Genomic DNA, 57671 nt, shown 5'->3' with positions numbered 1-57671 from the left:
TTTTCATTTATTTAATTCAAATTGTAAATAATATCCTTATTTTTGTCAATTATATTTGTCATTACGACTATAATAATTGACAAGATACTTATTTCTTATCTTGTATCAAATTCCTATAAAGAATGTAAAATGTGCATTAAACATAGTCTTAAAAATAAAATAAAGAAGGCAGTGCTTTTGCACTGCCTTCCTAAATTCTGACATAGAATGGATTTCATATTAACTTGCGTTTTGTAGTAATACTCGTTTTAACTGCTTACGGAAACGAATACCTAACGTAACCGCTACAATCACAATAACTCCAAAAATAATTTTACCGATATGACCTTCTAGCACTCCAAAGATATCATGTAAGTTTCCACCTAACCAGTAACCACCGATTAAGAAGAATGATACCCAAAATAGAGCGCCTGAATAAATTGTAATGGCAAAACGACGGAATGGTAAATTAATAATTCCTGCAAAGTATCCTGTGAAATGACGTACACCAGGAATAAAGAAACCAATAAAAATTAGGAAGTACCCATACTTATCAAACCACATTCTCGTTAAGTCAATTTTTCTTTGTGTTAAAAATACGTATTTCCCATACTTTTGAATGAAAGGCATACCTAATTTATTTCCTAAAAAGTATTGAATCGTCATTCCTACACTTGTCCCAATAAAGGATAGAATAATTAAAATCGGTAAACTTAAATCACCCTTATGTGCTAAAAATCCCGCATATGCTAATGTTGGCTCTCCCGGAAACGGAAGTGCAATATATTCTAACAGCAAGCCGACAAGTACAACATAATACCCGTATTGCTGAAATAATTCATGAATCCATTCCATGTCATCTCTCCTTTCAATCCCGTACAACTTCTTACTATTATTGTATAAAAAAATTGTCGAAATAACTATCACAATAGCTTACATTTTTATTACATTTTTGTAAGGGTCACACTAATGATTTTCGTTCTTTATTAAATAATAAAAATTATTTTCCAAGTCGAAATAGCGAAAAGACGCATTAATAACATGCAGATTTTATCCATTTTTTAGCACTAAAAAAGCTCTCTTATTTTGTTCTCAATAAAAAACCATCACAAACTCATGCTAACTTCATATTAGCTTCATATACGTATTGTAAGATTATATCGGAATTTGTTGAAAAATTTAACCAATATATGACTAAGCATTAATTTGAATAAATATAAGTCGTTTTTCGAAATTGAAAAAAGGGTGAATACGAAATGGAAGCATATAAAATGCACGATTTTATTAATACAAATGTTGAATCTCATCAAAATGAAACCGTTTTTAATTTACAAATATGTGAAACAAGTGAATTTGACGTAAGTTTAACAAAATCTACAACACTATCTTTTATCGTTTCAAAAAAGAATATTAAAATTGTCACGAAAAAATGGATTAATTCAAATCAAGAAAGCATGATTGGCAAAAGCTACATCATTCCAACAAAAGCTTTTCACTATTTCTTACCAATCATTTCTGAAAATGAAGATGAGCTAAATATTCAAGTTCAAAGTTTTGGCCTACGTGGTGAGCTTTTATTAAATGAAAGATTACTTATTGATAACAACAAACACAACAGCAAAATCACTACATTCTTTGAAACATTAGATGAAAATGTAAATAAAGCATTACGAGGATTACAACTTCATTGTATGTAAGACTATTACGATAGTAAAAGGAGAATAACAATGAAAAAATTATTATTAAGCGCACTATTATCATTAGGATTTTTAACTCTTCCATTCGCTAGTGCAGAGGCAGCTACAACGAAAGATCAATTAATCGTAGACACTCAGTTAAATAAAATGGATTATTATCAGGATGGAAAATTTATAAAAAGTTTTACTGTCGCTACTGGAAAAGCTGCAACACCTACACCTAAAGGCACTTTTCAAATCGTAAATAAAATTAAAAACCGCCCTTATTATACAGGAAAAATTAAAGGCGGCGATCCACGTAATCCACTTGGTGACCGTTGGCTCGGATTAAATATGGCAGGAACTTACGGAACAACTTATGCGATTCACGGAACTAACAATAATCAAGCAATCGGCAAATGGACAACACTTGGTTGTATTCGTATGTATAACAATGATATACACTGGTTATTTGAGCGCGTTCAGCAGCAAGCTACTGTCACTGTAAAATAGCCTAAAAACAAGATTTATGTGTAGCCAAGAATTTTATGTCTTGGCTTATTTTATTTATTCATTTACAGTAGCAAAACAACTGTATTTACATATATAATAGGAATAGATTTGATTAGCTAATATCTAAACATTGATAAACGTAGATATTAAAATTATACAGTTATAATATTTTATAAATTTTATAATACATACTATAATAGAACTACTGTAATTCTGAATTATTCAGTAACACTAAACTATTCCCCTTGCTACCTTCATGATTATTTTATAGCGGGGGCTTATTATATGTATAAACAATCTGAGTCACTCGAAAAATGATGAATTCGAATATTGCAGTAAAAAGCGTTATTTAGGAGGTGTTACTATGACGCATATACTGGTGATTGAAGACAACCCAGATATACAAGAACTGATTCGTGAATTTCTAATGGCACAAAACTTTACCGTTGATGTAGTTGGTGCCGGAACAGAAGGTATTCTTCTTTTCCAAAAAAATTCATACGATCTTGTCCTCCTCGATGTAATGTTACCAGATATAGATGGCTATAGTATTTGTAAAATTATGCGAGGACAATCTGATGTACCAATCATTATGTTAACAGGCTTACATAATGAAGAAAGTGAAATTAAAGGATTTGAGTTAGGTATTGATGACTATATTACGAAACCGTTCCATTACACTGTATTTATTAAGCGTGTAGAGGCTGTATTAAGAAGGGCAGCAACGAAGGAAGCAGAAGCTGCAACTATACTACAATTCCATGAATTGATGTTAAACTCTACAGCATATGCAGCTTATGTTCATGGTAATCAAATTGAATTGACAACAAAAGAATTTGAAATTATTTATACTTTACTGCAAAATCGAGGAAAAGTATTATCAAGAAGTGATTTGTTGAATAAGGTATGGGGCTATGAACATTATGGTGATGTAAGAGTTATAGATACACATATTAAAAACTTAAGAAAAAAATTAGGAATTCCTTATATTAAAACGGTGAAAGGCATTGGCTACAAAATCGAATCGTAGCAAAGACAACATCACCAAAAATATTTTCATCAAAACCTTATTATTTTGTATTCTTTTATCACTTTGTCTTTATCAAATTATTTACTTTCTAGCTTCAAACTACGATAAAGAACGTTTTGCGAAAGAAAATGGAACGCCGACTACAGAACAGGCCGATTCAGATAAGCAAAACGACGGAAGTAAAACGAAGCAAAATAAAGCTGTGTCAAAGGGGAGTATTTCTAATTTCCAATCTTCTATTATAGATTATAAATCTCTTTCTACAGCTATCAATCACCTTTTGCAGCCTAGCCAAACTGCAAAGGCAAAAGAACATACACAAAATCTTTCGGGGAAAAATAGCACTTCTAATCCGCCTACAGAAGCAGAAAAGAAAGCCGCTAATAATGATGCCTTACATACACAAAATGCAGCAAGTAAAACAAATGATACAAATGATAATCCAAAGTTAGCAGATGCGTTGCAGCAATTAGCTCCACATATTGGCGCGACAATGCTTGCATTATCACTACTCGGATCATTAATTTATACAAAACTAATTGCCAAACCTTTTCAATATATGAGTGATGCTTTAAAAGATATTATGAATCTTGATTTCTCCGATAAAAAGCTACTTAACAAAAATGCAGATCAAACAGATTTTAATTTGCAAGTAGCTGCTTCACAAGTACCAAATATTGTGAAGAATTTACATGCAAGCAATCAAGATTTAAGAAACGAGCTCAAGAAGGAACAACAATTAGAACAATCTCGTAAAGAATTTATGTCTATGGTGTCCCATGAATTAAAAACACCAATCGCAGCCGTCATGGGACAACTAGATGGCATGATTCACGGAATTGGAGCTTATAAAGATAGAGATAAGTATTTGAAACGTTCCTACGAGATGATGCAAGACATTAACATATTAACGGAAAAAATGTCGGAATTATCCAAAATACAAAACCCTCAATTTAAACCGAATTTAGAAGTCATTTCTTTATCTAATATTATTGAGGATGTTATGAAGAAAGTAGATTACTTTGTATCTGTAAAACAATTAAATGTACAATCTAATATTAAACACGACGTACAAATTTTAGCTGATCCTAAATTTATTCAAACTGCTATTTTTAACATTATTTCAAATGCAATTCATTATACAATTGACCATCAGCACGTATATATAAAGCTTTATGAAAAACCAAATGGTTACGCATTAGAAGTATTAAATACAGGTTCACAAATTGATGAAGATAAACTTGCTCATTTATTTGAGCCTTTCTATCGCGCAAACCCTGATAAACACGGGTTAGTACAAGGTAGTGGTCTTGGATTATATATCGTGAAACAAATATTAGATAAACATCAGTTTCCTTACGGGATACAAAACACAGCTCAAGGTGTAAAATGCTCCATTGTATTCCCAAAAGCAATGTAACATTCACTATAATTACATACCCCAAACTCATACTTCATGTGTGAGTGGCGGAATTTTGTAGAGTGTCTTACTCTGTTTCGTTCGCCCGTTATCCTTATTTGGATAGCGGGCGTTTTTTTATTACTTAAAAGGAGGATTTTTTTATGGAAAAGTTTAAATATTCATTGCTCGTTTTATTCGGTGCTTGCAGCTACGGCATACTTTCAACTATTTTCAAACTCGGATTCATAAATGGATTTTCAGCACATCAACTACTAGGGGGACAATATGTCTTCGGATGGATTGGACTATTTCTACTCGTTCTTTTCTTTTCACGTCATAAAGTAACAAAAAAACAATTTTTTTCATTACTAACCGTCGGAACAACAATGAGTATGACTGGGATTTTTTATGCTATTTCTGTAGAAGAACTACCCGCATCTATCGCTGTCGTCCTACTCTTTCAGTTCACTTGGATTGGTGTCATTATCGAAGCCATTGCAAATCGAACATTTCCAAGCCACGATAAGATCATATCTATCCTTATTTTATTTGCTGGTACATTGTTTGCAGGTGGTGTATTTGAAGGCCTCGGACAAAGTTTTTCTACGAAAGGGATTATCTTTGGGCTATTAGCTGCGGTCTCTTTTTCATTCTATGTTTTTGCAAGCGGGCGCGTCGCTACGGATGTTCCGCCTTATACGAAAAGCTTTCTTATGACAACAAGTGCTACTCTTATCGTATGCCTATTCTTTCCGCCAACCTTTTTAACAGACGGTGCTTTGCAAGCTGGCCTATGGAAATATGCTTTCTTCCTCGGCTTGTTCGGTGTTGTCGTACCTGTCATTTGTTTTTCAATCGGTGTACCAAAGGTTGGAACAGGGCTTGGTACGATATTAGGTGCAGCTGAATTACCAACTGCTATTATTGCTTCTATTACACTTGTACATGAAGTCGTAACGTTCATGCAGTGGATTGGAATTATTTTTATATTGGTTGGAATCTTCACTCCTCAGCTGCTTACGGCTAGGAAAGAAAGGAAACAAAATCGCGTGCATAGCGCTTGAAAAAATACAGAATTTATATAAAAGATATAACTGCAATTAAAATAAGTAAATTTATCTGGAGGTATAAATGACTATTTTAAGCATCGTATTTTTTGCTATTATGTGTATCTTCTTCCTAATAAGATATATGAAAGAAAAGAAATTTTACGATTTACTTCTCGTTCCCGTTTGTATATATGCAGGAGCAGTGAAAACTCCTTTCGTAGAGTACTTAAACTTTAATACTACATTTAAAATAACGTATGATATTGCAGCTATTATTCTTGTAATCCTTGCTGTACTTTTCTTTTTGAAAGATAAGAAAGAGAATCATACTGCATAACAAAAGACCTTTCATTTACTTGAAAGGTCTTTTTCTCTATCTCATTTTACCGCTCCATACAGCTTCTCTATCTCATGCTCAATTTGTTTTACATCGATTCGCTCAAATAATGGCTGCACGCTATCAATTCTACTTGGCAACGTATTTTGCGGTTCCCAATTTCGGTTCACAATCGACAATGTGTTTCGAACTCTTTCACTTGAAAATGGTAAAAATGGTTCAAGGAGATGGGCAAAATTAGCGATAAGATATACACAGTTATAAATCGTTTCTTCACATGAAACTGGATCATCTTCTCTTTGTTTCCAAGGCTGCTTTTCATCAAAATATTTATTTGCAAAACGTACTGTATCAAATATTGTTTCTAGCGCCACCTTAAATTTAGTTTGCTCAATCGCCTCTCCTACACGCTTATATAATCCTTCTACTTTATCTTTCAGCTCTACCTCAATACTTCCCTTCGGCACGATACCACCATAATATTTTTCGATAAACTTTAATGTCCGGTTCACAAAGTTCCCGTATGCACCTAATAATTCACTATTATGACTGTAAATAAATTCCCGCCATGAAAAATCAGTATCGCGATTTTCTGGTGCGTTGACGGTTAAAAAGTAACGAATAGAATCTGGATCATAGCGTTCTAATATGTCAGGCACCCATACTGCCCAGTTTTTACTTGTAGATAATTTTCTTTTTTCAACTGTTAAATATTCATTCGAAACGATATGACGCGGGATTGCTTCCTCCCCTATTCCAAGTAATACCGCTGGCCAAATGACGGAATGAAACGGAATATTATCCTTTCCGTGCACATAATATGTTTTCGCTTCGCTATCCCAAAACTCTTGATCATCTTTCCCTGTTTCTTCAGCCCAATGTTTACTCGCTGAATAATAGCCTGTCACTGCTTCAATCCATACGTAAATTTTCTTATCTTCATACCCTTCTACTGGAATTGGTACCCCAATTGGCAAATCACGTGATACGGCCCTATCTAGTAATCCTTCCTTTACATATCTCTCTGTTAGTTGAATCGCATTGTCGCGCCATGTCCCTGTTTGTTTGGCAATTTCTACAGTCCTTTTAATTTGCTGCTGAAATGTATGCAATGCAAAATAGAAATGCTCTGTTTCCTCTACAGATGGCGTACTACCACATAACTTACATTTCTTTTCTAACAAATCGAGAGGATCTAAAATAGCAGAACAAGCATCGCATTGATCTCCTCTTGCTGCTTCATGGCAATGTGGACATATTCCTTCTACATAACGATCCGGTAAAAACTGCGTACACGTTTCACAATACGCTTGTTCCACTGTTTTTTTATAAATATGTCCTTCTTCTAATAAACGTAAAAAAACATTTTGAACCGTTTCATGATGGTGCTCACTATCTGTACGTGTATAGCAATCATAAGTAAAACCAAGGCTACGAAAACATCGTTCAAACTCTTCATGATACTTATCAGCAATTTCTTTCGCTGTCACACCTTCTTGTTTTGCTCTAATTGCAATCGGTGTTCCATTACAATCACTCCCTGAAACATACAGCACATTCTCACCTTTTGCCCTGTAATAACGCGCTAAAATATCTCCAGGTAACAAACTCGCAATATGGCCAAGGTGTAACGAACCATTTGCATACGGCCAAGCGCCTCCAATAAAAATACTCATCTTACATTCCTCCTTTTAAATATAAAAAGCCCCGCCCTTATCTTAAAAAAGATAAGGGCGGGGCTGTATAAACAGTCGCGGTACCACCTTATTTCGCCAATTACTCACATAATTAGCCTTAACAAGTACGGAGCTATATGCTCTTATACTGTGGTTTTGATAACGAGTACCAACTCTCGTCGCCGCCTACTATTATCATTTGATAAGTTCAGGACGAAGCTCAAAGGCCATTGTTCAAATGAATATTCTTGCTTCTTCTCAGCTACCGAAGCTCTCTGGAAAGAATGTGTTCATCCTACTTTTCCTTTTCAACGCTTTTACGTATAACAAGTATTGTACGACTTAATCACAGAAAAATCAAACTTTTATCCAGAACGAAAAGGAAATCCCATCCTCCCGCCGAATACCTATACGTTCACAAAAGGAGTGATAACATTGAACCAACAACAACTAAGCACTATAAATGAAAAAAGCTGGAATACAGCTGCTTATGAAGCTTGGACGAATCGCCACGGGGCACCAGCTGATTATGCGAAAAAAATCATGAAAGATCCCACTCGCGAAGTAGCACATTATTTACCTTACATACAATCTCCAAAAGGAAAATGTATTATTAATTTACTCGGCTCAAAAGGAAATAAAGCTGTCGCACTCGCTCTTTTAGGAGCTGACGTAACAGTTGTTGATATTTCAGCAAGTAATGCAAAATATGCAAATGAACTTGTGGAAGCCGCAGGCGTCTCTATTCATTACATCGTTTCTGATGTACTAGATGTAAATCTCTCCAAATCATTTGATATCGTATTACTGGAACTTGGTGTACTTCATTACTTTCTAGATTTAAAACCACTTTTTACAACAATCTCTCAACTACTAAAGCCCGGTGGAATACTTATCCTTCGCGATTACCATCCAATATACACAAAGCTATTAGGAGTAGACCATCCATCATTTCGAGCAAGTGGAAATTATTTTGATGAAGAATTGATTGAAGATGATGTTGCTTATAGTATCCTTCTTACAGAAGCACAGAAAGAATCGTTACCTAAAACAACCATCCGTCGCTGGACGTTAGGAGAAATTATTACAACGCTCGCGGAAGAACATTTTAAAATTGAAAAACTAGTTGAAGAACACGGACCTCACCAAAGATGGATCTTCCCTTCTACTGCACCGGAAGGAATCGAAGAACGTATCCCTGGTCTATATACAATAATTGCGACAGCATGCAAAAAAGGATCCCTTCACGGATAGGATCCTTTTTGCATGCTCACGCATATAAGTTGAGGTTGGAGATTACCATAATTCTGTAGAATAGGACACAAGATATTTCAACATTTCGTCTCTGACTTACGTCGTCAAAAAGGGGTATGACCAACATAACGAAGAGTAATGTTTTTAGTTGATACTGATAATCGTTATCAACTAATTAGAAGTATACATGATGTCATTTCAAATTTCAATAGCATTTCTAATATTTATTTATGAATTTTATGATATGCAAATGTATACATTTTAAGAACTTTTTCTAATACCAATCTGACTCCTTCCATTATCTGCTATAATTTTCATTGAACAGATTAATAACTTCATAATAATGTTTTTATTAATTTCGTTTAAATATCAATAAATCATAATAAACAGTTTAAATGAGGGTAGGGGTAACGATGAAATATGTTAGTATTCGAAAAAAACTACTGTTCACACTCTTAAGCATTTCTTCTTTATTTAGCATTGCTCTTATAGTTATTCTTTCATTCGCCATGAATCAAGCAAGTGAAATCGAAACGTTAAAAAATGATGTATCAAAAAGAGCGACGATTTTAAAAGAACGTGGCGATTGGTTCCAAGCACAAGTTGCTGGTTTACAAGAATATTTACTATCACATGATCAAAAAGGATTAGATAAGTTCAACCGAGAAGGGAAAAAATTAGCTGATACTAGAGAGAAAGTAACAAGTGACAAGAAGCTCCCAGAAGGAATGAAAGAAGCTATTTTAATGGGGGGAAAATGGCGTAGCGTCATAGATAATGAGGTACTACCTCTTGCTCGTGAAGGAAAATGGGACGAAGCATCCAAAATTGCTTTAGCACAAACAGATTATGTAAATGATCTTTTAGATCGTTTTAATAAATATACAAATGAAGAGAATGAGAAACGTGACGCATTAATTGCTGACGTCGAGTCTTCTTCATCACTTATTCAATATATTATTTTCTTCTCACTCATTACATGTACATTAACGTCTATTTTATTAGCATGGTGGTTCTCTGGTAAACTCGTTAAACCAATTCGACAAATTGATGAGAAGTTAAAAGAATTAGCTTCTCAAGATGGAGATTTAACGGCTAGATTACACGTAACAAGTAAAGATGAAATAGGTGACATTGCAAATTCCTTTAATCAAATGCTCACTAACTTACAGCATATAATAAAACAAGTTCAACAAACATCAACAAGTGTAAAAGAAGCTTCCGAAAATGTATTTATCGAAACGACTGCTTCTATGGAAAATACCGCAAGGACCCAAGAAACTATGAATGCTCTTGAACACAATATTCGTTCACAAGTTTCTAGCATTGAAGAAAGTTCAACTGCAATGGATGACATGGCAACAAGTGTTCAGCGTATCGCTGAGTCCGCCTCTTCTGTTACTAGTTTAGCTGTCACAACTTCAGAAAAAGCAGATGATGGGAATAAAGTCATTGAGAAATCTATTACACAAATGCACACAATTAACGAAGCTGTTAACGCTACATCACAAGTAGTTGAGCGACTCATTACACATACAAATCATATCGATACTGCACTTCAATCTATTTCGAATATCGCCGAGCAAACAAATTTACTCGCTTTAAATGCTTCTATTGAAGCAGCTCGTGCTGGTGAACATGGAAAAGGATTCGCTGTTGTTGCTGATGAGGTTCGAAAACTTGCTGAACAATCTCAACTAGCCGCAACTGACATTAACCATTTACTGCATCAAATTCAAGCCGATACTAAAATAGCAAATGACATGATGACACAAGGTCAAGCAGAAGCTTCTGAAGGAATTACTGTTATTCGTACTGCCGGATCTTCATTCTCAGAAATTGTTAACCACATTAACAAAGTCTCTACGCAAATGCAAGAAATGTCTGCAACTGCTGAAGAGATGGCTGCAAGCTCTGAAGAAATGAACGCAGCTTTAAATAATATCGCCTCTATTTCAAATGAAGTTGCTGCAGAAACATTACAAACAGCACATTCAGCTGGTGATCAAGTAAACAAAATGAGTATCGTGGCTAACAAATCATCTGAAATGAAAACAATCGTACAAGAACTTGAAGTTCTCGTCTCTCATTTCAAAACAAACGCTTAAAGTGAACCTTTCGCTTGTAATGACACAAGCCCAAAGGTATAGGAAAGAAAATTTTACAGTCTCTCTTTTTTCAATTTAAAATATCTCTTTCTATCTCTCATTCCGTCTGCTATAATTCCTAAAGGAAATAAGAAAGCTTTATTCCAACTGGAGTAAAGCTTTCTTTCAATTTTTTACATTTATTAATTCTAATACTAAGATTTCACAAAGGAGGCTTTTAATTATATGAATTTTGTAAGTATCAGAAAAAAACTTATGTTCATGATGGGAACGATTTGCGCTTTATTTGGCATCGCCTTAGCTTTTATTTTATTTTTTGCTATTGACCAATCTCGTAAAGCTGAAACATTACAAAAAGAAATTTCTCCACTGGCAACAGAATTGAAAGAACGTGGAGACGCTTATCAAGTACAGCTATCTGCTTTAAGGGGTTATTTACTACAACATGATCAAGTCGAATTAGACAAGTTTAATGAGATGAGTAAACGTCTTGAGGATTCAAAAGATAAACTTCTTTCTAATCCAAATCTTCCTTCGTCCGTAAAAAGTACAATGGAATTAGGGTCTACTTGGAGAAAGTTCGTTGAAGAAAAAGTATTCACTCTTGCAAAAGAACAAAAATGGGAAGAAGCTTTACAAGTAGCTTCTTCAGAAAACGGAACGGTCTATAAAGTAATTGGTGACTTCACAAATTACAGTAATGAACAAGCTAAATTACGTGAACAATCTATTGAACAAATTGATCAATCTTCACTAGGAATTGAATATGCAGTCTTTCTATCACTTGTTATTTGTATTGTCGTTGCAATTATTCTTGCATGGTGGTTCTCTGGTAAACTTGTGAAACCAATTCAACAAATTGATACAAAACTAAAAGAATTAGCCTCTCAAGAAGGTGACTTAACGGCACGTCTACAAGTAAATAGCAACGATGAAATCGGTGCTATCGCAACATCATTTAATAAAATGTTAGAAAACCTACAACATATCATTAATCGCGTTCAAAAAACATCAGTGGAAGTACAAACCGCTTCTGAAAATATGCTAGAAAAAACGAATACATCACGTGAGGCGACATTAAGAGTCCAAAGCTCGATGTCCAACTTAAATGCAAGTATTCAATCACAAACTTCTAGTATGGAAGAAAGTTCAACTGCAATGGATGATATGGCAGTAAGTGTTCAGCGCATCGCTGAATCTGCTTCATCTGTAGCGGAACTTGCTGTTGCCACATCTGAACATGCTAGCGATGGAAGTACGGTTATCCAAAAATCTGTTTCACAAATGACAACAATACACGAAGCTGTAAATGCTACGTCAGAAGTGGTTGAACGTCTAATCACTCATACGAAATATATTGATACTGCTGTACAATCTATTTCTAATATTGCTGAGCAAACAAACTTACTTGCTTTAAATGCTTCTATTGAGGCTGCTCGTGCTGGCGAGCAAGGAAAAGGATTTGCTGTCGTAGCTGACGAAGTTCGAAAACTTGCTGAACAATCTAAAACAGCTGCAACAGACATTAATCAATTACTACATCAAATTCAAAATGATACAGAAACTGCTAGCTCTATGATGTCTCAAGGCCGTTCTGAAGCATTTGAAGGTATCAATGTTATTCGTGAAGCTGGTACTTCTTTCACAACAATTGTGGAACAAGTAAATAAAGTATCTACTCAAATGCAAGATATATCAGCAACTGCTGAAGAAATGGCTGCAAGTGCTGAAGAAATGAATGCTTCACTTAATAACATCGCTTCTATCTCTACTGAAGTATCCAGCGAAACTGCCGCAACGGCACAATCTGCTGAACAGAAAGTTATTGTTATGAATGAAATGACAGTAACTGCTAGAAAAATGAAACAAACAGTTGAAGAGTTAGATCAGCTCGTATCTCATTTTAAAACAGAATAGATGTTCAAAAAATATCCCTCTTGCGAAGAGGGATATTTTTTTGAGCTCATTTCCTGCACATTATGCTCATTTCCGTTATAATGAGAATCGATATCATTAAAGTGTAGGAGGGGCTGCTTATGTCACAAGAAGCATTTGAAAATAAATTACTTGCCAATTTAGAAGCTGTTATTGACCCTGAACTAGGTGTTGATATCGTTAATCTTGGATTAGTTTATGATGTTACAGCAGATGAAAATAATAATGCTGTCATTACGATGACTATGACTTCTATCGGTTGTCCAATGGCTGGGCAAATCGTATCAGACGTTAAAAAAGTATTATCAACAAACGTACCTGAAGTTAATGAAATAGAAGTAAATGTCGTTTGGAATCCACCGTGGTCGAAAGAACGTATGTCACGTATGGCGAAAATCGCATTAGGTATTCGCGACTAAATAAAGTGGAAATTTCATCATTTGCGGATAGCGGGATAAAGAAAAGACCTGACTAGGATGTCAGGTCTTTTCTCTTATTATTTTACACCTACTGCATCATAAGCTTTCGTTACAGCTTGTACAGCTTTAGAGTTTTTACCGTATAAATCTTCAGCTGACTGAAGTGCCGCTTGACGCATCATTTTGAAGTCAGAGTTTGCAGTTAAATATTTCGTAAGAGCACGGTAGTAAATTTTTTCTGTCGCTTCACGGCCCACTCCAGTTACTTTCACGCCGTAATGATCCCCGCCTTCAGATACTAAGTATGCAGCTTTATTGTTAATACTGCTGTTAATATGAACGCCGCCATTATCAGCTGTTCCAGTGTAACGTTTACTATAGTGATCTGGGTAACCTTCACTTGGTTTTAATGGGTTTGGAATAGACGCTGGGTCTTTAAGAGAGCGAAGCGCATCACCAGGTTTATCAGGTGTATAAATATCAGCACCTAAATCCCAGCTCTTCTTCTCAACCATAACACCCATAATATCAGATAACGATTCATTTAACGCCCCTGACTCATTTTTGTAAACAAGGTTTGCTGTATGTTCAGTTACAGCATGCGTTAATTCGTGACCGATAACATCAAGTCCAGCAGATAATGGAATGAAAGTTTTTCCATCTCCATCACCATACATCATTTGCACACCATTCCAAGCTGCGTTATTCCAAGCTGCACCTACGTGAACAGTTGAAATAAGCTTCGCACCTTTATCATCGAAAGAGTTACGATTAAATGTCTTTTTGTAGTAATCATATACTTTCCCTGCATTTACATGCGCATCAACTGCAGCTTTATCTTCGAAGAACTTAGATTTACTTTCAACTTCTTCTCCTGTATATCCAAGCCATTGTGAGAATAAATTAAACCAGTTCTCGTCCATATTTTCTGCATCAAATGTATGAATGCCTTGTCCTCGTTTACCATCAAACAAGTTGAATTGTCCTGTTTTCGTATCTTGAGCAATTTCAAATGATTGTCTAGCACCTAATACTCCGTAACCAAATCCAGTAATGTTATCTACAGCGTTATATTTCTCAATAACATTTCCATTCGTTGCATCAACAAAATAATGCCAATATCCTGGAGCTGGTTTTGAAATCGATGCCTTAACTAAGTATGCAAGGTAGTAATTACCGTCCTTTTCATATACAAACAAATCTTTTTTCACACCGTCATAACTCTTTACTTTACCAATTTCTTTCTCAATATCTGCCTTTGCAATCGTTTCTGCTTGTTCCGCAGTAATGCTTGCAGCTGCAGGAATATTTTTATCATCTAAATTCGGAATAACTTGTCCGAAGAATGCTTTTACATTATTCTCTTTATCAAGTGTAACAGTTTGATCAGAACCGTACACAGGAATGTTATTATGTTTCTCAACTAGCTTCACATGTGTCGTATCAGATTCAGCGTCTTTTTCTTCTCCAACGATATTAAAATGCTTTTCAATATTTCCTGCTAATTTAAACATATCTTTCTTACTCTCTAAGTATTGAAAGACTGTCTCTTTTTTATCTAGTCCTTCCGGTGCTTTCCATTCTTCACCTATGTATGCAGGTGTTTTAAATTCTTGATGATATTGAATTTTTTGTTCTTCCGCTTTCGTTGTCGTTGCCCCAAACGCTCCAAATCCCCCGGCGATAACAGTTAACGCTAATGCTGATGAAATGACTTGCTTTTTCACTATAACATTCCCCATTCCCATAAAGATTTTTGACACTTTTATACAATTCTTATTTTCCCAGCCGATACCTCTACCGAAAATTTGAGAAACATTTTTCAGACAATTCTAATCAAAAAAAGAGGACATCTATCGGATGTCCTCTTTTCTATAAACCTTTTATTGTTTTTTCAATTCAATTGCTAAATAATGAGATTGCTCTTTTGCTTCAATATGAATATCTTCTTCTACCGCTTCTGCTGCATCACGCATAACAAACGTTTCACCATTTATTACACTGCTTCCTTCAATTTGTACAAGGTACAATTGACGGCCTTCTTTCACTGGAAAATGAATTTCTTTTCCAGCCTCTAATGATAAAGAATATAAATTCGCATCTTGGTGAATTTGAATTGGTGCATTTCCTTCTACTGAAGATACCATATGGAACCATTCATCTTCACGCTTGCTCCAATCAAATTTAAACTCACCATAGTTTGGTTTATGATCTGCGCGGTCTGGTAAAATCCAAATTTGTAATAAACGCAGCGTTTCATCGCCTAAATTATGCTCGCTATGAAATACACCCGTGCCAGCACTCATATATTGAACATGTCCACGCTCAATCGTTCCGCGATTTCCCATGCTGTCTTCATGTGTTAAAGCACCATCTACAACGTAAGAAATAATCTCCATATCACGGTGCGGATGCATATCAAAACCCGTTTGCGCCGCTACTAGATCATCATTAATAACACGTAACGCTCCGAAGTTCATTTTATTTGGATTGTAGTAATTGGCAAAAGAAAAATGAAAATGTGTATTTAACCAACCATGATTTGCTCTGCCCATATTTTTATGATCAACTTTTCTAAACATATCCTTCACCTCATACTATCTCGAATTCGAGATTTATTTTAAAATTTTTTCTTACTGTAACTTTTTTAATAGTGTTAATAACTGCTTTTGTTCCTCTATATTTAAATTATGAAACTTCTCTGCTTGGAACGTTTCTTGAGGTGGGACGATTTCCTCATATAAAGCTCTTCCCTTTTCTGTTAAAGAAATATATTTCGTAGTACCCTCTTGTTCACGCAAAATCCACTCAAGCTGCTCCATTTTATTTAAAAGCTGCGTTACATTTCCTTTCGTAACAAATAGCTTATTTCCAAGTTCTTGCTGCGTTAAACGATCATGTCCTCCAACTTGAGCTAACACATCAAACTGGGCGGCAGATACATTCCATTTTTTCAAATGCTGATTCGTCTCACGAATACTCTTATTATAAAAGCGTGATAAACGAAACCATAATAGTAGCCCTAGTCTATCTTCTGTTTTCATTTCATCACCTCGCTCGTTTCATATCATTAGTTTAGAACTAAACTTAATAAAAGTCAAATACTTATTTTTAATAAGCATAAAAAGCACAGCGCTATTTCTCCACTATGCTTTACATTAACTTTCTACTCTTATATTCATCCAATTTCCTCTCCGCGAACTTCCTCGCATCTTTTTCAATCCACCGCTCTTCGTACCGTTCACTTCCCACATACAATATATCTCTCTTATGCTGCATCGCATGGCGGAATTCATGCAGTAGCGTTTTGAGAACTTGATCATACTCTTCCCACATACAAACGAAAATTAATTGCTTTTCTTTATGATAAAAACCACCTACTGGGAATAGGAACTCTTCTTCCTCTTCCCCTAATGATAGAAGCACATCATTTGCATCACACGTATCACAAAAAATAACGGGCGTTTTACATACTTCAATAAGAGAAAACAAATCCTCTCTCAACTTTTTGACATCCCAAGGAAGCTCCGAATCCAACACATACCAATTCTCTACCTGTTGATATACATTTTGAAACTGGAGTTCCATTTCTCTTTATTCCCCTTTCCAAGCACCCTTTTTCTATATGTATGCCACAATATGGTAAATATTAAACGTATTCTTTCATCCTTAAAAAAATGCCAATAAAAAAGGAATCTACGTCGACATAGATTCCTTTTCTGTAATCACTTTTTTTTCATCATTTTTTTTAATACAAAATAACCAATTGCACAAACAATAGCAGCAAGTGCAAAGTATTTCACATATGGCCCCGCAACTTTATTAATACTTTCCCACTCTGTTCCTAATTTAAAACCTAAATATACAAACACAATTGACCACGGAATAACAGCTAATGTAGTTAGCGTAATAAACTTAGCATGTGACATTTTCGCAATACCCGCTGGTATCGAAATAGCATGACGCACAACCGGAATAAAACGTGCGGTAAAGATAACGCCAGTTCCATAACGATTAAACCAATCTTCAGCATAATCAATATGTTTCTTCTGAATTAAAATATATTTTCCATATCGCTCAAGAACAGGTCTTCCTCCATATCGACCAATCCAATAAATGAATAGTTGTGCAATTACACCACCAATAGTACCGAACGCGACAGCGCCCCAAAATGTAATGCTTCCTGTTGATACTAAATAGCCTGCATAAGACAATACGATTTCACTTGGAATAACCTCTAGCATTAATCCAAGCATAATTCCCCAATAACCAAGTCCTTCTAAAAAAACTAAAACCGAATGAATCAACTCTCCTAACATCATGTACCTCTCTTTACTGTTTTCATCACCAAAATAAAAGTACAAGCAGGAAATATCTTGTACTTTTATTTTTTTAATTTAGTTAGTCTTCGTATCCCACTTAAAGATTTTATTTAAGAATTTATATACATTCTTCGACTCTTTTGTCAGAAGTGGGCCTAAAATGGATAGTATAAGCACGTATAGTGCTGAGAATGGTTTCAGTACTGACATTAAACCACCAGCGATACCGATATTAGCCATAATGATGGAGAACTCTCCTCTTGAAACGATTGTTAATCCGATATTTGTTGATGCTTTATGAGATAATCCAGCTTGTCTTCCTGCAATCATTCCTGCTACAAAGTTACCGATTATCGTAAGAAGGACAGCACCTAACGTTAACCATATCGCTCCGCCTAATGAGAACGGATCAATACTTAACCCGAAGCTGAAGAAGAAAATAGCTCCGAAAAAGTCTCTAAATGGAACAACAAGATGTTCAATTCGGTCACTATGCTCTGTCTCAGAGAAAACTAATCCTAGAAGAAGTGCTCCAATTGCTTCTGCAACGTGAATTGTTTCTGAAAAACCAGCAATGAAGAATAACGAAGCAAATACTACAATAATAAAGATTTCATCTGAGCTAATATTGAGCAATTTATTTAATAACGGCGTAGCCTTTCTAGCTACTATAAAGAATAGAAGCATATATCCTAAAGCAATTCCAATTGAAGTAAGGGCACCTAAGAAGGAAGCGTGATCTCCAAGTACTAAACCAGAAACAACTGATAAATATACAGCAAGGAATATATCTTCAAACATAATAATTCCTAAAATTAATTCGGTTTCATTATTACCAGTTCTTCTTAAGTCCACTAACACTTTAGCAACGATAGCGCTAGAAGAAATCGTAATAATACCCGCAATAATTAAGATTTCTAGTAATGGGAATCCCATTATAAATCCGTATAACAAACCAAGTGAAAAGTTAATTAAAATATAAATCGTTCCGCCAATCGCAATAGAGCGTCCAGATTTAATTAGTTTTTTCATTGAAAATTCTAATCCTAGATAGAATAGAAGGAATAGAACCCCAATTCGTCCAAGGAAGGAAATTACACTTGCACTTTCAATAAATTTGAGATCGATAACACCTATTGTCGGTGCATGCGGTCCTACTAACATTCCAAGAACGATTAGAAAAGGAATTACTGAGAATTTAAATTTTCCAGCAATTACTGCTGCAATTGCCACTAAAACTAAAGCTGTACCAACTTCAAAAATTAACGTATCCATCTAATCAGTCCCCCCTATTTGAAAGTAATTCATTAATGATTTTTTTAATTTCTTCTCTCTCACCTGAAACTACAAGCATATCTCCTTCTTCAATTACTGTTTCTGGTCCTGGATTAAATAGCTTCTTCATGTTCTTCTTCATAACCGCGATTATTGTTACGCTATATGTTTTTCTTATTTCAAGATCGCCAATTGTTTTTCCGATTGCTGGAGCTGTATTCTCCACTTTGAACCACTCAATCGCTAAACCTTCAAAAACCATCTCAACATTTTCTAACGCCCTAGGCTTATATACCATTCCACCTAATATTGCAGCGATTTGTCTTGCCTCTGAGTCACGTAGTGAAATACTTGAGATGCTTTCTTCATGGTCTGAATTAAAATGATACATTTCTCTACGACCATCATCATGAATGACAATTACCATCTTTTCATTACCTTTCGTAACGATTTGAAACTTATAACCAATACCCGGAAGTTCACTTTCTCTAATATTCATTTTTAGCTCCTCCATAACTTGTTTATTTTAATTTTCTGTTTTTCTGTCTTTTATTCATCCAATCAACTTTAGAAATTCTAACCACTCAGGATATTTGTGATTTGGAAATCTTTTATTGTAATAATAAGTGGACCCTAAAAAGATACTTAAAGATGTAATGATAAAAAATATATTACTTCTCATTTTCAAACTCTCAAGGCTTACTTTCCATAAAGAATCTTCTTTCAAATTATCCCCACCTTCTCGCTTTAAATTTAGTTTTTTAAAATGTAAATAATTCTAAAAATATTACGATGTAACATAATCATAACACAAAAATGTTTTAAGTAACATAATTTTTTAGAAAAATTGATTCTCGTATATTTTTTGCATATAATTTTCTTATTACGAAAAAAAGGAAGTGTATTATATGGTTGATATCTTTAGCAGATTCCTTGAGGTAACGAATAATATTTTATGGTCATATATTCTTATTGCAATGCTAATCGGCTTCGGTCTTTACTTCTCTTTTAAATTAAAATTTGTCCAAATTACTCATTTCAGTGAGATGGTCAGCTTAATTAGTAAAGGGTTTAATCGAAAAGAAAAAAAGAAAGATAGCATCTCACCATTCCAAGCATTTTGCTTAAGTGCAGCAGCACGTATCGGTATCGGAAACTTAGCTGGTGTAGCATTAGCAATTTCAATGGGTGGACCTGGCGCAATATTTTGGATGTGGTTTATCGCAATTATCGGAGCAGCTACTAGTTTTGTAGAATGTACACTTGCGCAAATTTATAAAGTAAAAGATGGAAGTAGGTTCCGTGGTGGACCAGCATATTACATGGAAAAAGGGTTAAACAAACGCTGGATGGGCGTCTGGTTTTCACTTCTTATTACAGTTGCGTACGGATTAATTTTCAATTCAGTGCAAGCGAATACAGTAACAATAGCGTTTGAAAATGCTTTTGGACTAGAGCGAACAATCGTAGGAGCTCTATTAGCCTTATTAGTTGCAGTTATTATTTTTGGTGGCATTAAGAGCATTTCACGTATTACAGAAATGATTGTTCCGCCAATGGCAATCGTTTATATCGGCGTGGCTATTTTTGTCGTTATTAACAACTTCAGTATGTTACCAAGCATTTTCATGGAAATCTTTAACGGTGCATTCGGTTTAGACCAAGCCATCGCTGGTGGTATTGGAGCAGCAATCAAGTTCGGAATTCAGCGCGGTTTATTCGCTACAGAAGCAGGAATGGGTAGTTCTCCTAATGCAGCCGCAACATCTGATGTATCTCACCCTGTAAAACAAGGGCTTGTTCAAGCGTTAGGCGTTTTCGTAGATACATTCTTAGTATGTACATCAACAGCATTTATCGTATTATGTTCTGGACTTTACAAAGGATCAAATTTAGAAGGTATCGAATTAACACAAAACGCATTAAGTTCACAAATTGGACCGTGGGCAAGCACTTTCTTAGCGATTATTATTTTCCTATTCGCTTTCAGTTCACTTCTAGGAAACTACTATTATGGTGAAACAAATATCGCATTCATTAAAGAAAGTAAAACATGGTTAATGATTTATCGTGTTGCAGTTGTCGGAATGGTATTCTTCGGATCAATCGCTGCTCTTAAAACAGTTTGGAGTTTAGCTGATTTATTCATGGGACTAATGGTATTCACAAACTTAATTGCCATCTCATTCCTTAGCAAATTTGCTTACGCTGCATTAGTAGACTATTTGAAGCAAAAGAAACAAGGAAAAGATCCTGTCTTCGTTGCAAACTCTATCCCTGGCTTAAAGAATACAGAGTGCTGGGATGGGCAAGATGTAGAAGAAAAACAAAAGGCTGTTTAACAAATAAAAGCGGAAGCGGCTCGTTCAGAATCGCAGGACACTTCAAGCTCTCGACCTTGAAGCGCTTTTTGCTTCGAGCGAGAGAGCGAAATGACCGGAGATTCTAGCCGCTGGAGCTGGATATCAATTAAAAGCGGAGGTGACTTGCTCAGAACAGGAGGGCATTGGAGCTCCTGACGAAGAGGCGTTCTTTGCCTCACAGGAAGGCGCGAAATGACCGACTGGTCTAGTCACCGGAGCTGGATATCATTAAAAGCACAAGCGGCTCGTTTAGAACAAGAGCCATATCTCAAACAAAGGCCCTATTACTTCACCGTAATAGGGCCTTTTATTTACAACAGTTCATAATTTGTTCAAATTAATTCCAGCAAAAGGGTTGATTTATAGAGATTACTATATTATAATGATTATAAATTAGTAATTGATATCACATAACAACTCAAAAGGAGATTGATCATAATGAACAAACAAGTAATCGAAGTATTAAACAAACAAGTAGCAGACTGGAGCGTTTTATTCACAAAACTTCACAACTTCCATTGGTACGTAAAAGGACCTCAATTCTTCACATTACACGAGAAATTCGAAGAACTTTACACAGAATCAGCTACTCACATCGATGAAATTGCAGAACGTATTTTAGCAATTGGCGGCAAACCAGTAGCAACAATGAAAGAATACTTAGAACTATCTTCTATTCAAGAAGCAGCATACGGAGAAACTGCAGAAGGGATGGTCGAAGCAATCATGAAAGACTACGAAATGATGCTAGTCGAACTGAAAAAAGGCATGGAAATCGCTCAAGACTCTGACGATGAAATGACATCTGACCTACTACTAGGCATCTACACAGAACTAGAAAAACACGCTTGGATGCTACGTGCGTTCTTGAATCAATAATAATTAAAAGCGGAAGCGGCTTGCTCAGAATCGCAGGGCACTTCAAGCTCTCGACCTTGAAGCGCTTTTTGCTTCGAGCGAGAGAGCGAAATGACCGGAGATTCTAGCCGCTGGAGCTGGATATTACTTAAAAGCGGAAGCGGCTCGTTCAGAACAGGAAGGTGTTGGAACTCCTGATTACGAGGCGCTTTTTGCCTCGAATGAAGGAGTGAAACAACCGACTGTTCTAGCCGCTGGAGCTGGATATCACCTAAAAGCGGAAGCGGCTTGCTCAGAATGTGAGGGGGATGGAGCTTTTGACTTAGAGACGCTCTTTGCCTCGCAGGAAAAAGCGAAGCCACCGAACATTCTAGCTACCGGAGCTGGATATCATTAAAAGCAGAAGCGGCTCGTTTAGAGTCGCTTTTTTCTATAGATTGATCGCGCATGCTGGTACATGAAATTTATATCAGCGATTTTTCCAATATATCGGCGATTCCCCCCAACATATCAGCGATTTTCCAATTATATCGGCGATTCCCTCCAATATATCAGCGATTTTTCAATTATATCGACTTATCGACAAATCACGACAATATTAACAAACACCTCTCCCCTACTTTTATCAATATATTACAATCTCATCTATGTTAAAATATAGGAAACACCCTTTAGCATCATAGATCCAAAAGGCTTTTCCAAATTCATCATTTACTACTTAAATGACGGGAGTGGTTCAGTTGAAAGACTACTTAATTAGAGCATTTTTTGCGTTAATAACAGTTGGGATTCTCTTACTTATAACTAATATTTTCAATATACGTGTCGAGGTTAAGGACTATGCTTTCCTCGTTGTCGTAGCAATTGGTGGCGGCTGGGGTGGCTGGTACCTGTATAAAAAACAAAGCAATCAAAATAATAAAGGCATTCCAAAGTAATACGGAATGCCTCTTTTTATTGCCTTCTGTAATAAATAATGAAATTCAGACCACTAATACAACCAATCGCAATAAACATACAAAACGATTGTGGATCTCCACCTAGATTATACTCATCAACAATAAACCCAGACATAAACAACGTTATCGCGGAAACACCGATACACAATACCGAGATAAACCAAAGCGAAAATTCATTAATCAACTCTTTCTTCTGTCTCAAAACAATTAGCATAACAAGAATAGATGCTGCTAAAATACTTTTAAAGACCGGTCTTAAATACACAAACTCCTCCATCTCTTTCTCCTTTTCCAAAAACATTACATCTAAAAATTAACATATTTAACCAAATTAAAAACACATGCCATCTTAAATTAAAACGACATGTGTTTCCGTATTTGCTATGATAGTTGCTTCCACTTCGTTCCCAAAACAGGACGCTCATAATTTTGGATTGCATGAATCAGTTTATCTGCTGTCTCTGCTGAAACGATCAATTCTTTATTTGATGGATTCATAAATCCTTCTTCCGCTGCACGTTCAACCATTTGCAAAATTGGTCCGTAAAAACCTTTTATGTTTAATAAACCAACCGGCTTATTATGTATACCAATTTGTGACCAACATACAACTTCAAATAGTTCTTCAAACGTTCCGTATCCGCCTGGAAGCGCAATAAAAGCATCTGCAAGCTCTGCCATTTTAGCTTTACGTTCGTGCATCGTCTCTACTTCAATTAATTCTGTTAATCCTGTATGCACAATTTCTCCTCGGAATAGACCGCGCGGCATAACACCTGTTACACGTCCACCTAAACGAAGAACTTCGTTTGCTACTTCTCCCATTAATCCGACACATGAACCACCGTATACGAGCTCATAGTCGTTCTCAACAAACATTTTACCTAACTGAATTGCCTGCTCTTTAAATTCTGGTCTCTCCCCTAAATTAGAACCTGCAAACACACAAATCTTTCTCATCCCTACACCCCGAAACTATATATTGTTATGATACAATGAACATTGTACAACATATTGAGGAGATGAGGAAGAAATGGATATCGTTGCATTTCAAAGATGGGTTGAGGAATTTTACGAAAAACGAAGCTGGTCACAGTATAATGCCTTTATTCGCTTAAATTTCTTAACCGAGGAAGTTGGGGAAGTTTCACGAGTCGTTCGTGCTATTGAAATTGGCCGCGATCGCCCTGATGAAGATGCGAAAACAGAAGAAGAGCTAAAACAAGAACTAAAAGAAGAACTTGGCGATGTACTATCTAACCTTATTATTCTTTCGCAAAAATATGATTTAGACTTACAAGACATTATGGATGCACACGTCACAAAGCTTTCGAAAAGGTTCGAAGCATCTAAATGAGAATATTATCAATTATGTTATAATATTCTTGTCACAATACTAAGGGGGATTTTATGTTATCAAAAAAATTGCACGACGCATTAAATGAACAAATGAACTTTGAATTTTACTCTGCCCATGCTTATATGGCAATGGCTGCTTACTGTACAGCTGAGAGCTATGATGGATTCGCTAACTTTTTCCTTGTACAAGCTGAAGAAGAACGTTTCCACGCAATGAAGCTTTACAACTATATTAATGACCGCGGAGAGCGCGCTATTATTACTGGATTTGATAATCCGAATAACGAATACGAATCTGTATTAAACGCTTTTGAAGTCGCACTTGAGCACGAGCGTGAAGTAACGAAACGTATTTACAACTTATCTGATATCGCTTGGGACGAGCGTGAACATGCAACAATTACATTCTTAAAATGGTTCGTTGACGAACAAGTTGAAGAAGAAGCTTCATTCGATAGCATCATTCAAAAATTAAAACGTATTACAAGCGATTCAAACGCACTGTTTATGCTAGATGCTGAATTAGAGAAACGTACATTTACGCCTCCAGCTGAATAATATTTCAATCACCTTAATACATGAATTAAGGTGATTTTTTTGTTTGCTCTCTATCTTAAAATCACCTTAAATTTCCTCATATTTGACATAGTGCCAGCTATAAAATGGTATTATTTTCAATATAAAAACGAATATACGAGGAGAGGAAAAATGAATCAACGTGTAGAAGCTGTTGATGCAATTCGTGGTTTCGCTTTGTTTGGCATTTTACTAGTCAATATGACATTAATTCAATTCGGGTTCTTCACCAGTGAAAAACCAACTTATCTATTCGGCGATCTTGATAAAGGCGCTAATTGGTTTATTCAATTCTTCGGCACACATAACTTTATATCCCTATTTTCTTTTCTATTTGGACTTAGCATTATTTTGTTACAAAAAAGTATTATCGCAAAAGGAAAAAAATTCTTCCCCACATACATAAGACGTATTATCATTCTTTTACTACTCGGCTACATTCACGGCACTTTTGTTTGGGAGGGAGATATTTTATTTGCATACGGAATAATTGGGATTTTCTTAATGATGTTCATCAATCGAAAACCGAAAACTTTGCTCATTTGGGCGATTATTCTACTCGCACTTATTACACTTATGTCTTATCAAACTGATCCATCTACAAATATAAATGATTTAGCACCTTATACTGAAAAAGAACATAAAGTCCATCAAACTGGAAGCTATATGGATCACGTCAACTTTAGATTGACTGAAAATCCTTTTGATTACATGGGAATTGACGGTGCATTCGGATTATTTTTCATATCAGTTTTCGCAATAATTTTTATGTCTCCACTGTTCCTACTCGGAATGTATGTAGGGAAAAAAGGCTGGCTATTTGAGGTCAATAAACATATACCTGCTGTCAAAAAAATATGGTTTGCCACCGGTCTCTTCTCTTTTACAATTAAAATCTTAGCTATGTTCGTAAAGCACCCGCTTTTAATTATGTTACAAGATGGCCTTACACCAGTAACTATGACCTTCTTTTACGGAAGCACAATCATTTTATTATTCCATTACAAAAAAGCAACCCGTCTACTAACATACATGGCGAACATGGGGAAAATGTCCGTTAGTAATTACTTAGCGCAATCTATTATCGCAACAACTATTTTTTACGCATATGGATTTGGCTTATACGGGAAAATCGGCTATTTCTTCGGTATTCTTTTAACCATCGGAATTTATACGATTCAATTATTCGTTAGCACCTATTGGCTCCAGAAATACCGAATGGGGCCAGTGGAATATGTGTGGAGACTGGGAACTTATTTAGAGAAACCACGTTTTAAAAGAGACTTGGATAAAGCAAGTTAAACAAAAAAAGCAATGAGCCTACGCTCATTGCTTTTCTTAATTTATTAAAGCATAACCCCAACGATAATCGCTGATAATATACTTACTAATGTTGCACCGTATACAAGTTTTAAACCGAATGATGATACAACGTTTGCTTGTTTGCCATCGATACTCTTCGTTGCACCTGCGATAATTCCGATAGACGAGAAGTTCGCAAATGATACAAGGAAGATAGATAAAATACCTACTGTACGAGCTGATAAATCACCAGCTACTTTTCCAAGGTCAAGCATTGCAACGAATTCGTTCGTTACTAATTTTGTTGCCATAATTTGTCCTGCTTGTAGCATCTCTGATGTTGGAATACCCATTACGAATGCTAATGGTGAGAAGATGTATCCTAAAATGCTTTGGAATGTGATTCCGAAAATTGAATCGAATACACCGTTAATTGCTGTAATTAATGCTACGAAACCGATTAACATCGCCGCTACTGTTACAGCGATAGAGAAACCAAGCATAATATATTCGCCTAACATTTCAAAGAATGTTTGTTTCTTGTCTTCTTGTAATTCTAAAATATCGTCTTCTTCTTTTACTTCATATGGATTAATGATATGAACGATAATGAATCCACTGAATAAGTTTAATACAAGTGCTGTTACTACATATTTTGGATCAATCATTTTCATATAAGAACCGACGATTGACATCGATACTGTAGACATTGAAGATGCACAAAGTGTGTATAAACGATTTTTCGGTAATTTGCTTAGTTGATCTTTTACTGTAATGAATACTTCCCCTTGACCAACGATTGCAGCTGCTACCGCATTATATGATTCTAGTTTTCCTAAACCGTTAACTTTACTTAATAGGAAACCGACTGCACGAATGATAATCGGTAAAACTTTAATATGTTGCAGAATCCCGATTAATACTGCTAAGAAAATAATCGGTAATAATACTGTTAAGAAGAATGGTGCTTGTCCATCGTTTGCTAGACCACCAAATACGAAATTAACCCCAGCTTCCGCAAATTTTAAAATAGCGCCAAATCCATCTGCGATTCCTTTTACTAATACGAATCCGACCTTTGTATTTAGTAAGAAATACGCAAGTACCAATTGAATGACAAGCATAAGTGCAATTGGTTTATATTTAATTTTCTTACGATCTGAACTGATAAGGAAACCTAGTACAAACACTACAAGTAAACCGACTAGAAACATTACGAACTTCATATGTGAATCCTCCACTTCTCCCACGAGTTATTGGTCGTATAACGTATAACGAATGACGTCTGACCATTGTTGTTAAAAAAATTTAAAACCCCTAAAACTATTCAACTGTCATCTAAAATCAGTAAGCGTTTACATAAATTGCAATTTATAAAAGGTAGCTTCTTCTCTCCTACCATAATTGAAAGTCTGAAATTGATACCACCTACAAATCAAATTGTAAGCGTTATCTAGACGAAATGCAATATAAATTTTAAAAGATTTTTATATGTTAATATATTCCTAATTAATTGGTTTTTTCATGCAAATTTACCATAAAAATAGCCCTAGCTATGAGCTAGAGCCATCCTTTTTTTATAACATAACACCAACGATAATTGCTGATAGAATACTTACTAATGTCGCACCGTACACAAGGCGTAGACCAAATGATGATACAACATTTGATTGATTTTCATCGATACCTTTCGTTGCACCTGCGATAATTCCGATAGATGAGAAGTTCGCAAATGATACAAGGAATACAGAAAGGATACCAACTGTACGAGCCGATAAATCACCAGCTACTTTTCCAAGATCAAGCATCGCAACAAACTCGTTTGATACTAATTTTGTTGCCATAATTTGTCCCGCTGTTACCATCTCAGCTTGCGGGATACCCATTACGAATGCTAATGGTGAGAAAATATATCCTAAAATAGCTTGGAATGTAATACCGAACATTGAATCAAACAAGCTATTAATTGCTGTAATTAATGCTACGAAACCAAGTAACATAGCTGCTACTGTAATCGCAATCGTGAAACCAAGCATAATGTACTCGCTTAGCATTTCAAAGAATGATTGTTTTTTCTTATTTTCTAATTTCAGTGTATCTTCTTCTTCTGTAATATCGTACGGGTTAATAATATGAATGATAATGAAACCACTAAATAAATTTAATACAAGTGCTGTTACTACATATTTCGGTTCGATCATTTTCATATAAGAACCAACGATTGACATCGACACTGTCGACATAGAAGATGCACATAATGTATATAAACGATGTTTTGGGATTTTACTTAATTGATCTTTTACTGTAATAAATACTTCTGCTTGTCCAACAATGGCAGCTGCTACTGCATTATATGATTCTAGTTTTCCTAGACCATTTACTTTACTTAACAACGTACCAATAGCACGAATAAATATCGGTAAAATTTTAAAGTGTTGCAGAATTCCGATTAAAACCGCAAAGAATACGATTGGTAATAGCGCTGTTAAGAAGAATGAAACCTCTCCTTTATTAACAAGACCACCAAATACGAAAACGATTCCAGCTTCCGCATATCCAAGAAGTGCGCCAAATCCATCTGAAATTCCTTTTACTAAAATATAACCAACTTGCGTATTTAATAAGAAATAAGATAATGCTAGCTGAATAATAAGCATAATTGCGATTGGTTTATACTTAATCTTCTTTCGATCGGCACTTATAAGAAAACCGAGTACAAATACAACGAGTAATCCTACAAGGAACATAACAAACTTCATTAATAAAATCCTCCATTTAACTCTTCATTAACGTTGAACGTCTGACCATTCAAAACAAGAAATAATCCGAACTTTCCATTTCTCCTCCGTAACCTTCGATTGGATAGGAAATGTCATAAAAACTCTTGTTTCAAAGGCATTTTCCATTCTAACATAAATCACAACTCATATCCGCACTTTTCTTTAAAAAATTACATTTAATTATGAAATGCTCATAAATGTTCGTCTTTTACCATCTATAAACAACTGGATAAAACAAAAAATGAGCATCAAGTTTCACTTGATGCTCACCTCATTATACTGCTTTTTCTTTATCAGCTACTGCTGACTTATCCCAGCACTCTGTATTTTTTAAACCTGGAATAGAATCCGCATAGAATACCGGATCTTTCCCTTGTTTCTTTTGCTTTACGTAATCTGATAATGCCGCAAAAGCATACTTAGAGAGGAATACAATCGCCACTAAGTTAATAACAGCCATAATACCCATGAATAAATCTGCTACATCCCAAACGATTTGAATTGTCGCTACAGATCCTAACATAACCATACCAAGTACAGCAATGCGGTACGCTGTTAATAGCACTTTACTTCCATTTAAGAATTCAATATTTGTTTCACCATAGTAGTAGTTACCTACTAATGAACTAAATGCAAACAAGAAGATTGCAACTGCTACAAATATAGAAGCCCATGGACCGATATGTTGACTTAACGCCTGCTGCGTTAATTGAATTCCATTTAAATCAGCTGCATTATGCACATCTGATAAAAGAATAATAAATGCTGTACAACTACAAATTAATAATGTATCTGTAAATACCCCTAAAGTTTGAATAAAACCTTGTTTAACTGGATGCGTTACGTTTGCAGTCGCTGCTGCGTTCGGCGCACTACCCATACCTGCTTCATTTGAGAATAACCCACGTTTTACCCCTAATAAAATCGCAGCTCCTAATCCTCCGCCTACTACTTCTTTAATTCCGAAAGCATGTAAGAAAATTTCTTTAAATACATATGGAATTGACGTAATGTTTGTTACGACAACGAATAATGCCACTGCTACATAAATAATTGCCATTACTGGAACAATCATTTCAACCGCGCGTGCAATTCGTTTTACTCCACCGAAAATAATAACTGCAAGTAAACCAGCCATAACAAGACCGACTAATCTACTATCTGTTTTGAATGCCCCATCAAAAGCTGCCGCTACAGTATTAGACTGTACAGCATTAAAAATCAATCCGAAACTTACTGTTATTAGAACAGAGAACACAACACCTAACCAGCGTTTATTTAAACCCTTTTCCATATAATACGCTGGGCCCCCACGGAATGCATTCCCATCTTTCACTTTATAAATTTGCGCTAATGTGCTCTCTACAAATGCAGAAGCACCCCCAATTACCGCGATTAACCACATCCAAAATACTGCTCCTGGACCACCCGCTGAGATTGCGATAGCTACACCAGCTAAGTTACCAGTACCTACACGAGAAGCTGTACTCATACAAAATGCTTGGAATGATGATACGCCACTCTTCTCTTTTTGCGCTTTTCTCGTTTTCGAGCTTGCTCCATCCCCAAGTAATCGAATCATTTCACCGAAGTAACGAACTTGGACAAATTTCACACGAAATGAAAAATAGAGCCCTAACCCAATTAACATCGCAATAATGACATATGACCAAAGGATATTATTTACATCCCCAATTACCCTAGCTAAAAAATCCATATTTGCATTGCCCCCTCTTCCTAACAATAAGAAAATTATATTCTAAAAACTTTTAGTAATCAAGAACTTTATGTTAGGTTTCATGACATGAATACGTTAACTATATTAACATACTTGTTTTTTTCATAAAAATATAGCTATTACATGCATTTATCCAATACTCAATCTCTTATCCTCTTCGCCCAGCCATACTTTTAAAACAGTACGTTCCCCACAAATAACGAGAGGAACAAACAAAAAAGTTATATTAATAATTACCCCTCACCCTTTTCATCATTTACTACAACAAAAAAGGCGAGCATCAAATTTACCTCGATGCTCGCCTTTTCAATTACACTGCTTTTTCTTTATCTGTTACCACTGGCTTATCCCAGCACTCTGTATTCGTTAAACCAGGAATAGAATCTGCACTGAAGACTGGATCTTTCCCTTGTTTCTTTTGCCTTACATAGTCTGTTAATGCCGCGTACGCAAATCGGCCAAGAAGTGTAATCGCAATTAAGTTCGTTATTACCATTAGACCCATAAATAAGTCTGCCATATTCCATACAACTTGAAGCGTCGCAACAGAACCGAATAATACCATTCCAACTACCGCAATACGGTAAATTGTTAACCACGTTTTGCTTTGCTTAATAAATTCAATATTTGTTTCACCATAGTAGTAGTTTCCTAGAAGTGAACTGAAAGCGAATAAGAAAATAATAATCGCTAAGAAACTGCTCGCCCATGGGCCAATTTGTGAGCTTAATGCATTTTGTGTTAGTTCAATACCTTCTAAATTCGTTGCTTTATATGCACCAGAACATAGTACGATAAATGCTGTTGATGTACATACTAAGAATGTATCTACTAAAACCCCGATTGTTTGAATAAAACCTTGTTTGGCTGGATGCGTTACATCAGCTGTTGCTGCCGCGTTCGGCGCACTACCCATACCTGCTTCGTTCGCAAATAATCCGCGCTGAATACCATATTTCATCGCAGCACCGATACCACCGCCTACAGCTGAATCTAAACCAAATGCACCTTTAAAGATTTCTGTAAACACATCTGGTAGTAAATAGAAGTTTTTAATAACAACGAAAATCGCTACCGCAATATAAAGAATTGCCATTGGCGGAACAATCATTTCCGACATACGTGCAATACTTTTTACACCACCAAAAATAATAACCGCAACTAATACTGCTAATACAATCCCAACAACGTAACGCTCAATACCAAATGCATTTTTAAACGCTAATGTAACTGTGTTTGCTTGTACTGAGTTGAAAATTAAACCGTAACTAATTGTAATCAGAATAGAGAACCAAATCCCCATCCAACGTTTATTTAAACCTTTTTCCATATAATAAGCAGGACCACCACGGAAGCCACTGCCATCTTTTATTTTATAAATTTGTGCAAGCGTACTTTCTACGAAACTTGAAGAAGCCCCGATAATCGCAATAACCCACATCCAAAATACTGCTCCAGGTCCTCCCATAGAAATAGCTAACGCTACACCAGCTAAGTTACCGATACCAATACGAGCTGCAGAACTCATACAAAATGCTTGGAAAGAAGATACACTGCCTTTTTTACGTGTCTTTCCAGTTAACCCATCACTCATTAAACGAATCATTTCCCCTAAATGAGTAATTTGTACGAATTTCAATTTAATAGAAAAATAAAGCCCTAAACCAATTAACATTGCAATAAGAATATATGACCAAAGAATTGTATTTGTTGATGAAATAAATTGCTCTAAAATATTCATACAATTAACCCCTCCTTTTCTCCATAAAACGAATTATATTTAAAAAACATTCAAAAATCAACATTTTTCGACAATTTGCAATTTCCAAATATTAGCCAGGTTCACAGTAACAATATCTTTATGACTGACTACCCTCCCTCTAACTGTGCATACTAAAACAAAAAATAAATTCACAAACAACCCTATTGACAAAAATACCAACCTGTAACTATAATGATTACAACAGGTTGTAACAAACCTAATTACAACAAATTCATTTACTTTCAGATATACACTTTAACAAAACACTTTGGAGGGATTTATTATGAAAATCGGAATTATCGGAGCAACTGGTAAAGCAGGAAGTCGTATTTTAAAAGAAGCATTGGATCGCGGACATGAAGTAACTGCAATCGTAAGAAACGCTGCAAAAATTACAGAAGAAAACGTAAAAGTTTTAGAGAAAGATGTATTCTCTCTTACATCTAACGACCTGCAGGCATTTGACGTAGTTGTAAATGCATTCGGTGCTCCAGCAGGCGAAGAACACCTTCACGTAGATGCAGGAAACGTACTTATTGAAGCTATGAAAGGCGCACCAAATACAAAATTACTTGTAGTTGGAGGCGCTGGAAGCTTATTTGTAGACGAAGAGAAAACAACACGTGTATTTGAGACACCAGGTTTCCCGAAAGAATATCTTGCAACAGCTCAAAACCAAGGTAAAAACTTAGAAATTTTACAACAAACAAATGATATCACTTGGACATTCATCAGCCCTTCTGCACTATTCGCATTAGGAAAACGCACTGGTTCTTACAAAGCTGGCAAAGACAATCTTCTTGTTAACTCAAAAGGTGATAGCTACGTAAGTTACGAAGACTTCGCAGTTGCAGCACTTGATGAGATTGAAAACCCAAAACATGTAAACGAACGCTTCACAGTAGTTTCTGAAGCTGAATAATAAAAAAGCTCGTAAAACATAATGTTTTACGAGCTTTTTCTTATTATTGCACTTGCTCTAAACCATTTGGAGTAATCTTAAAGGAAATTTCTTTAAACTTTTTCTTATCTCCTTTTCCAACTAACTCACTCTTTTTATACCAACTTAAACGATCTGACTCGGCATGATACACTTTCAATACGTCACCATACTCGAACGCCATACCATTTACTTGTTCTGCAAAATTCTGCGAAGTTTCTTGTCCTTCTGCGGTTACATGCTTTTTCTCAGTTCCATTTTGATCATAAATCGTAAGGCCTATATACTGTTCATTTACAAAGCGATAATGAATCTCATCATTTGTAAATGTTGCATGTAATTTCTTTTCAGCGTGGTTTAACGTAATAATTGAACGTGTAACATCGGACACACCTTGATAGACTAGACTATCCCCATATGTCACTTCTACAGGAACTTCCGTCACTTTCTTATTTCCAAAACGATCTTTCGTTTCTACTTTCACTGTTTGCTGACCAATTTTTGTCATATCTATTTTCCCTACAAAATCTACTACTTCTCCACCCTGTACTTCAACAAAGTTCTTCACGTCTAGCGTTTCGCTATTTGTTCCGATTACTACTTGCTGCGGATTTGCTTTTACTGTTTGCTCACCGTCTAATCTTTCAAATCCATTTTCAGTTATTTTGAAGACTAATTCCTTTATCTCTTTACTTTTTCCTTCGCCCACATATACATCTTTTTGATACCAATGTAAACGAGAAGATTCCGCATGATATACTTTCACTACATCTCCATACTCAAATGCAATTCCATTTACTTCCTTAGCAAATTCTTGCGTATTCTCTAAACCTTTTACTGCTATATTTTTCTTCACTCTTCCTTCTTTATCGTACAATGTGAATTCAAAATACTTTTCATCTTTAAAGTAATCATGAATTAGGTTCTTTGTATCTGTCGCACTCAGTTTTTTCGTATCATGATGCAAAGTTACAATTGATTTTAAGTCACCATCTCTATAGCTTAGCCCATATACAAGTAGGCTATCTCCATATGTTACTGTTAGAGGAACTTCTGTCACTTTCTTATTTCCAAATCGATCTTTCGTTTCTACTTTTACTTTTTGTTCTCCGATTTTTGATGTATTTGGTTTTTCTGCAAAACCAACCACTTCTCCATTTTTTACTTGTACAAATTCTTTCGGATCTAGTTTGTCTACATCCATTCCGACTACTACTTTTTGCGGTTTCGCCGTCACTTCTTGTAAACTATCTTTTAATTCGAACCCTTGCTCAGTGATTTGGAATAATTTCTCTTTTTTATTTTTAGCCTTCCCTTGATCTACAAGTGTATTATTTTGGTACCACTTCAGACGATCCGGTTCTGCATGGAATACTTTTACTACATCACCATATTCAAAATCCAATTCATTTAGTTCCATCGCAAATCTTTTTCCCGTTTCTTGTCCTTCTGCAGATACGCGTTTCTTTTCAATCCCATTTCGATCATATAGCGTTAAGCCCATATATTCTTCTTTTTCAAAACGGTAATGTATTTCATTATTAGTAAAGTTTACATTTAATTTCTTCTTATTGTGGTGAAGTGTCACTGTCGACATTACATCATCTGAAAGTCCTTGAAAAACTATACTGTCATCATAAAATCCGTTAACTTGGACAGGAATTGAATTTTTATTTCCTTTCTCATCCCCAATTTCTACTAACACTTCCTGTTTACCATTCTCTAGTTTAGGCCATACAATCTTTCCTGTTACTTTTACATTCTCACCTAAATTTCGAACAAGTTTACTTGCTTCATTCTCGTCAGAATCTGTACCAACTAAAAGATTTTGTACTTCATTAGCAGGTTCACCATATGGAACCTTATACGGTTCAACTTGCTTCTCACGAATATCATTACTATCTGTAGCTTTCCAGATTTCCTTTTCTAATTTAGGTAACTTTGATTTTTCTATTTTCTCTCTAATATCATCATTTGGTGTTAATCCCCATTCCTCAAAGAAAGGAATTAAATTTTGCCCTGCCACTTGCGATGTCATATAAATAAATAGCTGCTTTTTCTCTTCATCAGAATGAGGCATTTCACTCTGAGGTAACAAACGATAAGCTTGATGTAACCTAGGATAAAAATGTTCTCCATACACTACATTTAATTGCCAAAACATTGTAAGAGGATTAATGTCATCAATGAATCTTTCTGCTTTAGGCTTCTCTAAATACTCAAATGAGTTTTTATAGTGCTCATCCATTTCTAATTGATTCCCTAACGCCTTTTGAACAGCTAATGAGTAAATATTTACTGTTACTTCCCTTACTTTAGACCACTTCCACGGTTCTTGCTGATGTAAATGACCAACTTCATGCCACGGTCCCCATCCATCCTTCTCAAGTACCTCTATATCTAAAACTCTATTCATTGCAGTTGGAATATATCCTGTATGATAATGTTTTGCAAACATAAAGTCCCCTTTAGCAGGCTTCCGTTTTTCAACAAACTGAACATAATGAGTTGGAGATTTTGCAACCCCAACACTGTCCTCAGATAATCCTGCCACTGCGTTTTCTAAACGGATAATCTTATCATGCAATTTCATTAAATCTGTTGGATCCGTATTCTTCATATATTTCTGCACAGAATCGTAAGTAGTAGTAATTAAGCTTCTCTCACCTTTTAATTCAACTGCATAAGGATCCTTATATTTTTTTAACATTTCATCCCAATCTTTTTTTGTATGCTTACCTAAAATAAATAAAGGAAAGTGACTACCACCATTTGTAACGGAAGCTGTTACTTCTCCTTCGTTATTCATATTATAAAAATATAAAATACCGCCTCTTGAAGATGAAATAACATTTTTCCCTGGTTTTAAATCAAACTCCTCTGGGTCCTTTTCATCATAAGATCTCGTTCCAATAAAAGCTTGGATAGACTGCGTTCCTTTTATGTCAATTGTAATCTCTTCATTTGGCTCTGCATAAATTCCAGTCGGTTCATTAGCGGAAAGTTTCCAAGTAACTCTTAAACGATTATTTTCTTCTTCTACGCTACCTTTCCCCGGCAACTGAAATACTCTCTGCTCAAACTTATTCTCTTTTACCTCTTCTAATTTCCCACCTTTATTTTCTTCCAAAGGTGCTGCATATCCTTTCGATGCTTCGAAAGCTACTGGCGATAATAATGTAGATATACATATTCCAGCTACTAATACCCTACTCGTCTTTTTCTTCGACATAATCTGTGTCCCCTGTTCCTTTATTTAGATAAACTACCCTATATATTCATCTAATAAGTAATCCTATTATTTCTATAAAAACATTTGATGAATGGACTAACACCTCGCGCACCTGTATCTATTACTACCGCATTTCTCTCCATGCATTCGCTTTCTTACATTGTAAAATTTTTATGTAATATGCCCTCCTCACTTCTCTCTATTTGTGATGAGTTCTCTTGCTACATAAAAAAGAGAATAGTAAAAGATATTTTTCAGTATTGTCATCTATACATCTAAAAATAAAAATAACAATAAAAACTTACATTTTCTTCATATATGACCATCTATAGGTAGTTTTTCCAAATGAATTTTACACGCTTTACACTTTGTTTGATAGCCTCTCTAATTAGAATAATGTTACAATTTCGTGAATAAAATCTATTTATTGTAACGTTTAGATTTTGTCACATTTTATTATTTTTAAATACTTTTTAAAACGTTAAAATAGTGTTTCACTCGATTAATTATTATCTTGATATACCTTTAAAGAATTCATATGAAAAAGCATTGGCATATGCCAATGCTTTTTCATTATCTCTTTTGATTCGGTTTATGCGGTTCATTTGGAGTATATGGCTTATTTGGTTTATTTGGAGCCTCAGCCTTTTTCCAACTTACCGCTAACTCTGGACTTGTTTTTTCTTCACTACGCTCAAGTAATACTACTGCATTTTGAATAGTCGGTGTACCTTTATGCGCAATCCCTTGTAATTTCGTTAAATTTCCTGATACTTTAAAGCTAAATCCACCAGCTGGTGTTTGTTTCGGAATTAAAATGCGGAACTTTTCTCCTACATTAAATTCTGTTTTTGTTTCGCCTTTTTCATTTGCAAATTTCACGCCCGCTGGTGCACCTGTTGCTTGCACTTTATACGTTCCGCTTTTTGCATTTGTTTCTACTGTATATAAACCTGTTTCAAAGAAATCATTTTTTAATACTGCTTCTTGTTCTTCTGTAGGAGTTACACTCATCGTAATTTCTTGTAACTCTTCACTAGCGCTTGCTTTTGCAACGATGTCTTTCGTTACTTTCTCTACATTTTTATTGCGGAAATCTAAATCATTAATATCGATTTGTTTTAACGCATTCCACACTGCAAGCTGCGTTGCGTAATGTGCTTCTCTCCAATCAGAAACACCTAATTCTTGTGGACTCTTTTGTGGATATCCATTCAATAGTACACGGTATACGTTAATATCCACTTTCCCCATTTCCGGTAAATCTTGACCGCTTGGAGATTTCAAATCTACATTTAAGCAAAAAGCAATTTTGCCATCTGCGGTTTTAATAAGCTCTGTTCGAATTGGTTTCTTCTTTGACTTACTATAACTCCAATTCATTTCATACTTTGTATGGTCCATAACTTCTGCAAATGCTTTTTGAAGCGGGAATAACACAAATAAAACACTTAAAAACATAGCTAAAATCTTGAACGATTGCTTTATATTCATGTTTACAGCCCCTTATCACAAACTTAATACTAAGTAGTATTTATTTAGAAACTATTTTTATGCACAAAAAAAGAGTGCTTTTACGCACTCTTCTTTCTTACTTTAATCTTAGAAATCGAAGTTATCAGGATCTGGACCAACACGGTGATTTTGATTTAACGCATCGATTTTTTCCATATCTTCTTTCGTTAATTCGAAATTAAATATATCGGCATTTGCAATAATGCGGTGTTCTTTCGTTGATTTTGGAATAGTGATTACTCCATTTTGAAGATCCCAACGTAAAATAACTTGCGCTGTTGTTTTACCGTGTTTCTCAGCAATTTCTTGTAATTTTTCATTATCTAATAATTGACCTTGCATTAATGGTGACCATGCTTCCATTTGAATACCTTGTTCTTTACAGAAAGCTTGTAATTCTTTTTGTGTTAAACGAGGGTGGTATTCTACTTGGTTAATCATTGGTTTAATTTCTACATCTTTCATTACATCTTGTAAGTGATGAATTTGGAAATTACTTACCCCAATTGCACGTACGCGTTTTTCTTTATAAAGTGTTTCTAACGCTCTCCACGTATCTTTGTATTTCCCTTCTACAGGCCAATGAACAAGGTATAAATCTAAATAATCCAGCTCTAATTTTTTTAAGCTTTCTTCATATGCAGCAAGTGTCGTTTCATATCCTTGATCCGAATTCCACACTTTTGAAGTAATGAATAAATCTTCACGAGAAATGCCTGCTTCTTTTATACCTGCGCGAATTCCTTCACCTACAGCTTTTTCATTTCCGTAAATTGCAGCTGTATCAATGCTGCGGTATCCTGCTTTAATCGCCGATTTCACTGCTTCTACAAGTTCTGGTCCATCCTCTACTTTAAATACACCTAAACCGAACCAAGGCATTTCTACACCATTATTTAATACTGTTTTACTTTGTAAGTTTTTCATTTTATTTTCTCTCCTTTTATTTTACTTGATCTCTTTTTTCTAATGTCATACTCCACGCAGTTAAAACAACAGCACCTACTACCATAATTCCACCTACCCAAGCCGTATGAATTAATCCTAACGAGTTCGTTACAATACCGCCCAAGTAAGCACCAAGAGCAATTCCTGCGTTAAATGCTGCAATGTTAATCGCCGATGCTACATCAACAGCGCTAGGTACAAACCTCTCAGCTAATATAACAACATACACTTGTAGCCCTGGAACATTCATAAATGCGAATAGTCCCATGAAAATAATTGTGATGAACCCAGCGACTTTAAATGGCGCTGTAAATGTTAAAACAAATAATACAATCGCTTGAATAAAGAACATGTAAAATAACGCTCGAATCGGATTATGATTTGATAATTTTCCCCCGACCATATTCCCAATCGCAATTGCAATTCCGTATACTAACAAAATAATTGTAACGGTACTTGCTTTAAATCCTGTTACTTCTTGTAATAACGGAGATAAATACGTAAATGTTACGAACGTTCCCCCGTATCCTAATGCAGTAATAATAAATACAAGTAACAGTCTTCCATTCTTAATCAGCTTAAATTGATCGCGAAATGATACAGACGTACCTTTTTTTAAATTAGAAGGAATTAGCATACTATTGGCGATTAAAGCAACGATTCCAATGGCCACAATAACAATAAACGAGGCCCTCCAGCCAAATTGTTGACCGATAAATGTTCCAATTGGTACACCTGTAATAGTCGCAACAGTTAAACCAGTAAACATAAATGCTATTGCACTTGCACGTTTATTCTCAGGTACAAGCGCAGCCGCAATTGTAGATCCAATTGACATAAAAACACCATGCGCAAATGCAGATACAACCCTCGCAATAAGTAACACAGTAAAACTTGTTGCTACCGCCGCAATTCCATTACCAATAATGAAAATAATCATAATCCACATTAATAACGTCTTTCGCGACATACTAGCTGTTAATGACGTTAATACTGGAGCACCAAACGCTACTCCTAATGCATATAAAGAAACAGTTAACCCCGCTGTTGTAACAGAAACATGTAAATCCTCTGAGATAGATGGTAATAAGCCGACACTAATAAATTCAGTTGTACCAATTCCAAACGCACTAATTGCTAGTGCTAATAAAGCAAACATACTTCTCCGATTCGTCTGCATAACCGAAGAAGATACTGTATATGAATTCAATTGAACTCCTCCTTAATGCGAGAAATCCAATCATAATAGTATGATAAAAAGGCCTTTTTATCTTCTACAAAAATAACTTTACTGTTGATATACGCTATTATGAATGGCTTTACTCTTTTTTTGAAGAACGCACTTAAAAGTACGATAGGTACCTAAAAGTAACATAGGCACTTTTTAGTACCGTACTACTCATTTCCCTCTTACGTATGCTATTATGGAACATATTCAACATGATAAAAAGTACGTACTTTAAAGTGCTATAGGCACTTTTTAGTAACATTTAATTATTTAGCTTCTTTTGTTGGAGAACTTAAATCTACATTCATCAAAGGAGATTTTTATATGAAGAAATATAATATTCCCGTTGAAGCGACTTTAGAGGTTATCGGTGGAAAATGGAAGGTTGTTATCCTTTGTCATCTAACGAAAGGCACAAAAAGAACGAGTGAACTAAAACGTTTAATGCCTGGGATTACACAAAAAATGTTAACTCAGCAATTACGTGAATTAGAAGACGATGGGGTTATTCAAAGAAAGGTATACAATCAAGTACCACCAAAAGTAGAATATTCACTTACAGAATACGGTTGGTCTTTAGAGTCCATTCTTGATTCTCTTTGTACTTGGGGCGAATGCCATCTTGAAAAAAGCGGTAACACATCGATGCTAATTGTAGAAGGTGAATAATAGGAAAAAGGAAAAAACGAACATGAATTTGTTCATTTTTTCCTTTTTTTCTTTATATGTATATACATTTCTAACTGGAACAAAATATTTTATACGCTTTCATACCTTGTCAGCACTACGTTATACACTCAATATCAAATAATTAGGAATCATTTTTATGTTAACATAGGTGTATATAGTATATAATATAGGATATATATTATATACACTTTCCGGTAACGGAGCTTTTCCATTATGCGGACAAGCCATGTATCGGACAGTTCATAAATAATAAGTAAGACGTTATGGTTTTAGATTTATGTTTGCAGCTTACTTGCTGTCATAAATTTAAAGGCATTTTATTGTGTTTTGTGAAACTTTGTATAAAGTTTCGTAAACGTTTACTATCTTACTTATAAAAAATAAGAGTATTGCTATCGTAAAGGAGAATTGGAGATGCCAGAAACTATGACTCAAACAAAGCCAGAACAAGAAACTGTACAAATTTCTGCTAGCCAAGGACAACTTGATGTACTTGATCAGTTGTTAAAACCTGAGGTACAAGAATCATTAACAACACTAGTAGAACAGCTTCCAAAATTAACTGAGCTTGTTAACATTTTAACTAAGTCTTATGACTTCGCTCAAACTGTTGCTACTGATGAAGTATTAAAAAGCGACACTGTTGGTGCAATTACAGAGCTTGTAGAACCTGTAAAAGATACAGTGAAAAGCATGGCTGCAACTGCAATCGAAGCGAAAGATCGTGCTGAAGAAAGCAACGAAGTTATCGGCCTATTCGGTCTGTTAAAATTACTAAAAGATCCACAAGCACAAAAAATGTTCCGCTTTGTGAACGCATATCTTCAAATTAGTGCAGAACGTAACAATAAATAATTTAACTTATAACAACAATTAGTAAAGACGGGGGATATCATACTATGTCAAAACAAATTGTCATCTTAGGCGCTGGTTATGGCGGTCTTCTTGCCGCTTTAAACGTACGTAAATATTACAGCAAATCAGAAGCACAAGTTACAGTGATTAACCAATACCCAACACACCAAATCATCACTGAACTACACCGCCTTGCAGCTGGTAACGTGTCTGAGCAAGCAGTTGCAATGCCACTTACAAAGCTTTTCAAAGGGAAAGACATCGATCTTAAAATCGCAACAGTTGAGTCATTCTCAGTTGATAGCAAAGAAATCAAACTAGCTGGTGGCACTACTTTATCTTACGATGCACTTGTAGTTGCTTTAGGAAGTAAAACTGCTTACTTCGGTATTCCAGGACTAGAAGAAAACAGCATGGTATTAAAATCTGCTGCTGATGCAAACAAAATCTACAAACACGTTGAAGACCGTATTCGTGAATACGCGAAAACGAAAAACGAAGCTGATGCTACAATCGTAATCGGTGGTGGCGGATTAACTGGCGTTGAGCTAGTTGGTGAGCTTGCTGACATTATGCCTAAACTTGCAAAAAGCCACGGCGTAAATCCAAAAGAAGTGAAACTTCTTCTTGTTGAAGCAGGTCCAAAAATCCTTCCAGTATTACCAGACCACTTAATCGAACGTGCAACTACTAGCCTAGAAGCACGCGGTGTTACATTCTTAACTGGTCTTCCTGTAACAAACGTTGCTGGCAATGAAATCGACTTAAAAGACGGTCAAAAACTTGTTGCTAACACATTCGTTTGGACAGGCGGCGTACAAGGTAACCCATTAATCGGTGAATCAGGTCTTGAAGTTAACCGTGGACGTGCAACAGTTGATGCATACCTACAATCTACTTCTCACAAAGACGTATTCGTTGCTGGAGACAGCGCTGTTGTCTTCGCTCCAGACGGACGTCCATACCCACCAACTGCACAAATCGCTTGGCAAATGGGTGAGTTAATTGGATACAACTTATACGCAGCACTAGAAGGCAAAGCATTGGAAGAGTTCGCACCTGTAAACTCTGGAACACTTGCTAGTCTAGGACGTAAAGATGCGGTTGCTACAATTGGAGCAAGTAATACTCCACTTAAAGGCTTACCAGCATCATTAATGAAAGAAGCAAGTAACGTTCGTTACTTATCACACATTAAAGGTCTATTCAGCTTAGCTTACTAATCTGAATATAAGCCCGAATCATGCCCTGCATGGTTCGGGCTATTTTTTATCCGTAATTTTCTCTAACTTATTTATTCGTCAAAAAAATTATATACCCTTTAAATTTATCTAAATATACTGACTTTTTATAATGAAAGCTGTCCCGTTCGGAACAGCTCTTATTGTCGCTTTTTGTCGGTAAATCGATATATTGGGAAAATCGCTGATATATTCGGATTTGCGCTGATATATTTCGAAAATCGCCGATATAATTTGAGTTACGGTCGATATATTCGAAAAATCGCCGATATATTTTCCAGCCTTACTTATTATCCTAATTTCACAAGACTGTAGTTCTTCTTCCCTTTACGAATAATAATAAATCTTCCATCAAATGAATTTTCTACAGTAACATCTGTACCCACATCTGTTACTTTCTCACCATTCATAGAAATCGCACCATTATTAATGTCCTCGCGTGCTTGTCGTCTAGATGGTTCAATCCCTAAATCGACTAGCCACTCTACGATGTTTTTCGTCTCTTTTGAAGACTGGAATGTTGGCATTTCTTTAAAGCCTTGTTCAATTTCATCAGCTGTTAACGATTTAATATCTCCGCTAAATAACGCTGCTGTAATTTTCTCAGCTTGCAGGAACGCCTCTTCTCCATGAACAAATTTCGTCATTTCTTCCGCTAACACTTTTTGCGCTTCACGTTTATGAGGCTCTGTTTCTACCTTCGTTGCTAATTCATCAATACGCTCTTTCGTTAAGAACGTAAAGTATTTCAAGTATTTAATTACGTCACGGTCATCTGTATTTACCCAGAACTGGTAAAATTCAAACGGTGTCGTTTTTTCAGGATCAAGCCAAACCGCACCACCCGCTGATTTACCAAACTTCGTACCGTCCGATTTTAATAATAACGGAATCGTTAATCCGAATACTTTCGCCTCATGACCTTCTAACTTACGAATTAAATCTAAACCACTCGTAATATTTCCCCATTGGTCACTGCCACCAATTTGAAGTTGAACATCCTCTTTCGTGTATAAATGGTGGAAGTCCATCGCTTGCAAAATTTGGTACGTGAATTCTGTGAAAGAAATACCTGTATCTAAACGGCTTGCTACAATATCCTTCGCTAACATGCTATTGATGCTAAAGTTTTTCCCGTAATCACGTAAAAACTCAATAATATTTATTTCATGTGTCCAATCATAGTTATTTACCATCTTCACTTCGCTATTTCCACCAAAATCAAATAGCTTTTTCATTTGTGCTGTTAACGCATCTACATTATGCTGAACCACTTCTAACGTTTGAAGTTGACGCTCTGATTGTCGTCCACTCGGATCACCAATTGTTCCTGTTGCCCCGCCAATCAAAATAACAGGATGATGGCCAGCTAATTGGAATCTCTTCATCATCATAAACGGAATCAAATGTCCGATATGCATACTATCACCAGTTGGATCAACTCCGCAGTATAGTGAAATCTTTTTCTCTTCTACTAGCTTACGTAATCCTTCTTCGTCAGTCTGCTGATTAACGGCGCCGCGCCATTCTAATTCATCAATAATATTCATCTTTTGTCATCCCCTTTATTTTTTAAAAACAAAAAAGCCCCTATGTCTACGATAGACATAGGGACGATTATTCACCGTGTTACCACCCAGTTTGCATAAATAGCATAGCTACTCATACCACTCTTAGCAATAATATCGATTGCTAGTCCGCTTAGCATTACCTAAGATACTCCAGAGTGTAATTCGCAAGTTTGTTTGTGCTAGGTTCCAGCAACCCCTAGCTCTCTCGTTAACAGTGACAAACTGCTACTGGGCTCTTTCAACGTATGTTATTTGTTAAATTATTAGCCATTATATTGAATTGAAAACAAATTGTCAACAATACCCAAATGTTATTTTAAAATAATTCATATCTTCATACGTATTTCGTTATTCTTTATCTTCTCCAATAATCCTTACTTCTCGCTCCAACTTCACGCCAAATTTCTCTTCAACTGTCTTTTGTACGAAGTGAATTAAATCGATGTAATCTTGTGCTGTTCCGTTATCAACATTCACCATAAATCCAGCGTGTTTTAAAGAAACTTCTACTCCACCAATTCGCTTACCTTGTAGTCCTGAGTCTTGAATTAACTTACCAGCAAAGTTATTTGGTGGGCGCTTAAATACGCTACCACATGAAGGATATTCTAGAGGCTGTTTTGACTCACGTTTAAACGTTAAATCATCCATTTTGGCTTTAATTTCTTCATGTACACCTTCTTCAAGTTCAAATCTCGCTTCAAGAATAATGTAATGGTTGTTCGCAAATACACTCTTACGATATCCAAATTCAAATGCTTCTTTCGTCAAAGTACGTAGCTCTCCATCACCTGTCATTACGACAGCTTCTGTTAATACAAACGAAATTTCACCGCCGTATGCACCAGCATTCATATATAATGCTCCGCCAACTGAACCTGGAATACCACAAGCAAACTCAAGACCCGTTAAGTTATGTTCTAGTGCAATACGTGATACATCAATAATTGCCGCACCGCACTGTGCTACAATCGTCGTTCCTGTTACAGTAACACCTGTAATGTGAATTAAACTTACTGTAATTCCGCGAATTCCACCATCTTTAATAATGACATTTGATCCATTTCCTAAAAACGTAACTGGAATATTATATTCGTTCGCATATTTGATAACTTCTTGAATTTCATCATAATTTGTAGGCGCAACGAAAACATCTGCTTTTCCGCCAACCTTAATATGCGTATGATTCTTTAACATTTCATCTTGTTTAACATGTCCTTCAGGCAATACCGTACTTAAATATTTATAAACCTCTTGCATATTCATTTTACGATTCCTCTATTTCTATATTCATTTTATCCCGTTATACGGGCCCATAATATCCCCACGTACATGAAAGAACCTAAAGTGGTGGATACAGTGTACCCAAAATCAATTCGAGACACCTATAAACCTCTTAATTTATAAGAGGTGCCACTCATATTAAAATATATATTGCATAATAAAGCAACCCAAATGGACTACTAAACTTGACATGTCATCAGAAAGACAACAATTTGTAAAATATATGACTTTTTCAAAACACTATCCCTCAGTATCTTACTATACCACACAAAAAGAAAGTGGTATTTTTTTGTACTTTTTACTTTATTTACATCAATAAAAAAGAGCACATCCCACAGAATGTGCTCTTTCTATACTCTTTCTATACTCTTTATATTACTTTTCGTTCTCTTCTTTTTCTTTATCAAACCATAACAGCTCATCGTTATCAACTTCACCATTATAATTGATTAAAATTTCTTCTCCTGCTTTTATATCTTTATAAGCATAGAAGTTAAATGTATGATTCTCAAAAACGATGTCATACGTTGCATTCGGTGTATATGAATGATTAAATAACATACCATATCCTAAAAGGATTGCCGTATGATTGATTCCATACTCAAATGCGTAATCAGCAAGTAACGTTTTCTCAATATGTTCATGCTGTTCATTCGGATAAGAGATAACTGGTGCTGCGTGTATCAACTCACCCTTTTTAATATCACGAGTTGCAAATACACCTCTATTAAATTCTCCATCACTAAGTTCAGAAGTCTTAACTTCGATCATATGCGTCACCTATATAATTCTTTCTTTGAAGTATTTTATTCCGCTATTTGCGGATAGCTTGATTGGTGAGGGCTAATAATCAGTATGTACTAGTCTCACTTTATCTCCTTAAGCTTGGCAGAAAACGCGCAGAAAAGCAATTAAATTCCTATCAAGTATTCGTTTCAATGAAAAAAGAGCACATCACTCGTGCTCTTTCTAAGCAATATTACTTTTCTAAAATATCTTCTAACAACTTCACTTGCTCGCTAACAGTTTGTAACGTCTTCACTGACGTATCATTTCGATGTTTTTCTTCTTCCACACTCGCTAGCACTTCTTCTGTAGCTGTAGAAGTTTGCTGAATTACGTTAGAAGCATGCGTAACATCCTTTACAATATTCGTCGTTTTAACTTGGAAACTTTCTTGATGAACAACAACCTCTCGCATTACTTTATTAATCGCATCAATAAACTTCCCTAAATCAGTTACATTTGTTAAAACACTTGCTAACATCTCGTTACATTCTTCTTGCACTCTTTCTGACTTCTCTACTTGCACTTCTACCTTACTTGCTTGATTACTAAACTCCTTCAAAATCCCTTGAATTCTTCCCGCAGAACGATTTGATTCTTCAGCAAGCTTTAACACTTCACTCGCTACAATAGCAAAACCTTTTCCATGCTCGCCTGCCCTCGCAGCTTCAATATTTGCATTTAAAGCTAGCAAACTCGTCTGACTTGAAATATTCGTTATTACATCTACAATTTCATTAATTTGTTTCGATTGCATCATTAAATCTCTAAATATAATTCCAGACTGTGAAACAACATCATTTAAACTTCTCATGTTAGTTTCAAAATTTCTTAGAGTATGTACACTACCTTTTGAAATTTCTAAGCTTTCATCCACATGAGCCGATGCAGTTCTTACTTGAGAGATGATTTGCTCAATATTTCCCTCCATATCATTCAATACTTCTACCGAACGATACATCATCTCTGATTGTGATTGCGTACCAACTGCCACCTCTTCAAAGGCAAAATTAATTTCACTCATCGATTCCATCGACGTGTTCATATTTTGTCTTAAATGATTGAAATTACTATCTAGTTTCACAACTGTTTCTTCAATAAGTCTTTGCGTCTCTTCTAACTCCTGAGCTTTTCTCATTACTTCTTGCTTCTCATCACTTAAACGAAGGAGCAGATTAGAACCGATTTTCGTGACGCCCCACATAGCGATTGTTACAATCGCTAACAAACTTGCGAAATTAGCAGCTTCAGATGAGGCTGTATAAGCAAAAAATTGCTCCGGCCAATAGCTACAAAGGATAAATGTGATCACAACAGCTACCCCGCCAATAATTAAAATGAGGCGCTCGCTTAAATAAATAAGTGAAACAGCTAATGTAAAATAGACCATTTGAAATACAGCCGGGCTTTCATTAAAAGCTTGTACCATAATGTAAGACATTGTAAGCAACATAAATGTCATGATATATTTATACGCTGATTCCATACTTTTTATAAAAGTAAAAAGCGTTCCAAATGCAACGACAGAAATACCACAAATCCAAAATGCTATGGCTCTCTCTGTAAAAATATATCCATAATACCCAATTGCGATTATCCCAAGGAAGAAACTACAAATCGTTATAAACAGTAATAAATGATTTTTCTGTGATTCTTTCTCAAGGTTAGAAAAACAAGTCCTCTTTAACCACTCCATATGAAGCCCCACCTTCTACTTATACATATCAATTACTTCAGTTTAAATACCGCACTTACTGGGTTATGATCGCTATTTTCAAACTTTAAATCTTTCCCTTGTACATTTACAATCTCTACATTCGGTGAAACGATAAAGCCATCAATAATAGTGACGAAATTTTCACCTTCTACATATTTCTTTACATCATCTCTTACAGTCATAACAGACGGATCTACAGCCCACTTAAAGCCACCGTCTGTAAAGTCCTTCGGTAACTCTACTAACCACTCAGGACGCTCTTTCACGAACTTCGGATCACTTAATTGAGCGTTCGAAACCAATTGATTCCAATCTCCACCCATTATTACGTAACCACCATTTTCATAATGCTTGTTCATATATTCTTTTAAATACTCTACTTGCTGTTTTCTAATTTTCCCGCCTTCATCATAAGCAGACAAATGTAAATTTACGAGTCTAACATGTTTTCCATTATTAACAGGAATTTTATATTCCACAATTGCTCGATCTAAATCAAACAAACGCTTTGGCCAAGGCTCCATTCCAGGCAGCTGGAACCTCTTCGCTTCTTGAACAGTGTATTTAGAAAACGTACTTAATCCAGCCTCCGCATATCCCATTGGATTTGTTATTGGCACTGGAACCCATTTCGTATCGTAGTTCTTGCCAAATGACGAAACATAATCAGGTAATCCTTTTTTCAAAAATTCATGTTCATTTACATCAAATGAACGAAGTGACTTTATATCAACTTCTTGTAATAGTGCAAAATCACTATTCTCATTTTGTAAAAACGAAAGCATATTCTTTAAATTAGTTTCCGTTTGCTCTTTACTACTTGAACCAGATCCCTTTCCACCATCCATAAAGAAATCTTGATCCTTATCTAACCCAGCATATCCAATATTAAATGTTGTAACTTTAAACTCATTTCCAGTCGCTAATACGCGCTCCTTATTATTCTCTACCTTCAAGCTTATAACATCAGCAGGCTGTTCTTTAGTAAGTGTCATATAAGCTAGAAATCCTCCTACAATGCCCGCTACTACTAAAACACATGTAAATACGATTTTTAAAAATTTCTTCAAATAAATGACTCCTTTTCACGCAAATTTATTTTTCTTTATTTTCAGTCAAATAAAACAAAACGACACACATAAGAAACATTTTATCATAATTAAAACCGTATATCACTATATTTAGTTGATAAGTAATCGATCCCATTTTAATTACTTAAAAAGCCTTCAGACATCAAAAAAAGAAAAGTTACACCCTCCTCCTCACTGGAAATTAAACGGTATATTTAGTACACTATATGTAATAATCATAGGCGATGGAGTTCGCCATAAACGCTGCTTAGCTAATGACTCCTACCAGTATGGATACTGGTAGGAGTCTATTTTTTTGAGCAAGCTATTTAAAGAGGTGAGAAAATTGATTTATATTATCGTTGGCATTGCTGGTATATTAGGAGCTCTTTCTCGTTATTATTTAGGTCTTAATATCAACACATTTTGGCATCATTCATTTCCATTGGCAACATTACTCATTAACTTAATCGGTTGCTTTTTCTTAGCGTGGCTAACTACTTATATCGCTCGGCTAAACATCTTACCTTCAGAGGTTATCACAGGCATCGGAACTGGATTCATCGGTTCCTTTACGACTTTTTCAACATTTAGTGTAGAAACTGTGCAATTGATCAATCATTCTGAGTGGAGCATAGCCTTCTTATATGTATCATGCAGCATACTTGGTGGCCTCATTATGTCTGGCCTTGGCTATACACTTGGAGATTTCTTAATTAAGAAATCTCTTACAGAAGGTGATTACTCATGATAGAAGCTTTATTAGTCGCAACAGGAGGATTTTTCGGTGCGATTACACGATTTGCAATTAGCAATTGGTTTAAGAAAAGAAATAAAACACAATTTCCAATTGCTACATTCCTTATTAATATAACAGGGGCATTTTTACTTGGGTATATAATTGGCAACGGAGTCACTACAGGCTGGCAACTATTATTAGGTACTGGATTTATGGGCGCATTCACTACATTTTCTACGTTTAAATTAGAATCTGTTCAGCTTCTCAATCGTAAAAAACTATACATCTTCCTTTTATATTTAAGTGCTACTTACATAATTGGTATCGCCTTTGCCTTCCTTGGAATGAAGTTAGGCGGAATATAAAAAAGCGACTCTATTGAGTCGCTTTTTTTCATAAGAAATATGTCCCGCCATATGGAATGGAAAATAAACCAGCTGGATGTACATCGTAATGTATAATTTGCATCGGAAGTTGTGAATACGGCATATACTGACTTTGCATCATTTGTGCAAAATATGCTTGTTGCTGCATTTGAATAGCTTGATTCACAGCATGAATTGTCCCTTGTGCCCCAGCCAGCGTAATAGCAGCTCCTACTTGTCTACCATTATAAAAATAATGATTCATCATGATTCATCTCACTTATTCTTTTTCTTCCATATGGTATGTTTCTATTTCATAGTGAGTGTTTTGTCCCTATCTATTGCCCTTTTTCAGCTTTGAAGTAATAAATCCAAATAGCAATATACCAATACCACTAAGGAACAATATATAACTTATCGGTACTAGGAAAAAGAAAGGTTCTTCAAGAAATCCATCCGCTCCTACTTTACTGTTTGAAGCATGTATCGTTAAAGAAATAATCGCTAAAATCATGAAAGAAATAGCTACTACGTATTTATTTTTCATTTCACATTCTCCTCTACTTATGTAATTCCCCTTAGATTCTTACCATCATATTATCTAAAAAAGAATTAACAGTCAATAATTATTTATTGTTAAACAATAAATAATTATTGACTAAACAAACAACAAAAAGGTTTGCAAAGCATCTTAAATCACTTCGCAAACCTTCTAAATTATAAATATTTACACTTCAAACCTCTTGCTTAATACAATATACATTGCGCAAAATAGCACGAATATCCCAGCATAAATTAACAAAATCTCTACACTAAACATATCCGACAACGGACCAAATATTATCATTCCTAAAGGAAGCGCGCATGAATTCGCAATTTGTACAAGGCTAAACATCCGTCCGTGCATTGATGGTTCTACTTTCTCCTGCAATAACACAGTAACTGGTGTATTGAAGCACGGCATTGTTATACCAATTAAAAAATTAAAGACTAAATACATAATAAATATCGGTGTTATTCCGAGTCCAATCATAAGCAGTCCATATAATGCACAAGCTAGCGCTGTTGTATGCATACGATTACGAAAACCACCCCACGCTGCAATCAATACGCCACCAGCTGCCGCACCCGCACTAAAGGTCATCTCACTAGCAGTAAGTCTCCACATTTCGGCCCCGAAAGAACGAGTTACCATTAAAGGTGTTAAAAAAGCAGCTGGACTTATTAAAATCATGACGATAATCAATAAAACGATTAGCCTTTTAATAAATACATTTTCTTTTAAATAAGTGAACCCTTCTTTAATTCCTTGTAGATTAGATTTTTGCTTACTTTCTACATTCACATGTCCTTCCACATGAATGACAAACATAATACTAATTCCAATCATAGCTGTAATAACATCAATAAAAAATGTTGTTTCAATGCTGGCAATAGAAAGAATCGCAGCACTTGCTGCTGGAGAAAGAAACATAATTAAAGATGTAATACTGCTATTTATTCCATTTACTTTCATAAGATACTCTTTCGGAACGATTTGCGGAATTAATGCATTCACAGCTGGCGTTTGTACTCCTGTTCCAGCTGAACGAATGAGTAACACAATAAAAAGTAACCAAATACTTTTATATCCTGTTAAAAATAAAATTGCTAAGACTAACGTCGCAATCGCTATAATTCCATCCGATAACATAATCATCTTTTTACGGTCATAACGATCAATCCAAACACCTGCAAACAAAGATATCGCAATTTGTGGTAGAAAACCGCAAACAGTTGAAATAGTCAACATCACTCCTGATGATGTTGTAAGGGTGATATACCATATAATCGCGTATTGCACGAGAGAGGAACCGAACAACGAAATAGTTTGAGCGGTCAAAAATAATATAATTTTCGTTTTCCAATTGTTTTCACTCATATGTTTCACACCCCCTTAACTAATCCCGTCTCTATATGAAAGATGCTATCTGCCCAATCAAGATAAAAACTTGCTTCGTGAGATACGAGTATAATGCTGCCCTTAAACTTAATTAACGCCTTTTGCAAAGCTTCCTTCGCTTCTGCATCCAAATGATTTGTCGGCTCATCTAAAATTAAGAAGTTACAAGGTGATAGTAATAATCCACACAGTTTCACCTTCGATTGTTCACCACCACTTAACGTACGAATTTCTTGCGAAACGTGCGTATCCTTCACTCCACACGCAGCTAAATGATGGCGTATTTCCTTCATATTCAGTTTAGGAAACTGTTCTGAAATAATTTGAAGCGGCGTTAAAGAATCATTGCTCCAATTTAAATCTTGCTCATAATATCCAATCTTTATTTGCTCTGAAAAGTGAAACTCTCCAGAAATACTAGCAATATTTCCAACGATTGTTTTTAATAAAGTAGATTTCCCTACTCCATTGAAACCTGTAATGACAAGTTTTTGCCCACCCATTACTGAAAAATTCAACTTTGGTAAGAGAGCGAAGTCGTAACCAACTTCAAGATTATTTACTTCAAGAACTGTCTGAACTGAAATGGGAAGTTCCTGAAAATGAATAGACGGTTTATGAGTAAAACTTGGTGGCGCAATTCTTTCCATACGCTGTAATTGTTTTCTACGACCTTGCGCTATTTTTGAATTCACCCCAGCAATATTTCTACGAATATACTCTTCCGTTTTTTCAATTTTCTTTTGCTGTGCATAATATTGGCGAATATAATCTTTTCGCAAATGCTCCTTTTGTCTTACAAAATCTGAGTATTTGCCGTAATACTTCTTAACTGTTCCGAACTCTACATCACATATGCAAGAAGTTACCTTTTCCAGAAAATCAAAATCATGTGATACGACAATAAACGCTCCTTCAAAATTCATTAAATAATTAGCAAGCTACTCCACATGCTCCTTATCGAGAAAATTCGTCGGTTCATCTAGCAATAAAATATTAGGCTCTTCTAATAAGAGTTTCGCTAAAATTACCTTTGCACGCTGCCCTCCGCTTAATTCACCAATCACACGATTCATCCCAATCACATCAATACCTAAACCGGCTGCCACCTTATTCGTAATACTATCTACTGAATAAAAATCACGAGCCTCGAGCAGTCCTTGAATTTCTGCCGCTTTCAATAGTTGATTTTCATCTCCAGTCATCGCACTTTCTTCATATAACTTGTTCATTCTCTTTTCCATTTCATACAAATCATAAAAGGCTCTCTTTAAATATTGTGAAATGGTATAACCCTCATCAATTTCTGCGTATTGATCAAGATGTCCAATTTGAATATTAGGTTGCCACTTTATGTCTCCCTTATCAGGAATAATTTCCCCCACCAATATTTTCATTAATGTGCTTTTTCCTGCACCATTCTGTCCAACAATTCCCATATGCTCCCCTTTATGCAAATCAAAAGAAGCATTTTCGTATAATACTTTATCTATAAAACTATGTGATAAACTTTCCACTTTAAGTAAACTCATTTTTATTCCTCTTTTCCTGAAATTAAAAAAAGCAGAGAGATAGCGTCATTCGACACTAGCCCTCTGCTTCGTGGTTTTTCCTATACTACTCCAATTTATAGTAAAGACTCATCGGAATAATATACACAAAGGGCCATAGACAAAGCATTGTCTATGGCCCCTTAATCTATTTTATACACCAGCTGAAAAACCATAACGAAATAAGCATAGATACACTATACTTTTTTAGAAAAGTTATTCAGCCGATGAATATAGGGGATTTATACCCCTTGATTAAGCTCCGTACAACGCTTCACCGTATACATTTGTGCGGAGCAAAGTTTTCTAATGAGTTTTACAAATTTTATATAAAGCATATTATGCACCTTCCTTAATACTTAAAAAGGATTTTAGCATACGGTTTTACGAAGCGTCAACATTACTTCCGAATCTTTCAACTACTTGTTTTCAAAATATTGCTTCTGAAACATACACATTCTTATTGCATTATGATAGTTACCATCAACGAAAAACTCATCGATAAGCTCACCTTCTACCATAAACCCAACTTTTTTATAAACATGTACTGCCTTTTCATTTTCCTTATCCACAACTAAATAAATCTTATGCATATTTAGTACGGAAAAAGCGTAATCCATTGCTAAACGCGTCGCATCCACTGCATAACCATATCCTTGATAATTCGGATCAATAATAATTTGGAATTCTGTTCTACGGTGAATATAATCGATTTCTACTAACTCAACTAATCCAACCATTTCATTGTCTTTCTCAACGATAAATCGGCGTTCGCTTTGATCATGTATATGTTTATCATATAAGTCTTGCAGCTCCACAAATGCCTCATACGGCTCTTCAAACCAATACGACATAATATGCGCATTATTATTCAGTTCGTGTACAAACTTTAAATCTTCTCGTTCTAATGGACGTAACTTCAATTCCTGATTCATTCCTATAACCTCCAAGTAAAAGAAACCTCTTCACTTAATTTCTCAATTTTTTTCGATTTCAAACGCCCTAATTTCATTGTAAACTTTCAAGCAACTTGAAGGTCAAGATGTAAAAAAGTAGTGCTGACTTATGTCTGCACTACTACTCTTTTCTCAAATCTCTCATATTTGATATGTATAAAGCAATAACTAAAACAAGAATTGCTCCTGCGTATAATAACGTCTCCATCGGTTCCTCATGAGACACAATAATTAATCGAATTAAGGCCGTAATTCCGATATAAATAAAATAGCGTAACGGGAAATGATAGTTCGATTTAAAATACTTAATAATTAATGCAATGAACTCGAAGTATAAGAAATAGACGATGATACTTTCAACCAATTTATAAGACGTATACTCTTTTGCCGAAAAAATATACTGCACGAACGTAATTGTCTCATTCACTAAGAAAATTGATAACACAATGGATAATATAATTAAGGCTATATTTAATATCCATTGCAAAACACTAGCTATAACATGATCGATATTAAATGACTTCATACTCTCTTTAGACTCCCCTTCGTATAAGTACTTATTTATTATAGCAAAATTACGATTGGAAAGAAGTTAAATCATATATTCGTCCTTTGTTGTTGCCAGTGAAGGTGATGTTCATTGTTTGGAGGAGTCTTTTAACCGCAGAACTAGATTCCATATTAAGAAATTCCCTCAATTCGCTATTAGTAGTTATCACACTAAACAGAAGTGTGTAATCTTGTACAGCACGTAAATGAGCATGTTTAGACATACTATTGCAATTTGAACAACGCCATCCCTGTCTTTCTTTTAACATTGCCATTGTAAAACATTCCTCACACTGTACACCCTTTAGCAATTCCTCTTTTTTAATTTTATATTGCGCAAGAACATTTTGACGTTGCGGAATGTGCTCATTCATAATCTGGCCTATAAGTCCATTTATATTATCAATCACTTTTTCTTTATATTGATTTTTGATCTGTTTTATTCTATTAGGTAAATTTGCACTGTGGATAATTTTACTAGACAGTATTTCATCTGAAGTTTTAATAATTGTACGAGGGGAACTAATTACAACGAGGGCTTCAATCGGAATATTATGTAAATCATGTAGATTCAGCCATTTTCTCAGTTGCATCTCTTGCCGTTTCAGTTGTAAAAGCGGATCTGGGAATCCTTCTTCCGTATTACCATCTACTATTCGAATAAGTTGATTGAACTTTGTATCAAAAATTAATGTACCAATAATATTTTTTATTTCAAGAAAAAGAAGAAAATAAGATGAAACTATGAGGGTATCAATTTGGAAATAATGTTTTTGATCAAATAACCTAATATCATGTAAAATACTGTATTCTGTTTCGGGTAAAAAACTAAGTGGATACTCAATCGCCTGCTCTCCTTTATAGCCGGCCATAAATTTCGCTAGACTTTCAACCACCACATTCCTTTTTGGATGATGAGCAGGCAATCTTCTAAGTAAAGCTTCTAATTGCAGCAAATATACGGGCATTTTCCGCTCTTTCACAATCATTTTTATCCCCCTCCAAAATATATCAGCGATTTTCGAAATATATCGACTTATCGACAAAAACCGACACAACATACACACATAAAATCTTATACACAGTATAACATCACATCTAAAATCGCAATGTAAGCATAATGTGTATACCCCAATGTGATTACGCCATTTTCAAAATAAGAAATTTACATTCCCCCCATGTAAAAAACCTTTTTATAAGTATGAAAAAAATTTAGGAATTAGTTTATCTTTTTTTAATGTTTTATTTAGAGGCAGTTTATAGTCGGGGATTAACATAAGAAACGTAGCAATTAAGTTTATATATGACGCACTGCTACTATAATCGCTAACCGTACTACTTGAAATCATAAAATAAGGAGACGATAAAACATGAACAAAAAAACAAAAGCACTATCATCCGTACTGCTCGGATTCACATTAGCATTAACAGGGTGTGCTGGTACTAAAGCTGAAGAAAATCATGGGAAACAAAAGCAAGAACAAGTTGCTAAAGAAACAAAAAAGGAAAATAAATTAACTAAAGGGCAAAAAATGGCTAATATTCTTAGCGAGACAAATTGGCAAGGTACACGAGTGTATGACAAAGATAAGAATGACTTAACAAAAGAGAATGCAAACTTCATTGGTCTTGCAAAATATGATGCGAAGTCCGGCAGATATGAATTTTTTGATGCTAAAACAGGTGCAAGTCGTGGCGATAAAGGAACTTTCTTTATCACAAATGATGGGAAAAAGAGAATATTAATTTCAGAATCAATGAAGTATCAAGCTGTCGTTGACATGACAAAACTAAATAAAAATGTATTTACTTATAAACGAA

Annotated in this window: 54 protein-coding genes, 1 pseudogene, 1 riboswitch and 2 other annotated features (1 of these 58 only partly in view); of the genes and pseudogenes, 24 read left to right on the top strand and 31 right to left on the bottom strand. The window is 35.3% G+C overall.

The window, feature by feature from the left end; translation table 11 throughout:
• Positions 1–219: 219 nt before the first annotated feature.
• Positions 220–834 carry a DedA family protein gene (locus D1166_RS09690; protein WP_000454754.1) on the bottom strand — a complete coding sequence of 205 codons (615 nt, stop codon included), beginning with the start codon at positions 832–834 and terminating at the stop codon, positions 220–222.
• A gap of 401 nt (positions 835–1235) precedes the next feature.
• Between D1166_RS09690 and D1166_RS09685 the strand changes: the two genes are divergently transcribed.
• The 6 genes from D1166_RS09685 (at position 1236) to D1166_RS09660 (ending at position 5986) form a co-directional block, all read left to right on the top strand.
• On the top strand, positions 1236–1676 hold the full coding sequence (locus D1166_RS09685; RefSeq protein ID WP_000388768.1) for a DUF3978 family protein: 441 nt from the start codon (positions 1236–1238) through the stop codon (positions 1674–1676).
• Between the two features lie 30 nt (positions 1677–1706).
• Positions 1707–2168 carry a L,D-transpeptidase gene (locus D1166_RS09680; protein ID WP_000735058.1) on the top strand — a complete coding sequence of 154 codons (462 nt, stop codon included), beginning with the start codon at positions 1707–1709 and terminating at the stop codon, positions 2166–2168.
• 364 nt (positions 2169–2532) lie between these two features.
• Positions 2533–3198, top strand: a complete 666-nt coding sequence (locus tag D1166_RS09675) for a response regulator transcription factor (protein ID WP_000148833.1) — start codon at positions 2533–2535, stop codon at positions 3196–3198.
• Positions 3176–4618 (top strand): sensor histidine kinase, encoded by a 1443-nt coding sequence (locus D1166_RS09670; protein ID WP_000201959.1) that lies wholly within the window; start codon positions 3176–3178, stop codon positions 4616–4618. The genes D1166_RS09675 and D1166_RS09670 overlap by 23 nt, the downstream gene beginning before the upstream one ends.
• Before the next feature lie 143 nt (positions 4619–4761).
• Positions 4762–5664: an EamA family transporter gene (locus tag D1166_RS09665; RefSeq protein ID WP_098283599.1), complete on the top strand. Its 903-nt coding sequence runs from the start codon at positions 4762–4764 to the stop codon at positions 5662–5664.
• 67 nt (positions 5665–5731) lie between these two features.
• On the top strand, positions 5732–5986 hold the full coding sequence (locus D1166_RS09660; protein WP_000154132.1) for a hypothetical protein: 255 nt from the start codon (positions 5732–5734) through the stop codon (positions 5984–5986).
• Between the two features lie 41 nt (positions 5987–6027).
• Here D1166_RS09660 and metG read toward each other — a convergent pair whose 3' ends face one another.
• On the bottom strand, positions 6028–7662 hold the full coding sequence (gene metG / locus D1166_RS09655) for a methionine--tRNA ligase (RefSeq protein WP_098283598.1): 1635 nt from the start codon (positions 7660–7662) through the stop codon (positions 6028–6030).
• A 50-nt stretch (positions 7663–7712) separates the two neighbouring features.
• Positions 7713–7983, bottom strand: a binding site (T-box leader).
• A gap of 114 nt (positions 7984–8097) precedes the next feature.
• Between metG and D1166_RS09650 the strand changes: the two genes are divergently transcribed.
• The 4 genes from D1166_RS09650 to D1166_RS09635 all read left to right on the top strand — a co-directional run bounded on the left by D1166_RS09650 (position 8098) and on the right by D1166_RS09635 (position 13378).
• On the top strand, positions 8098–8916 hold the full coding sequence (locus D1166_RS09650) for a class I SAM-dependent methyltransferase (protein ID WP_098283597.1): 819 nt from the start codon (positions 8098–8100) through the stop codon (positions 8914–8916).
• Positions 8917–9329: 413 nt separating this feature from the next.
• A complete protein-coding gene (locus tag D1166_RS09645; RefSeq protein WP_048568699.1) occupies positions 9330–11024 on the top strand; it encodes a methyl-accepting chemotaxis protein in 1695 nt (564 codons plus the stop codon).
• Between the two features lie 225 nt (positions 11025–11249).
• Positions 11250–12941 carry a methyl-accepting chemotaxis protein gene (locus D1166_RS09640; protein ID WP_001012195.1) on the top strand — a complete coding sequence of 564 codons (1692 nt, stop codon included), beginning with the start codon at positions 11250–11252 and terminating at the stop codon, positions 12939–12941.
• A 119-nt stretch (positions 12942–13060) separates the two neighbouring features.
• Positions 13061–13378, top strand: a complete 318-nt coding sequence (locus D1166_RS09635; RefSeq protein ID WP_000076422.1) for a metal-sulfur cluster assembly factor — start codon at positions 13061–13063, stop codon at positions 13376–13378.
• Positions 13379–13455: 77 nt separating this feature from the next.
• Here the strand turns inward: D1166_RS09635 and D1166_RS09630 are convergent, their stop codons facing one another.
• From D1166_RS09630 to D1166_RS09600, 7 genes are all read right to left on the bottom strand, one after another.
• Positions 13456–15105: a M4 family metallopeptidase gene (locus D1166_RS09630; protein WP_133300462.1), complete on the bottom strand. Its 1650-nt coding sequence runs from the start codon at positions 15103–15105 to the stop codon at positions 13456–13458.
• Between the two features lie 156 nt (positions 15106–15261).
• Positions 15262–15960, bottom strand: a complete 699-nt coding sequence (locus D1166_RS09625) for a pirin family protein (protein ID WP_071739825.1) — start codon at positions 15958–15960, stop codon at positions 15262–15264.
• 51 nt (positions 15961–16011) lie between these two features.
• On the bottom strand, positions 16012–16422 hold the full coding sequence (locus tag D1166_RS09620; RefSeq protein ID WP_098396439.1) for a MarR family winged helix-turn-helix transcriptional regulator: 411 nt from the start codon (positions 16420–16422) through the stop codon (positions 16012–16014).
• 109 nt (positions 16423–16531) lie between these two features.
• Positions 16532–16966: a DUF3920 family protein gene (locus D1166_RS09615; protein WP_000422800.1), complete on the bottom strand. Its 435-nt coding sequence runs from the start codon at positions 16964–16966 to the stop codon at positions 16532–16534.
• A gap of 137 nt (positions 16967–17103) precedes the next feature.
• The gene (gene uptA, locus D1166_RS09610) at positions 17104–17697 is read right to left on the bottom strand and encodes an undecaprenyl phosphate transporter UptA (RefSeq protein WP_000900214.1); all 594 of its coding nucleotides are present in this window, start codon (positions 17695–17697) and stop codon (positions 17104–17106) included.
• Between the two features lie 78 nt (positions 17698–17775).
• Complete coding sequence (locus D1166_RS09605) at positions 17776–18975, bottom strand: cation:proton antiporter (protein WP_000380223.1); 1200 nt, start codon at positions 18973–18975, stop codon at positions 17776–17778.
• Between the two features lie 4 nt (positions 18976–18979).
• A complete protein-coding gene (locus D1166_RS09600) occupies positions 18980–19474 on the bottom strand; it encodes a cation:proton antiporter regulatory subunit (protein ID WP_098283594.1) in 495 nt (164 codons plus the stop codon).
• A 409-nt stretch (positions 19475–19883) separates the two neighbouring features.
• Here D1166_RS09600 and D1166_RS09595 point away from each other — a divergent pair, with 409 nt between their 5' ends.
• The 4 genes from D1166_RS09595 (at position 19884) to D1166_RS09580 (ending at position 23134) form a co-directional block, all read left to right on the top strand.
• Positions 19884–21317 carry an alanine/glycine:cation symporter family protein gene (locus tag D1166_RS09595; RefSeq protein ID WP_000227591.1) on the top strand — a complete coding sequence of 478 codons (1434 nt, stop codon included), beginning with the start codon at positions 19884–19886 and terminating at the stop codon, positions 21315–21317.
• A gap of 459 nt (positions 21318–21776) precedes the next feature.
• Entirely contained in the window at positions 21777–22217 is a 441-nt protein-coding gene (locus tag D1166_RS09590; protein ID WP_001041895.1) for a Dps family protein, read from the top strand.
• Between the two features lie 208 nt (positions 22218–22425).
• The gene (locus D1166_RS31745; RefSeq protein ID WP_255260595.1) at positions 22426–22593 is read left to right on the top strand and encodes a hypothetical protein; all 168 of its coding nucleotides are present in this window, start codon (positions 22426–22428) and stop codon (positions 22591–22593) included.
• Between the two features lie 343 nt (positions 22594–22936).
• Positions 22937–23134 (top strand): hypothetical protein, encoded by a 198-nt coding sequence (locus tag D1166_RS09580; RefSeq protein WP_098283593.1) that lies wholly within the window; start codon positions 22937–22939, stop codon positions 23132–23134.
• A 16-nt stretch (positions 23135–23150) separates the two neighbouring features.
• Here D1166_RS09580 and D1166_RS09575 read toward each other — a convergent pair whose 3' ends face one another.
• Together D1166_RS09575 and D1166_RS09570 are read right to left on the bottom strand one after the other, a co-directional pair.
• Positions 23151–23432: a hypothetical protein gene (locus tag D1166_RS09575; RefSeq protein WP_000390910.1), complete on the bottom strand. Its 282-nt coding sequence runs from the start codon at positions 23430–23432 to the stop codon at positions 23151–23153.
• Positions 23433–23536: 104 nt separating this feature from the next.
• Positions 23537–24115 carry an LOG family protein gene (locus tag D1166_RS09570; protein WP_001225751.1) on the bottom strand — a complete coding sequence of 193 codons (579 nt, stop codon included), beginning with the start codon at positions 24113–24115 and terminating at the stop codon, positions 23537–23539.
• Positions 24116–24188: 73 nt separating this feature from the next.
• Here D1166_RS09570 and D1166_RS09565 point away from each other — a divergent pair, with 73 nt between their 5' ends.
• The 3 genes from D1166_RS09565 (at position 24189) to D1166_RS09555 (ending at position 26392) form a co-directional block, all read left to right on the top strand.
• Positions 24189–24512: a MazG nucleotide pyrophosphohydrolase domain-containing protein gene (locus D1166_RS09565; RefSeq protein WP_000355746.1), complete on the top strand. Its 324-nt coding sequence runs from the start codon at positions 24189–24191 to the stop codon at positions 24510–24512.
• A 53-nt stretch (positions 24513–24565) separates the two neighbouring features.
• Positions 24566–25072: a ferritin gene (locus tag D1166_RS09560; protein ID WP_000949403.1), complete on the top strand. Its 507-nt coding sequence runs from the start codon at positions 24566–24568 to the stop codon at positions 25070–25072.
• A gap of 150 nt (positions 25073–25222) precedes the next feature.
• Positions 25223–26392, top strand: coding sequence for a DUF418 domain-containing protein (locus tag D1166_RS09555; RefSeq protein WP_053514361.1), 1170 nt, complete (start codon positions 25223–25225; stop codon positions 26390–26392).
• Positions 26393–26436: 44 nt separating this feature from the next.
• On the opposite strand, the gene D1166_RS09550 is transcribed toward D1166_RS09555, so the two are convergent.
• From D1166_RS09550 to D1166_RS09535, 4 genes are all read right to left on the bottom strand, one after another.
• Entirely contained in the window at positions 26437–27618 is a 1182-nt protein-coding gene (locus D1166_RS09550) for a NupC/NupG family nucleoside CNT transporter (protein ID WP_000673874.1), read from the bottom strand.
• A 351-nt stretch (positions 27619–27969) separates the two neighbouring features.
• Entirely contained in the window at positions 27970–29151 is a 1182-nt protein-coding gene (locus tag D1166_RS09545; RefSeq protein WP_000673839.1) for a NupC/NupG family nucleoside CNT transporter, read from the bottom strand.
• 295 nt (positions 29152–29446) lie between these two features.
• On the bottom strand, positions 29447–30889 hold the full coding sequence (locus tag D1166_RS09540; protein ID WP_000346417.1) for an alanine/glycine:cation symporter family protein: 1443 nt from the start codon (positions 30887–30889) through the stop codon (positions 29447–29449).
• A 331-nt stretch (positions 30890–31220) separates the two neighbouring features.
• Positions 31221–32651, bottom strand: a complete 1431-nt coding sequence (locus D1166_RS09535) for an alanine/glycine:cation symporter family protein (protein WP_087948316.1) — start codon at positions 32649–32651, stop codon at positions 31221–31223.
• A gap of 304 nt (positions 32652–32955) precedes the next feature.
• On the opposite strand from D1166_RS09535, the gene D1166_RS09530 reads away from it, so the two are divergent.
• On the top strand, positions 32956–33594 hold the full coding sequence (locus D1166_RS09530) for an NAD(P)-dependent oxidoreductase (RefSeq protein ID WP_000689896.1): 639 nt from the start codon (positions 32956–32958) through the stop codon (positions 33592–33594).
• A gap of 43 nt (positions 33595–33637) precedes the next feature.
• Here the strand turns inward: D1166_RS09530 and D1166_RS09525 are convergent, their stop codons facing one another.
• The 4 genes from D1166_RS09525 to D1166_RS09510 form a co-directional block, all read right to left on the bottom strand.
• On the bottom strand, positions 33638–36844 hold the full coding sequence (locus D1166_RS09525) for a putative mucin/carbohydrate-binding domain-containing protein (RefSeq protein WP_118043293.1): 3207 nt from the start codon (positions 36842–36844) through the stop codon (positions 33638–33640).
• A 573-nt stretch (positions 36845–37417) separates the two neighbouring features.
• Positions 37418–38338, bottom strand: coding sequence for a thioester domain-containing protein (locus D1166_RS09520; protein WP_001022514.1), 921 nt, complete (start codon positions 38336–38338; stop codon positions 37418–37420).
• A gap of 108 nt (positions 38339–38446) precedes the next feature.
• Entirely contained in the window at positions 38447–39286 is an 840-nt protein-coding gene (locus D1166_RS09515; protein WP_098283684.1) for an aldo/keto reductase, read from the bottom strand.
• Between the two features lie 16 nt (positions 39287–39302).
• Positions 39303–40487 (bottom strand): MFS transporter, encoded by a 1185-nt coding sequence (locus D1166_RS09510; RefSeq protein ID WP_165851662.1) that lies wholly within the window; start codon positions 40485–40487, stop codon positions 39303–39305.
• Positions 40488–40859: 372 nt separating this feature from the next.
• On the opposite strand from D1166_RS09510, the gene D1166_RS09505 reads away from it, so the two are divergent.
• The 3 genes from D1166_RS09505 to D1166_RS09495 all read left to right on the top strand — a co-directional run bounded on the left by D1166_RS09505 (position 40860) and on the right by D1166_RS09495 (position 43303).
• Positions 40860–41204, top strand: a complete 345-nt coding sequence (locus tag D1166_RS09505) for a winged helix-turn-helix transcriptional regulator (protein WP_000760475.1) — start codon at positions 40860–40862, stop codon at positions 41202–41204.
• 435 nt (positions 41205–41639) lie between these two features.
• The gene (locus D1166_RS09500) at positions 41640–42080 is read left to right on the top strand and encodes a DUF1641 domain-containing protein (protein WP_001115311.1); all 441 of its coding nucleotides are present in this window, start codon (positions 41640–41642) and stop codon (positions 42078–42080) included.
• Positions 42081–42124: 44 nt separating this feature from the next.
• Positions 42125–43303: an NAD(P)/FAD-dependent oxidoreductase gene (locus tag D1166_RS09495; protein ID WP_000043203.1), complete on the top strand. Its 1179-nt coding sequence runs from the start codon at positions 42125–42127 to the stop codon at positions 43301–43303.
• Positions 43304–43611: 308 nt separating this feature from the next.
• Here the strand turns inward: D1166_RS09495 and tyrS are convergent, their stop codons facing one another.
• The 5 genes from tyrS to D1166_RS09470 form a co-directional block, all read right to left on the bottom strand.
• Positions 43612–44871: a tyrosine--tRNA ligase gene (gene tyrS / locus D1166_RS09490; RefSeq protein ID WP_001021098.1), complete on the bottom strand. Its 1260-nt coding sequence runs from the start codon at positions 44869–44871 to the stop codon at positions 43612–43614.
• A gap of 56 nt (positions 44872–44927) precedes the next feature.
• Positions 44928–45143 (bottom strand) — a binding site (T-box leader).
• Positions 45144–45240: 97 nt separating this feature from the next.
• Positions 45241–46158: a UDP-N-acetylmuramate dehydrogenase gene (gene murB, locus D1166_RS09485; RefSeq protein ID WP_001057107.1), complete on the bottom strand. Its 918-nt coding sequence runs from the start codon at positions 46156–46158 to the stop codon at positions 45241–45243.
• Between the two features lie 393 nt (positions 46159–46551).
• Positions 46552–46947 (bottom strand): SET domain-containing protein, encoded by a 396-nt coding sequence (locus D1166_RS09480; RefSeq protein WP_000573649.1) that lies wholly within the window; start codon positions 46945–46947, stop codon positions 46552–46554.
• A gap of 208 nt (positions 46948–47155) precedes the next feature.
• Positions 47156–48658: a DUF4077 domain-containing protein gene (locus D1166_RS09475; protein WP_000455078.1), complete on the bottom strand. Its 1503-nt coding sequence runs from the start codon at positions 48656–48658 to the stop codon at positions 47156–47158.
• Positions 48659–48690: 32 nt separating this feature from the next.
• Entirely contained in the window at positions 48691–49749 is a 1059-nt protein-coding gene (locus tag D1166_RS09470; RefSeq protein ID WP_118043292.1) for an endonuclease/exonuclease/phosphatase family protein, read from the bottom strand.
• A 232-nt stretch (positions 49750–49981) separates the two neighbouring features.
• A riboswitch (Fluoride riboswitch) is annotated at positions 49982–50041 on the top strand.
• A gap of 54 nt (positions 50042–50095) precedes the next feature.
• Here D1166_RS09470 and crcB (D1166_RS09465) point away from each other — a divergent pair.
• Together crcB (D1166_RS09465) and crcB (D1166_RS09460) are read left to right on the top strand one after the other, a co-directional pair.
• The gene (gene crcB / locus D1166_RS09465) at positions 50096–50500 is read left to right on the top strand and encodes a fluoride efflux transporter CrcB (protein WP_000639312.1); all 405 of its coding nucleotides are present in this window, start codon (positions 50096–50098) and stop codon (positions 50498–50500) included.
• The gene (crcB, locus tag D1166_RS09460; protein WP_000568580.1) at positions 50497–50853 is read left to right on the top strand and encodes a fluoride efflux transporter CrcB; all 357 of its coding nucleotides are present in this window, start codon (positions 50497–50499) and stop codon (positions 50851–50853) included. The genes crcB (D1166_RS09465) and crcB (D1166_RS09460) overlap by 4 nt, the downstream gene beginning before the upstream one ends.
• A 28-nt stretch (positions 50854–50881) precedes the next feature.
• Here crcB (D1166_RS09460) and D1166_RS09455 read toward each other — a convergent pair whose 3' ends face one another.
• The 7 genes and pseudogenes from D1166_RS09455 to D1166_RS09425 form a co-directional block, all read right to left on the bottom strand.
• A complete protein-coding gene (locus tag D1166_RS09455) occupies positions 50882–51121 on the bottom strand; it encodes a DUF3947 family protein (RefSeq protein WP_000980955.1) in 240 nt (79 codons plus the stop codon).
• Positions 51122–51187: 66 nt separating this feature from the next.
• The gene (locus D1166_RS09450) at positions 51188–51400 is read right to left on the bottom strand and encodes a DUF3955 domain-containing protein (RefSeq protein WP_000792610.1); all 213 of its coding nucleotides are present in this window, start codon (positions 51398–51400) and stop codon (positions 51188–51190) included.
• 180 nt (positions 51401–51580) lie between these two features.
• A complete protein-coding gene (locus tag D1166_RS09445) occupies positions 51581–52774 on the bottom strand; it encodes an MFS transporter (RefSeq protein ID WP_118043291.1) in 1194 nt (397 codons plus the stop codon).
• Positions 52775–52779: 5 nt separating this feature from the next.
• Positions 52780–54327 (bottom strand): annotated as a pseudogene (locus D1166_RS09440) (ABC-F family ATP-binding cassette domain-containing protein).
• Between the two features lie 437 nt (positions 54328–54764).
• Positions 54765–55280, bottom strand: a complete 516-nt coding sequence (gene speG / locus D1166_RS09435) for a spermidine N1-acetyltransferase (RefSeq protein ID WP_001071092.1) — start codon at positions 55278–55280, stop codon at positions 54765–54767.
• Positions 55281–55422: 142 nt separating this feature from the next.
• On the bottom strand, positions 55423–55827 hold the full coding sequence (gene psiE, locus D1166_RS09430) for a phosphate-starvation-inducible protein PsiE (RefSeq protein WP_000834708.1): 405 nt from the start codon (positions 55825–55827) through the stop codon (positions 55423–55425).
• A gap of 49 nt (positions 55828–55876) precedes the next feature.
• The gene (locus D1166_RS09425; protein WP_000635744.1) at positions 55877–56839 is read right to left on the bottom strand and encodes a nuclease-related domain-containing protein; all 963 of its coding nucleotides are present in this window, start codon (positions 56837–56839) and stop codon (positions 55877–55879) included.
• A gap of 381 nt (positions 56840–57220) precedes the next feature.
• Between D1166_RS09425 and D1166_RS09420 the strand changes: the two genes are divergently transcribed.
• Positions 57221–57671 carry the beginning of a DUF4822 domain-containing protein gene (locus D1166_RS09420; RefSeq protein ID WP_001036620.1) on the top strand. The gene runs 515 nt beyond the window's last position, so 451 of the gene's 966 nt are visible here — the first part of the coding sequence; it begins with the start codon at positions 57221–57223; its stop codon lies beyond the right edge, outside the window.

Source organism: Bacillus sp. ISO11 (assembly GCF_003458115.1).
GTDB classification, from domain to species: Bacteria; Bacillota; Bacilli; order Bacillales; family Bacillaceae_G; genus Bacillus_A; species Bacillus_A cereus.
The sequence above is the reverse complement of the archived record's forward strand: the minus strand, read 5'-3'. Positions and strand labels throughout refer to the sequence as shown.

Coding starts and splice junctions, on each gene's coding strand:
- D1166_RS09690 (WP_000454754.1), bottom strand. CDS start 834: ATGGAATGGATTCATGAATTATTTCAGCAATACGGGTATTATGTTGTA.
- D1166_RS09685 (WP_000388768.1), top strand. CDS start 1,236: ATGGAAGCATATAAAATGCACGATTTTATTAATACAAATGTTGAATCT.
- D1166_RS09680 (WP_000735058.1), top strand. CDS start 1,707: ATGAAAAAATTATTATTAAGCGCACTATTATCATTAGGATTTTTAACT.
- D1166_RS09675 (WP_000148833.1), top strand. CDS start 2,533: ATGACGCATATACTGGTGATTGAAGACAACCCAGATATACAAGAACTG.
- D1166_RS09665 (WP_098283599.1), top strand. CDS start 4,762: ATGGAAAAGTTTAAATATTCATTGCTCGTTTTATTCGGTGCTTGCAGC.
- D1166_RS09660 (WP_000154132.1), top strand. CDS start 5,732: ATGACTATTTTAAGCATCGTATTTTTTGCTATTATGTGTATCTTCTTC.
- metG (WP_098283598.1), bottom strand. CDS start 7,662: ATGAGTATTTTTATTGGAGGCGCTTGGCCGTATGCAAATGGTTCGTTA.
- D1166_RS09645 (WP_048568699.1), top strand. CDS start 9,330: ATGAAATATGTTAGTATTCGAAAAAAACTACTGTTCACACTCTTAAGC.
- D1166_RS09640 (WP_001012195.1), top strand. CDS start 11,250: ATGAATTTTGTAAGTATCAGAAAAAAACTTATGTTCATGATGGGAACG.
- D1166_RS09635 (WP_000076422.1), top strand. CDS start 13,061: ATGTCACAAGAAGCATTTGAAAATAAATTACTTGCCAATTTAGAAGCT.
- D1166_RS09625 (WP_071739825.1), bottom strand. CDS start 15,960: ATGTTTAGAAAAGTTGATCATAAAAATATGGGCAGAGCAAATCATGGT.
- D1166_RS09620 (WP_098396439.1), bottom strand. CDS start 16,422: ATGAAAACAGAAGATAGACTAGGGCTACTATTATGGTTTCGTTTATCA.
- D1166_RS09615 (WP_000422800.1), bottom strand. CDS start 16,966: ATGGAACTCCAGTTTCAAAATGTATATCAACAGGTAGAGAATTGGTAT.
- uptA (WP_000900214.1), bottom strand. CDS start 17,697: ATGTTAGGAGAGTTGATTCATTCGGTTTTAGTTTTTTTAGAAGGACTT.
- D1166_RS09605 (WP_000380223.1), bottom strand. CDS start 18,975: ATGGATACGTTAATTTTTGAAGTTGGTACAGCTTTAGTTTTAGTGGCA.
- D1166_RS09600 (WP_098283594.1), bottom strand. CDS start 19,474: ATGAATATTAGAGAAAGTGAACTTCCGGGTATTGGTTATAAGTTTCAA.
- D1166_RS09595 (WP_000227591.1), top strand. CDS start 19,884: ATGGTTGATATCTTTAGCAGATTCCTTGAGGTAACGAATAATATTTTA.
- D1166_RS09590 (WP_001041895.1), top strand. CDS start 21,777: ATGAACAAACAAGTAATCGAAGTATTAAACAAACAAGTAGCAGACTGG.
- D1166_RS09575 (WP_000390910.1), bottom strand. CDS start 23,432: ATGGAGGAGTTTGTGTATTTAAGACCGGTCTTTAAAAGTATTTTAGCA.
- D1166_RS09570 (WP_001225751.1), bottom strand. CDS start 24,115: ATGAGAAAGATTTGTGTGTTTGCAGGTTCTAATTTAGGGGAGAGACCA.
- D1166_RS09565 (WP_000355746.1), top strand. CDS start 24,189: ATGGATATCGTTGCATTTCAAAGATGGGTTGAGGAATTTTACGAAAAA.
- D1166_RS09560 (WP_000949403.1), top strand. CDS start 24,566: ATGTTATCAAAAAAATTGCACGACGCATTAAATGAACAAATGAACTTT.
- D1166_RS09555 (WP_053514361.1), top strand. CDS start 25,223: ATGAATCAACGTGTAGAAGCTGTTGATGCAATTCGTGGTTTCGCTTTG.
- D1166_RS09550 (WP_000673874.1), bottom strand. CDS start 27,618: ATGAAGTTCGTAATGTTTCTAGTCGGTTTACTTGTAGTGTTTGTACTA.
- D1166_RS09545 (WP_000673839.1), bottom strand. CDS start 29,151: ATGAAGTTTGTTATGTTCCTTGTAGGATTACTCGTTGTATTTGTACTC.
- D1166_RS09540 (WP_000346417.1), bottom strand. CDS start 30,889: ATGGATTTTTTAGCTAGGGTAATTGGGGATGTAAATAATATCCTTTGG.
- D1166_RS09535 (WP_087948316.1), bottom strand. CDS start 32,651: ATGAATATTTTAGAGCAATTTATTTCATCAACAAATACAATTCTTTGG.
- D1166_RS09530 (WP_000689896.1), top strand. CDS start 32,956: ATGAAAATCGGAATTATCGGAGCAACTGGTAAAGCAGGAAGTCGTATT.
- D1166_RS09525 (WP_118043293.1), bottom strand. CDS start 36,844: ATGTCGAAGAAAAAGACGAGTAGGGTATTAGTAGCTGGAATATGTATA.
- D1166_RS09520 (WP_001022514.1), bottom strand. CDS start 38,338: ATGAATATAAAGCAATCGTTCAAGATTTTAGCTATGTTTTTAAGTGTT.
- D1166_RS09515 (WP_098283684.1), bottom strand. CDS start 39,286: ATGAAAAACTTACAAAGTAAAACAGTATTAAATAATGGTGTAGAAATG.
- D1166_RS09510 (WP_165851662.1), bottom strand. CDS start 40,487: ATGCAGACGAATCGGAGAAGTATGTTTGCTTTATTAGCACTAGCAATT.
- D1166_RS09505 (WP_000760475.1), top strand. CDS start 40,860: ATGAAGAAATATAATATTCCCGTTGAAGCGACTTTAGAGGTTATCGGT.
- D1166_RS09500 (WP_001115311.1), top strand. CDS start 41,640: ATGCCAGAAACTATGACTCAAACAAAGCCAGAACAAGAAACTGTACAA.
- D1166_RS09495 (WP_000043203.1), top strand. CDS start 42,125: ATGTCAAAACAAATTGTCATCTTAGGCGCTGGTTATGGCGGTCTTCTT.
- tyrS (WP_001021098.1), bottom strand. CDS start 44,871: ATGAATATTATTGATGAATTAGAATGGCGCGGCGCCGTTAATCAGCAG.
- murB (WP_001057107.1), bottom strand. CDS start 46,158: ATGAATATGCAAGAGGTTTATAAATATTTAAGTACGGTATTGCCTGAA.
- D1166_RS09480 (WP_000573649.1), bottom strand. CDS start 46,947: ATGATCGAAGTTAAGACTTCTGAACTTAGTGATGGAGAATTTAATAGA.
- D1166_RS09475 (WP_000455078.1), bottom strand. CDS start 48,658: ATGGAGTGGTTAAAGAGGACTTGTTTTTCTAACCTTGAGAAAGAATCA.
- crcB (WP_000568580.1), top strand. CDS start 50,497: ATGATAGAAGCTTTATTAGTCGCAACAGGAGGATTTTTCGGTGCGATT.
- D1166_RS09455 (WP_000980955.1), bottom strand. CDS start 51,121: ATGATGAATCATTATTTTTATAATGGTAGACAAGTAGGAGCTGCTATT.
- D1166_RS09450 (WP_000792610.1), bottom strand. CDS start 51,400: ATGAAAAATAAATACGTAGTAGCTATTTCTTTCATGATTTTAGCGATT.
- D1166_RS09445 (WP_118043291.1), bottom strand. CDS start 52,774: ATGAGTGAAAACAATTGGAAAACGAAAATTATATTATTTTTGACCGCT.
- speG (WP_001071092.1), bottom strand. CDS start 55,280: ATGAATCAGGAATTGAAGTTACGTCCATTAGAACGAGAAGATTTAAAG.
- psiE (WP_000834708.1), bottom strand. CDS start 55,827: ATGAAGTCATTTAATATCGATCATGTTATAGCTAGTGTTTTGCAATGG.
- D1166_RS09425 (WP_000635744.1), bottom strand. CDS start 56,839: ATGATTGTGAAAGAGCGGAAAATGCCCGTATATTTGCTGCAATTAGAA.